Source organism: Listeria rocourtiae FSL F6-920 (genome assembly GCF_000525975.1).
GTDB classification, from domain to species: Bacteria; Bacillota; Bacilli; order Lactobacillales; family Listeriaceae; genus Listeria_A; species Listeria_A rocourtiae.
This window is the reverse complement of the sequence record NZ_AODK01000032.1, coordinates 1-57,671: the sequence shown is the minus strand read 5'-3', so window position 1 is coordinate 57,671 and position 57,671 is coordinate 1. Positions and strand designations below refer to the sequence as shown.

The following is a 57,671-nucleotide window of genomic DNA, read 5'->3' as shown; positions in this document are numbered from 1 at the left end:
CAACATCGTTCCGCTCCGAAGCACGTCGCAATCTCGGGCGACCAAATTCTAAATAACGCTCTAAGACTGTTGTTGCCGTTTTACCGAGTGGGATAATGCGTTCCTTATCACCTTTTCCGATAGTCTGAATAAAACCCATTTCCAAATGCAAATCATCTAATTGTAACCGTACTAATTCTGTCACCCGAAGCCCTGTCGCATACAAAACCTCAAGCATCGCCCGATCTCGCATTCCAAGTGGATTAGATGCGTTTGGTGCCTCCAGCAATTTTTCAACATCATCCAAATTCAAAATTTTTGGCAATACCTGCGCCTGCTTCGGCGTCTCAATTTGAATCATAGGATCCCGATTCGCTATCTTTTCATGCAACAAAAAATGAAAAAAAGAACGCAATGAAGCAATGTAGCGCGCAATCGTTCTCGGTGATTTCCCCTCTAATTTAGCATAGGCCATAAAACTCACTATATGTATACGCTCTACATCGCGAATATTCATCGCTCCCTGCTCTTCCTCCAAATAATGCACAAAATAGCGCAAATCTCGTTCGTAAGCAACCAATGTGTTCGTCGATAAACCTTTCTCAACCTGCAAAAAATGCAAAAAATCGAGTATTAAATCATCCATAAGAAATCTCCTCAATAAGCGTTTTCCCGACTATCGAACTCACATGCACTTTATTGATAGCTTCTAAAAAGCTACCAATAAAGTTCAAAAGCAATCCCACCACACCAGTATATCAAAAAGCCTAACATTGCGGAAGTGAAAAAGAAATATAAAAAGAAAGTAACAAGAAGCACTAGGCAAAAGTTTCATAAAAGACTTTTGCCTTACTTTGCCCCGCTTTCTATTAAGACTCTCACTCACCTTCGAAAGCAACTTTTAACAATAGTCGACCTAGTTAAACGATTTATTCCGCTTTTTTCATGCTTGTTTTACACACCGTACAGATACCCTGAAATGTAAGACGATGATCTTTTACAAGAAAATCCCATTTCTGCTCAACAATTTTTTTCAACATCATCAAGTAAATCTTCTTGAATCTCCTCCACAGAGCCGCATTCCAGACATACTAAGTGATGGTGGAAATGCTTTGCACCTTCCTTTCGTAAGTCGTAACGAGCCACGCCATCCCCAAAATTAATTTTATCCACAACACGTAATTCTGTTAAAAGTTCCAGTGTACGGTAAACCGTTGCTAATCCAATATCTGGTGAAATATCTTTAACACGTAGGTACACATCTTCCGCACTTAAATGATCTTTTTCATTTTCCAATAAAATTCGAACTGTTGCTTCACGTTGTGGCGTTAGTTTATAACTTGCTTCATGCAATTGTGATTTAATACGTTGAATACGACCTTCCATTTTATGCCTCCCTCAGGAACAAACAATCATTCTCAATTAGTAGTTTATAATAATTCTAAATAAAAATCAAGCCTATTTAATCTTCTACTAAGATAGCAAAACAATTGGAATAAGTGGTTTTTATATCTATTTAAAAATAGCATAAAAGATTACAAAAGTCTATTCAGATTATCAATTACATGAAAAGATTATAGCCTATTTATAATTATTATCATTTAATTTTAGCAAGTAAGTACAAGAAATATGGTGCGCCAATGACCGCTACAACAATGCCTGCAAAAATTTCTGAAGGTTGTAATATCATTCGACCAACCGTATCCGCGACAAGGAGCAATAGTGCACCTATGAGCGCTGAAATCGGCAATACCCATTTGTGCCCACTACCAACTAGTCGTCTTGCGATATGTGGCCCGATTAAACCGATAAAAGCAATACCTCCACTGACTGAGACACAAGCAGCAGCTAGTGCTACAGCAACGATGAGCAGGATGGCCTTCTCTTTTTCCGTTCTAATGCCTAGTCCAGTTGCTACTTGATCTCCAAAACCAAGGATATCTAACGTTTTGATTTTAAATATGGCCACCGTTACTAAAACAAGGAGCCATGGAAGTAGCGCAAAAACATATTGCCAATTACTAGCCCAAATGTTCCCTGCAAGCCATTCCGCGACGATTTGATAGTTTTCAGGATCAAGGCGAATCGTTAGTAGCGTCATTAAGGCTGCAACTGCAGCCGATACCGCAACTCCTGTTAAAACGAGACGATTTGGTAATAGTCCTTCTTGCTTACTATAAGAAAGGCCATATACAACAAATGCCGTGAGAATAGCACCTACGAAGCCCACTAAAGGCATAAACATGACAGGAACATCAAGGGTAGATGGAAAATATGAAATGTAGAGCATAACCGCCAGCCCAGCACCATTATTAATCCCAAGTATGCCAGGATCGGCCAAACTATTTTGCGAAACAGCCTGTAATAGCGCACCTGAAACAGCAAGTCCCGCACCTACTAAAACCGCTACAACAATACGTGGCAGACGAAACTGCGAAATAATCAATGTATCTTGTGGTGAACCTTGCCCAACTAGCGTTTTGACAACATCTGCGAATGGGATTTTCGAAAAACCAGCATTGACGCTGTATACGAACGTACCTACAAGTAATATAATGAGCGAAATCAAAATCAACCAACGTTTTCGTGTAACTTTTTGTTCCATTGCTGTTCTCATCATCACAGACTCCTCCTTTCCTTACGAGCCACATAAAGGAAGAAAGGAACACCAATAAGAGCAAAAATAACACTGATTGGCGTTTCGTATGGCGGATTAACCATTCGTGCTCCGATATCTGCATAAAGCGTTAAAAGTGCACCAATAACCGCCGAACACGGGATAATCCAGCGATAGTCCACGCCCACCATATAACGAACAAGATGTGGTACAATTAATCCAATGAACCCAACAGGTCCAACGACTGAGACTGCCAATCCCGCCAAAATCAGCACGATTAACATCGAAAGTAATTTAGTTCTTGTTGTGTTTTGTCCTAAGCCAATCGCGATATCATCACCAAGACTTAAAATTGTAACAGATTTGCTCAATAATATCGCCGCCATTAAAGCACCCAGGAGCCACGGCCATACCACGACAATTTGCGACCACTTCACACCTGCTACTCCACCTGCAAACCAAAAAGCTAAATCTTGGCTCAACTTGAAATAAATCGCAATCCCCTCACTTAGCGCTGTTAATAAAGATGCCACGGCTGCTCCAGCTAAAACGAGCCGCGTCGGTGATAAGCCTCCTTTTACAAGTGCACTCACACCAAAAACAAGGATACAGCCTATCGCTGCGCCTAGGAATGAAAAGAAAATCAGGTAATTGTAGCTGAGCCCCGGCAAGAAAGCAAAACATACAGCAATCATAAAAGCTGATCCTGCATTGAGACCCAGTAAACCACTATCCGCGAGTGGATTTCTCGTCATTCCTTGCATCACAGCCCCTGCAACTGCGAAGGCAGCGCCGACCATCATATCTGCCAAAACGCGCGGAATACGCAATTCCCAAATAATTTGATGTGTCGTTAAAGCTTTGTTGTAATGAAATAATGCATCCCAAACGGTAGCTAAATCAATGTCCGCCGCACCAACAGCAATGCCGATAAAAATAGAGATGACAAGAACTGCGACACCCACCGTCAAAATCACGGTAGCCATTAATGGGCGTGTTTTTAATTGGGAAAGTTCCTTCGTTTTCATCGTACCCAGATCCCCTCACTATGTATCGAATTTGCGCTAGAAACTCAATAGTTCCAGCGCAAATCCCCATTTCTTATTTGCTATCTAAAATCTTATTTACAATTAAATCCATCTGTCCTTCTACCGCAATCGGATCATAGTTATACATCTCATCGAAATCCATCGTGAAAATATGATTTGCCCTATAGGCTGGTAAGTCTCTCCAAATGCTCGAAGCTTCTATACCGTCAAGCGCACCGTTCCTAGTATCCCCGTGCTTAAAACGCGTCACAAACATATAGTCCGCAGCAAAATCAGGCAACACTTCTAGCGAAATCTGCTTGTAACCATCTCCATCAATAACTTCATCTTGAATTTTCTTAGGCGCCTTTAATTGTAATGCGTTATAAAGGACTTGTCCACCCCGACCCCAATTATCCCCAAAAACATAGAAATTTTTATCATCACCTTCATACAATCCAACTGTTGCATTTGGAGCAATAACACCTTTGATTTTCTCTCTTGCTTGTGCCGCTTTTTTATCAAAATTCGCTAGCCATAACTTCGCTTCATCCGGTTTGCCAACGATTTCTGCAATAGCGGTTAGTTCATCTTGCACACTCTTGTATGTATTGTAAGGTATTAAAATAGTTGGCGCAATTTTCTTCATTTGGTTGTACTGATCCTCACCAGACACAATGATTAAATCTGGTTGCATTTCAGCTACTTTTTCGACCGAGGCCGGATCACCAATATCTTCTACACCTTTTTTATATGCATCCAAATAGGGATTTTCCAAAACAAAAGAGGTCGCACCAACTGGTTTCACGCCGAGAGCTACGAGCGATCCCATATATTCTGTTACAACGATTTTCTTCGGATTATTTGGTATCTTTACTGTTTTACCATTCGGCATTTTATATGCATGCGTCTCTGATTTCCCCTCCGCTGATTGATCACTCCCACATGCCACTAAAATAACCGCTATAACAGCAGTCAGCGCTAAAAATAATATTTTTTTCAAAACTTATTCCTCCTTTTTAATTGATAATGATTATCAATATCACTCGAAATTATAGCAACTTCCTTTTTAAAAAGCAAGAGGCACACAGTCTATGCTACGAAAAATAAGAATAATAAGTGGTTAGCTATTGCAACTTTCGTCAAAAAATTCTATACTAGTCTATGAGAATGATTATCAATCGCGAAAATTAAGGAGCGATGTATAGATGAATAATTTAAAAACAGAAGGCTTACAAATTTCGTACGACAAGCGTGTCATCGTGGACGCTTTAAATATTGAAATACCAACAGGCAAAATTACAGCACTAGTTGGCGCCAATGGTTCAGGTAAATCGACTATTTTAAAAACAATGTCCCGCCTGATGAAGCCATCTAAAGGTAACGTTTTTTTAGATGGAAAAGCAATTCATCGTCAATCCACAAAAGAAATTGCCAAACAACTAGCTATTCTGCCCCAAAACCCAACCGCACCAGATGGCCTTACTGTAACAGAACTTGTTTCCTACGGCCGTTCTCCCCATCAAAGTGGCTTAAAATCAATGTCTGCCAAAGACCACGATATGATTCAATGGGCGATTCGCGTCACTAGCATGACTGATTTTGCAGATCGTTCCATCGATAGTTTATCAGGAGGGCAACGACAACGCGCTTGGATTGCGATGGCCTTGGCACAAGAAACTGGTATTTTATTTTTAGATGAGCCAACAACATTTTTAGACATGACTCATCAGTTAGAAGTCTTAATGCTGCTAAAACAGCTAAACCTACAAGAAAATCGTACAATCGTTATGGTTGTGCACGATTTAAACCACGCCTCTCGTTTTGCTGATCATATGATTGCTATTCGCTCTGGTCAAGTAATCGCAGAAGGTTCACCAGTAAATGTAATGACTGAACAGACATTAGAAGATGTATTTGGCATCAAAGCAGACATTATGCTCGATCCACGTACCGGCGTCCCACTATGCTTACCATACGAAACGTGCCAAGCCTGTGAAATCAGACAAGTCGCAACCAAGTTAGCAGGTGAAGTTGTTGTCAAACTTGTATGATGTAACAATTATCGGAGCTGGACCAGTTGGCCTATTCACTGCCTTTTACAGCGGTCTGCGCTCTTTAAAAACAAAACTAATCGATGCCGAGCCAGCAGTTGGCGGCAAAATCCGACACTTCTATCCCGAAAAGATTATCCGCGACATTGGTGGCATACCTGAAATTGAGGGACAACAACTTGTGAAAAACTTACATGAACAAGCCCAAGCTTTTCACCCTACTATTATATGCGGTGAACAAATTACAAAACTCACAAAACAGGCAGATGGAACCTTCTTAATTAAAGCAGAAAACGGCAATTACCACTATAGTAAAACCGTAATCATCGCAGCTGGAAGTGGCACATATGAAGTCAATCCATTAGAAGTATCTGGTAGCGAAACCTATACAACAAGCCTATTCTATGACATTAAAGACGTCGCAAGTTTTCAAGATAAAACTATCGTGGTTTCGGGTGGTGGTAACGCAGCAATTGACTGGGCACAAGCACTAGAGCCGATTGCAAAAGAAGTCCACCTCGTTTATCGTGGCGAGAATTTCAAAGGCCATGAAGAACGCGTCAAAGAAATGCATGATTCCACCATTCACGTTCATATAAACCACGAAATTACAGCACTACAAGGCAATTCTACAAACTTAAAAAGCTGCATCATTCACTGCAACAGAAATGGAAGCACAACAAAAATCGACACAGATGCTATCGTCGTAAACCACGGTGTGAAAGTCAATCTCGGCTCCATGCTCGATTGGGGCTTTGATACTTCTGAATACGGTATTCTTGTCAATCACGAGATGGAAACTAGTGTACCTGGTATTTATGCATGTGGTGACATCTGCGCTTATCCACGTAAGATGCGTATCATTGCGGCCGGCTTACATGAAGGTCCAATCGCCATCAACAGTGCAAAAAATTTCTTAGATCCTGAAGCTGACGATGTCGCTATGGTCAGCACGCACCATGAAAGTTTTAGTGAAGTATAAAACCATAAAGCCAGCACCTCATATTTACAAGAGTTGCTGGCTTTATTATATCTATTTTTAAGAAATTTCCTATTTCTTTTCTTGACAAGCTGACTTGAAGTTTTTCCAACTACCGAAATAATAACGTACCAATCGATAATCCTCAAACTCGCTCATTGTAGGAAACCTCCGCATAATCCGTTCCATTTCCAAAATATCAAGAATTAGTCGCTCCTTTATTTCTTTGCCTTCCTCTTCACCTGCGAACTTTGTTAAGCCTGCCTGTTCAAGAAAAGTCTCCCAAGAATCATAGTGCTCCATAACAGACATATAGAGTGGAAATTCATGAGGCCCACTAATCGGTGGACGCCCCAACTGCTCCGAGATTCGCTTCACCTCTGCAATCAAATAATCTTCCTTATAAAAGCGTTTCTGCTCATTTTCCAAACCTGCTGCCCTCAGTGCGTCTGGCCATGAACCAAACAATTGTCGTGCCTTTTCAAAATGATTGTACATGCTACGTCTTGGCACACGTCCCTGTTCCTGCGCCAATTGTTGCAATTCTGCAATAATCTGTTCTTTCGTCACAACAGCTCTATCGTCCATCATCTTTCCCCTTCTCCTGTGTAATAACTAAATTTTGCATTATAATTATGTTGTATCACAAAAAAGAAATTGAAACAACTGAAAAATTTGCCAATTAACAAAAAAAACAAACCTATTTCATAAAATTTAGGTTTGTTTTCCCATAATTCATGTTTCTCGCATCATTCCATACTCTACAACCGCCACCATATTCATAAACTTATTTACTAAAGGTTGCATTTCATCCATTGTTGCTTCTGGGTTATCTCTAATAAAATCCGTTGCCATCATAATTGTGTAATCAAACAAGGCACGAACTACATCATGCGCATCCTCATATGCTACACCTTCTCGTAGCTGCACTTTCTCCAAGACCTGATTAACATACGTTTCTTGCACTTGGAGCATTTCAGTATAATACGCATGTAACCGTTTCGCGAGTGATGCCGGAGGATTTGCATAAGACTGCATAATCAACTTGAAAACAGCAGGATATTTTCTGCTAAAATTCAATTTCTGTTTCGTTGACCAAATCGCACCTTGAATAAAATCCTCCGTTGGCATTTCTGCTACCGGCACTTCCTGCATTGCTAAATCCACCGAATACTCTACTGCTGTTGTATATAATTTTTCCTTCGAGCCAAAGTAGTGAAAAATAAGCCCTTTCGAAACACCAGCAACTTCAGAAATTCGGTTTGTACTGGCTGCCTTATACCCATGATCTGCAAATTCACCGATCGCCACTTTTAGAATTTTATTCTTTTTATCTCCCATCAAACCCTCAAATCCTTTTTCCGGTAAAGTACAAAGGTCAGTATAACTAATACTATCATCGAAATAACAGTAATCCAAACATTGACGCCCTCCATTGAAGCTTTAATCATATCGGATGGAATAGCAAAGTTGATTGGAGAAAAATATTTAAAGAAATCCACGTTATCATTTATACCAGCAAGAATTCCTAGAATATACGTTAAAAAAACCAATCCCAACGCTACAGGAGTCGCCTGCTTGGACGAATGTACAATCGCTGAAAAACAAAAACCAGCACTCATAAATAGCAAAGCCACCAGTAACTCATTTGAGAATACCCGGACAAGTGACTGTACTAAATCACTCACATTCGCCCCATCTTGTTTCAAGAAAACAACTAAGACAGTTGAAACAGTGAATGTAATCGCCCAAAACGCAATAAATGAAATCGCATTACCAACCATTTTCCATGCCACTAGCTCCGAACGTGTAATCGGCTGCGCATACAAGAACTCAATTGTCCCATCCGTCTCCTCTTTAACCAATGCCTGAGCCCCAATCATTGCTGCATACACACATGCTGCAATAAAAATATACTGAAACACATACGCAAAATAAGCATCAATCTCCGTCAAATCCGCCATCGAACTGATGTGCAAAACGTTCATCATTTCTTTCGGTAAAGCGTTCATCTTCGTATTCACTAAATCTTGCATCCCACTCGATTGCATACTAGGAAAAAACGCCATGAACATTCCAAGAACTAATGCCACAACACCCGACCAAACGAGTAAACTTTTAAAATGTGTTTTCCATTCAATCTTTAAAATGTTCATTTTGTCTTCCTCCTTCATAAAGCGTCATGAATTTATCTTCCAATTCTTGATTCGTAATTGACAAATCTTTAATCCCCTCTGCCGCAAGAATTGGCAACACAGACTGCACATTTCCATCGAAAGTCAATCTAGCGCTCTTTTCTGTTGTCTCAATAACTTTGGCACCTGCATTAACAAGCTCCGTTACTGGCAACATATCACCTTTTAGCACAATCACTTTTCCAGACATTTCTTGATTTGCAATATTTTCAAGCGCTACAATCTCGCCCTCACGTATAAAAGCCGCTCGTGTGCTATATTCCTGAATTTCGCGCAAATTATGACTGGATAAAAAGATTGTCATCCCATCTTCCTGATTTTGATGCGTCATTTCTTTGAACAAATGATGCTGCATCAAAGGATCCAAACCACTTGTTGGTTCATCTAAAATAAGCAACTTCGGTTTCGTAATAAGCCCTGCCACTATTGCAACCTTTTTCTTATTACCAAGTGACATATCACCAAATCGCTTATGAGGATCAATATCAAACATTTCGTAATAACGCTTCATTTGAATCTGAGCCTGTTCAACATGATGGAATTTCGCAGCAAAACCAATAATATCGTTCGCCGTCATTTGTGGATAATAACGCACTTCACTCGGTACGTAACCAACCATACGCTTAATCTCAGCCGAACTTTTCACAATATCCTTACCAAAGATTGTTGCCTGCCCCTTGGAAGCATAAATAAAATTCAGTAACAGTTTGATGGTCGTCGATTTACCAGCTCCATTTGGTCCAATAAACCCAAATAATTCCCCCTCTTCCACTGACAAATTCACACTCTCAATCGCTCTTTTTTTATGATAGAATTTCGTCAAACCATTCGTCTCTATCGCTTTCATTTTCTATCCCTCCAATCCACAACTGACCATCTAGTCAACGTCATTGTACACCTACTTGACCACCTAGTCAACAAAAAACAATGCAACATAAAAAAGCAAGATATCACAAATCCTCTTTTTCTAGTAGGACATGAATCTTGCTTGATACAACTCGAGCGAAGGCATTTGTATTCAGATGATTCCCTAGCTAAAAAATGCCTACTCGAGATGTTTATAGGCACATTGGGGCTGTAATCCCCCCAACAATGCGAGCCCTTGAGAGCCGATTTATTTGGGTTTATAATTTAAACTCCTGATTACTTCATAATTTCTCCAAAAGTTCACAATAGCCATCTAATCCTTCTTATTTCATTGCTTCAAGTAATTGCCAATACTGCACAGCATAAACCGTTTTTGCATCACAAATAACTTGTTCTTCTATTAATTGTAAAGCTTCTTCTAGGCTTACCTCAATAATGTTTACAAATTCATCTTCATCTGCCTGCAGTGGGTTAACTTGTTTCTCTAAATCACCTGCAAGATAAATATGTAGCAATTCATCCGCAAAACCCGGTGATGTATAAAAAGATACAAGGTGTTTCAAACCATTTGTTTTGTAACCTGTTTCCTCCTCCAATTCACGTCCAGCCGTCCATTCTGGCGCCTCGCCTAGTTCAATTTTCCCAGCCGGAATTTCCACAATCGCTTTTTCTAACGGCTTACGATACTGCTCCACCATCACCATTTTATTTGCCGGTGTAATCGCAACTACCGCAACGGCACCCGGGTGTTTTACAATTTCGCGTTTACTCGTTGCCCCATTTGGCAAAATAACATCATCCACCACTACTTTAATAATTTTCCCATCAAAAATCATCTCACTTTTTAACGTTTTTTCCTCTAACGAATCCATTGTGAACACTCCGTTTCTAAGACTTTTCTATCATTATACCATAATCAAGTCTGAGTGGAATTTACATCGCACGACTGATAACATCTTTTCTGCCAATATGGTATGATATACTCAAATCAGTTAGCTTTTTCAAATGATTTTCTAACAACCAATACTTAAAAAATAAGGAAGCCTAAGGAGAAGATAGATATGGTAGTTTTTAAAAAATTTATGGCCTTTACCGGCTCAATCGTACTAACCCTCATTTTGTTCGGCATTCTGGCGAACATCTTTGTCAACAACTGGTTACTTATTAGTACAGTGACACTTGTCGTTGCAGCCTTCTTGTTCTTCTTTTCTTCAAAAGCAGGAGACAAGACACATGCGATACAAACTGGACTGACAAAAAAAGAATACAAATACATCCGTGCAAACTTAGAAGAATCCCGGGCTAAAATACTACGCCTTCAAAAAATCACAGCTGCCCATCGTACATTATTTACATTCCAAGAACGCGACAAAACACTCCTACTTACAAAACGTATCTATGGTATCGTGAAAGAAGAACCGAAACGATTTTATGACGCTGAGGATTTCTTCTTCTCACACTTGGATTCTTTAGTAGAGCTCACAGAAAAATACGCTTTCCTAAACAGCCAGCCTGTCAAAGATAAAAAGATTTATCAAACGCTTTCTGATACACGTGCGCTTTTGAACGACTTAGGTCGCGTTATCGAGAAGGATCTCTTTGCACTGCTTAATAAGGATGTATCAAGCCTTGATTTCGAGCTAGAAGTAGCAAAAAATTCAATCTCCAAACAGGAAAAGAAATTTGAAAGGAGAACACCCAAATGACCGAGAACCAAAAGCCAAACGAGCCTGAATTAGAAGCAAAAGAAACACCAACATATGAACAACCAAAAGCTGAGGTTATCGATGCCAATTTCAACAAAACATTAGATGACTTACTCTCTGATCCATTCGGCACAAACGGTACACAAACAGTGCAAGAAATCGTTAACAACGAATCTGACAAGGCACCACGGTTAGTGGATATACTGCCAGAGTCGAATCGTCGTCAAGCTATGGAACTTGCGAAACAAATCGAGCCAGGAAATCAAGCTGCAATCCTCGGATACGGTGCGCCAGCCCAAGCAAAGCTACATGATTTCTCTCATTCGATGCTCAATCAAGTTCAAAAACAAGATGTTGGGCCAATTGGTGAAATTATTAGTGACTTGATGTTCCGCCTGCAAGAAGCAGATCCAGATGAGCTCGCAGCTCGCAACAAGAACGTTTTCACAAAAATGTTCTCACGTGTGAAACAATCTATCAACGAAATCACATCAAAATATCAAAAAATGGGCACACAAATTGATCGAATCGCCCTGAAATTAGAACATGCAAAAAAAAAACGTTTAATGGAAGATAACTCTTTCTTAGAGCAACTTTATGACAAGAATAAAGACTATTTCCAAGCACTAAACATCTATATCGCAGCTGGTGAACTAAAACAAGAAGAAATAAACACGAAATTACTTCCAGAGTTGCGTAAAAAAGCAGAACAATCTGGTGACCAAATGGATTTCCAAGACGTAAACGATCTAACTCAATTTGCAGATCGTCTTGAAAAACGTGTCCATGATCTTAAACTTAGCCGTCAAATTACCATTCAGCAAGCACCTCAAATTCGTCTTATCCAAAATACGAACCAAGTACTCGCTGAAAAGATTCAGTCATCCATCATGACTGCTATCCCATTATGGAAAAACCAAGTGGCTATTGCACTTACCTTGCTACGTCAGCAACAAGCAGCAGAAGCGCAGCGACAAGTTTCTGAAACAACAAACGAACTTTTAAAACGGAACGCTGATATGCTAAAAACCAACGCCATCGAAACAGCTCGCGAAAACGAAAGAGGCATTGTCGATATCGAAACGCTGAAAGAAACACAATCAAGCCTCATCGAAACATTACAAGAAACATTAAAAATTCAACAAGAAGGGCGTGCTAAACGCGCTGTAGCAGAGAAAGAGCTTGTATCCATGGAACAAGAATTAAAAGATCGCCTGCTAGAAATGAAATAAATTTACTAAAAAAATGCGATATCTACTGATTACATCAGCCGGATATCGCACTTAGCGTGTCGACAAATGCTCATTTTCGTTGTTAAAAGCTCCGTTCCAGTGCTCACGTACCCGAGTACGCTCCGCGCTGGTACTCGCTTTTGCCTAGAAACTAAGCATTTGTCGACACGCTGAGGTTTGGTGGGAAATCATGTAAAGCAGTTTTTCTACAGTCTGAGTGCGATATCTACTGATTACATCAGTCGGATATCGCACTTTTTTATACCTATTTTCCCACACAAATTTCTTTAAACTCGGTTGCCAGCATACTAAAAACAACTAAATCATGATAAACATCATGGAACAATTCATGTTCTCGTAACACACCATCTCTATGAAAACCTAATGAATCCATCATGTTTAGTGACCTCTGATTAAACGCATAGACTTCGCAATAAACTTTATGTAAGTGCAACTCATTAAATGCTACGCCTAGTAACTCTATAATTGCCTCTTTCCCGTAGCCCTTTCCCCAACTGGATTGCTCACCAATGACAATCCCAAATGCCGCATTTCCATTTTCTCGGTCGATTAAACCTAGCTCTGCTCGACCAATGACACGCTCATCTAAAATAATACTGTATAGTAGCAATGATTGGTTCACTTTCAAAAAATATTTCTCATACATCGTTTGAAAGACTTCCAGAGACCGTGGTTTCGTAATACCGCTGGCCATAGCAATATCTTCATCAAGCTCCCACACATGCATTCCTTGCACATCCGCACGTCTAATTGGTCTAATTCTCCTTAACTCCCTGTTCATCAACTGACAACTCCCAATAATTAGTATCGAGACAAGTATAACAGTGATACAGCACACTAAACAAGTGAATTCCCTAAAATCCCTCTAACTTCAAATTTTCAAAGTGCAACGGCTTTAGATTCGTTACGGTCAGACCAACCAATCGAACGCTTTCTTCTCCATTATACACATCGCGCAATAAACTAACACCTGCATCATAAATAACATGTGCATCCCGTGTATATTCCATTAATGATATTCTTCTTGTGACGGTACTAAAATCACTATATCGCAACTTCAATACTACTGTTTTACCATGTTTGCCAATCCGTTCGAGGGAACTTTCTATCTTTTGTGAAAAAAGAAGCAACATATCTTGCATCTCTCGCTCATCGAAAATATTGTTTGCAAATGTTGTTTCTTTACTAACAGACTTGCGCTCGCGATGGGGATTCACTCTAGAGTCTGACAAGCCTCTCACCGCGCGGTACAAACGATATCCTTGCTTGTTCAGCTCTCGAATGAGATCCCATTCATTCCATGCTTTCAAATCTGCACCTGAATGAATACCTAATCTGTGTAGCTTCTCTGCAGTCACCTTGCCTACACCATGAAATTTCGTAACCGGCAGCCCTTCTAAGAAAACTTCTGCATCTTCTGGTAGCACAACAGTCATGCCAGCGGGCTTTTTAAAATCAGAAGCTATTTTAGCGATAAATTTATTGTAAGAAACTCCAGCAGAAGCAGTCAAACCTAATTCATGATAAATCGCATGCTGAATTTCTAAGGCTATCTTCATTGCAGATTTGATACCTTTCTTATTCTCCGTCACGTCTAAATAAGCCTCATCCAAGGACATTGGCTCTACTAAATCTGTATAGCGATAAAATATTTCACGAATTTGACTTGATACTTCTCGGTAATGCTCCATGTTCCCGTGTATGAAAATACCATGTGGACAGAGCTTATACGCTTGTTTTGTAGGCATTGCTGAATGCACGCCAAATTTTCTTGCTTCGTATGAGCACGTAGAGACAACCCCTCGTTTGTTCGGATCCCCACCAATAATAAGCGCCTTGCCACGATATTCTGGATGATCTCGCTCCTCAACCGAAGCATAAAACGCATCCATGTCAATATGAATAATTTTACGAGTCTTATCCACTGTATTCATCGCCTTTCAATATAAAAAAACGAACATTTGTTCTTTTTTTGATTATATATGCTTATTCGTCACATTGCAAGCTAAATACATAAAAAAAAGAGCCACTGCATAAGTAACTACATTGCTTCTTTTATTTCTTCTCAAATGCACCTTTTCCGAAAAATTCAATGACACGCGGCATAACTTGATACATCCGCGAAATAATGTTCATCAAGAAGGGGAGATTTATTTCACGCTTTGGCTTGCCCATAATTCCCACGATTTTCGCTGCTACTTTTTCAGGCTTCAAAACGAGAAAACCGACATTATTAAGATAATCCCCAGATTTATCCGCAATGTCAAAAAAGCTGGTTGCAATAGGACCAGGATTGACTGTAGTCACATGAATGCCCACTGGACTCACTTCCATTCGCAAAGCATTAGAATATCCTAGAACCGCAAATTTAGTCGCTGCATACGCGGATGATTTTGGTGTTGCAATTTTTCCAGCTTGGGAAGCAATATTGATAATATGACCAGATTTACGTGCTAGCATGCTTGGTAAAACCAGTTGTGTCAAGCGCATTAAACCGAGCACATTTGTGTCAAACATCCGCTCTACTGTAACAAAATCCGTTGTTACAGCTTCTTCAAAAATCCCAAAACCAGCACAGTTTACTAAAACATCAATTTTCGTATCACCAATTCTTTGAACCACTTCCTCAACCTCTACAAAATTAGTCATATCCATCTTATAGTAAGCGCTAATAACCCCATAATCGGCTTGAATTTGTGTTGATAACTCCGCTAGTTTTTCTGTACGACGCGCTGTTAAAATTGTATGCGCTCCTTGTGTAGCAACTTGGCGTGCCATCTCTGCACCAAGACCATTCGATGCCCCAGTAATCATCACCGTTTTTCCTTTTAAAAAGTCATTCATCCTTTTTCAAACCCCTTTATAGTTCAAATATGGCAAAATCCGTTGCTATTTCTGTATTAGGAAAAATTTCACGGCATTCTGATACGAGTTCGCTGTTATCCTCGCGACTATATCGCGAACTAATATGCGTAATAATCAACCGTTTTGCTTCTGCTTTTTTAGCCAAATTTGCTGCTTCCACTGTTGTGGAATGCATATACTCACCTGCCATGTCGCCCATTTCCAAACCAAAGGTCGCTTCATGAACGATGACATCCGCTTGATTTGCAATTACTAGCTCACTCTCCGTCGCCCTTGTATCACCAAAAATAGAAATAATCCGTCCTTTTTTTGCCGGCCCGATAAACTGACTACCATCCACAACAATACCATTCTCCAACGTTATCGTCTTGCCTTCCTTCAACTCTTTAAAAATCGGCCCAGGTTTCACACCTAGCGCAGAAAGTCCAGCAGCATCGAGCGCCCCCGGTTTGTCTGCCTCCTCAATTCGATAGCCATAACTTAAAATACCATGATCGAGCTCTCGACAAATAACCTTAAAATCTGCATCTTCAAACACGACCTCACCATCAATTTCCACGATTTCAAGCGGATATTTCAAATGTGTACCGCTCACAACTAAGCTCGTCCGAATATAATTCGCAATCCCCATAGGTCCATAAACCGTAAGCGCTGTATCCCCACCTTGAAAAGAACGGCTACTAAGAAGTCCCGGCAAACCAAAAATGTGATCCCCATGTAAATGTGTAATAAATATTTTTTCTAATTTACTCAGTCTAATCGAACTTCGTAAAATTTGATGTTGTGTTGCTTCCCCACAATCAAACAGCCAAATACTATTTCGTTCATTTAGCATTGTGAGCGCAATTGCCGTCACATTACGGCCTTTGGAAGGTACACCTGCTCCTGTTCCAAGAAAAATCAGTTCCATTTTGACCCACAATCCTTTCACTTATTCGTTACTAATCATACCATATTTATCTCTTTCATTGCACGCCTACCCCAAATCTTTTTCTGAATTTTTCGGTTCAATCAGTTGCACATTAGAAATCAAACCGCTAAAATGGTAAAGAATAATGAGGGCAACTATGATTATATCTTAATTGTCTCATTCCAGAACAAGCTTTGAAACATCCTGCCCTTTTTACTTGGTTAGGATGTCATCTGGCTTTACTAAAATCAAGCGAAGGCGAAAGCTTTCCACCGATTTATCTGGGTATGCTCCACACAATAATGAAAGAGGGTAAGTACGTATGACAGAAGTGAAAGAACAAGTAGCTTTAATTACTATTTTTGGCGGTACGGGAGATTTGGCAAATCGCAAACTTTACCCTTCGCTATATCATCTCTTCACGAAAGGCTTTTTAAAAGAGAATTTCGCAGTGATTGGTACAGCTCGTCGTCCATGGACCAATGATTTCTTTCGAGAAAAAGTGGTTGAATCGCTGAAAGGCATCGAAAAAGAAGGCTTCGAACCAGAAGAATTTGCATCACATTTCTATTATCAATCGCATGATGTAACTAATCGTGAATCATACGTTGAGCTTAAAAATTTGTCTGACGAACTCGATAAAAAATATGAACTGCAAGGAAATCGTCTATTCTACCTTGCGATGGCACCTAATTTCTTTGGAACAATCGCAAGTCGCTTAAAGTCAGAAGGTTTTGTCGATAATGCTGGATTCAGTCGCTTAATTATCGAAAAACCATTTGGCCGTGATTTGGCAAGTGCAGAAGAACTAAATGAGTCGCTTCGTCAAGCATTTGACGAGAGTGAGATTTATCGCATCGACCATTATTTGGGCAAAGAAATGATTCAAAATATTTCTGTGATTCGTTTTGCGAACTCTATTATTGAATCGCTGTGGAATAATCGCTACATCGATAATGTCCAGGTAACATTGAGTGAAACGCTTGGTGTAGAGGATCGTGGTCGCTACTATGAGGAAAGTGGCGCACTTCGTGACATGGTTCAAAATCATATTCTGCAAATCGTATCCTTGCTAGCGATGGAACCACCAATTAAATTAACAACACAAGAAATTCGCCATGAAAAAGTACGCGCACTCCGTTCATTGCGTGTCATTGAAGGCGATGATGTGTATAAATATTTCGTACGTGGACAATATGGCCCTGGAACAGTGGATGGCAAAGAGCTGCTCGGTTACCGTCAAGCTGATAACGTTAATCCTGATTCTAATACCGAAACCTTTGTTGCGGCCAAGCTCATGATTGATAATTTCCGCTGGAGCGGCGTTCCGTTTTACATTAGAACTGGTAAGCGCCTCGCGAAGAAAGCCACGCAAATCGCGATTCAGTTCAAAAACGTACCAATGAATCTATTTGGGTCAAATCATTCGCTCGGCGGAAACGTACTGGTGATACACATCCAACCAGACGAGGGAATCACGCTGCACATGAATGTTAAAAAACCAGGTCAAGGAATGTTGACAATGCCAGTTAATCTCAACTACGCTCACTCCTCACCGGATGGTATGAACACACCTGAGGCCTATGAAAAACTGATTCAAGACTGCCTAAATGGCGATGCAACTTACTTTTCACATTGGGATGAAGTTTCCTTATCGTGGAATTTCATTGACAAAGTAGCAACAGCTTGGTCGAATACAAAAGAACATTTCCCGAACTACACATCCGGCACAATGGGGCCAAAAGAAGCGGATGAATTAGTGTCACAGGATGGATTTAAGTGGTTTGATTGACGAGATGCCCAAAAAGGTCAAAAAAGACTGTTTAGGCGCAGGCAGATAAAATGTTTGCAGGATTAGAAGCTTAACCGTTTCTACCTAACAAAGAACCTATCTTTACTTACTTCGCATGTTACAGAAGTAAGTAAGATAGGTTTTTTTTGCAATCCAGCGCCCTCTACTGCTGTTCCCTTTTTCACAATTCCATGTTACAATTAAGGGGAATACGCAGTAAAAGGAGAATCAATATGCCAGAAAGCATTGACGATTATATCGATCGTGGTATCCATGGCGCAAAAGAAATTAATCCAGCCGAACGAAAAAAATACCTCGGTACTTTTCGAGAGCGAATCGAAATTCAAATGAGTAAACAAGAAGTTTTTCAGAAGTTTTGCACGAAAGAATTAGAACAAGAAATGAAAGATCACCCAAAGGCAAAACTCCTTCTAAACGGTTCTATCTCGTATGAAATATTACGCGCTTATATTATGTTAGCAGAAAAACATCGAATTCCTTTTTCAATTGTGGCACGTGAAGATGATGATACGCCTATTGGTCTTGTTCTGACAGAAGATCATGAGATAAATCGTGAAGACACGCACCTCCATGAAATGCCCATTATCACAGAAGGCACAACAGGAAAAGTCTCATTACTCGATAAAATCAAAGCTATTTTTCAAGATTAAAGGAAGTGACATAAATGCTCCATACGATTGTATTGGCACTAGCGATTCTTGTCTTATTACAAACAGTCTATTTTTTCATACGCAAAAATACCGATATGGGTGTTATGTTCTTGCTTATCGGTATCGCTTTGCTTATTATTTCTACTATCGGTTAGAGAAGATCGCGAAACAGGGGTCGTCTAGTTTTACATGTTAGCCTAGAGGTTCGCCGGTGTCTATTGCCGTGCGCAACCTCTTTTGCATCTCCCCGATTCCTCTTGTGCCATGGAGTGGAAATATAAATTGGTTTCTTCTATCCGACACATCCTCAAGTAGTGGTCGAAATTTTGTTCCACCTAGCATCACAATCGGTTCCTGCTTAATGTTTAGCGCCTGCCACTGCTCTGTTAACTCTTCTATTGAAACCGTGTTTGCTGTTACACCACGTGCTGTAAACCTCACATCATAAGTTCCTGGCACAATCGAATCAGGGGCTAAAAAACCGTACTTAGGCGACAAAATCAAATATTCTCCGTCAAATTTTTCCGCATATACTCTGCATAACCGATGGAAGGTTCCAGTATAAGCCTCTTTTGCGGGAACTGGTCCTATCCCCTGATGCCGATCCCAAATTTTTGGCTTCCCTGATGGTATAATGATCATGACTTCCCCCTATTTATTGGATATTCCCATAAAACAATCTTGCCACGGCTCTCTATTTTATCCTGATCAGGTTGATAAATAAAACCTGATTTACGCAACGCTTGAATCGAATAGGGATTATTCTCAAAGCTCCGCGCAAATATCCGCTTAATCTCAGGTTGCGCTTTTAGCCACATTATCAGTTCTGCTAGCGCTTCCGTTATATAGCCATTATTTTGATAAGCTGGCACGATACTGTATCCTAGCTCAATTTCCCCTGTTTCTTCTGGCTTGCCTTGTCCGCCTATTTCTCCAATGACCTTGTTCTCCTCTTTCAACACAATTAAATGCGTCCACTTTGTCATTTCTGGCTCTTTTTTCACATTCTCTAATATATACGGTAGGTAAAAAAAGAAATCGATTCCAGGCCATTCTCTGGACACAGCATAGCCCGATACCCGCTCCAGCTCATCTATGCCTGCAATCGTTGCTTTAATCCAGTCTAAATTGTATTCTAATAACAACAATCGTTTCGTTTCTATTTTTCCCATGTCAATACCTGACTTTCCGTTTCGATATATCTTCCTTCTAAAATTATCAAATTCCCCCTCATTACGCAAATTTTTTGCAACATACCACCTGTTATTATCACCATGTACTAATTTTTTGAAAACTTTTTTCATTTTAATTGTATGCGCTTACACCTTTACATATCAATCTATTTGCCATTGTATTTCCCTTTTTCAATGAAATCCAAAAGCAACAAATTTTCAAATAACAGTTGACATTTCCTTATCAAAAGCTATAATTAATAATAATATTACATTGATTGATACTTACTTGGATTCAAAAGGCTACATACGAATTTGTAAAAGTATCTCATGATGATAAATTTGATTTTAGAGGAGTTAATGACTTATGCAAACACTAAACCGAAATTACGTCATTACAATTTTATTACTCTAGCAAGGGTCTGGAACACTGTTTAAAACAAGCAGTCGTTTAGATCCTGTTTATCATTAAATGGGATACTTATCTAGGCATCCCATTTTTTAACTCAAAAATGGGATGCTTTTTTGTTGCCAATTTACCTTATCAATGTCATTTTTCATTTCAAAAGGTCATGCTAATTGATATATTCTAAAAATTCAGCTTCGACCAACAATTATAATAAAGAAACGGGGAATATGCTCATGCGTAGTGATAAAATAAAAAAAGGTGTTGAACAAGCTCCAGCTAGGAGCCTTCTACACGCAACCGGTCAAATCAAAAGTCCAGGTGATATGGATAAGCCATTTATAGCCATTTGTAATTCTTATATCGATATCGTTCCAGGTCATGTGCATTTGCGTGAGCTTGCGGATATTGCAAAAGAAGCCATTCGTGAAGCTGGCGGTATCCCCTTTGAATTTAATACGATTGGTGTAGATGATGGCATTGCAATGGGCCATATCGGGATGCGTTATTCGCTTCCAAGTCGTGAAGTTATTGCAGATGCTGCGGAAACCGTAATAAACGCCCACTGGTTTGATGGTGTTATGTACATTCCAAACTGTGACAAAATTACGCCCGGCATGTTACTTGCCTCTGTACGTACAAACGTGCCGGCTATCTTCTGCTCCGGTGGCCCAATGAAGGCTGGTCTTTCTGCTACTGGAAAAGCTCTAACCCTTTCTTCGGTTTTCGAAGCTGTCGGCGCTTTTAAAGAAGGTAGCATGAGCCAAGAAGAATTTTTAGATATGGAAGCTAATGCTTGTCCAACGTGTGGCTCATGTGCTGGTATGTTTACAGCAAACTCGATGAATTGTTTGATGGAAGTACTCGGTATGGCGGTTCCGTTTAACGGGACAACGCTTGCTGTATCGGACGCTCGCCGCGAATTGATTCGTGAATCAGCGTTCCACTTAATGGATCTTGTTAAAAAAGATATCCGTCCACGCGATATTATTACGCGTGATGCGATTGATGATGCTTTTGCGCTAGATATGGCGATGGGGGGTTCGACAAATACCGTACTTCATGTGCTAGCTTTAGCAAATGAAGCAGAGATTGATTATGATTTGGAGCGCATTAATGAAATCGCTAGTCGTGTTCCTTACCTTTCCAAAATTGCACCATCTTCCGCTTATTCCATGCACGATGTCCACGAAGCCGGTGGTGTACCTGCAATTATGAAAGAGCTTGTAGATTTGGAAAACGCAATTCATCCCGATCGGATTACCGTGACTGGTAAAACGATTCGTGAAAATGTAGAAAATGCCAAAATTAACAATACTGACGTGATTCATCCTAAGGAAGACCCATATACGAAAACGGGCGGCCTCTCTATCCTCTTCGGAAATATTGCGCCAAAAGGCTCTGCAATCAAGGTTGGCGGCGTAGATCCATCAGTATCTGTATTTACCGGCAAAGCGATTTGTTTTGATTCACATGATGCTGCTGTAGAGGCGATTGACAATCATACAGTTCGCGAGGGTCATGTAGTCGTGATTCGTTATGAAGGACCTCGTGGTGGCCCAGGAATGCCGGAAATGCTTGCCCCAACTTCTTCCATTGTTGGACGCGGGCTTGGAAAAGATGTCGCACTCATCACAGACGGGCGCTTCTCTGGTGCGACTCGTGGGATTGCAATTGGCCATATTTCTCCGGAAGCAGCTTCTGGTGGACCCATTGCACTCATTGAAGATGGTGATACGATTGTAATTGATTTGCCAAATCGGACGTTGAATGTTGATGTTTCGCCAGAAGTTTTAGAGAAACGACGCGCTGGTATTCCTAAGTTTGTCCCTAAAATTAAAAAAGGCTATCTGGCTCGTTATGCTGCACTCGTGACTTCTGCTCACACTGGTGGCGTACTACAACTTCCAGATGATTTCTTAGAGTGATAAGGAGAGGTGATAAAAATGATCAAAGTAGAGAAAGAGACGACAACAAAAAGTGGTGCCGAGCTTTTAATTGATGCTTTGAATGAACAGGATGTCGAGATAATTTTTGGCTATCCTGGTGGTGCTGTTTTGCCGCTTTATGATGCATTTTATGACTGCAATATTCCTCATATTTTAACGCGTCATGAACAAGGTGCTGTACATGCTGCAGAAGGTTATGCACGCGTGACTGGTAAAGCTGGCGTGGTCGTTGTAACAAGTGGACCTGGTGCAACAAATGCTTTAACGGGAATTGCGGATGCGATGAGCGATTCGATTCCAATGGTTGTTTTTACTGGTCAAGTTGCTACGCCCGGTATTGGAAAAGATGCATTTCAAGAGGCAGATATGATTGGCTTAACAATCCCGATTACGAAATATAATTATCAAGTGCGTGATGTTAAGGATATTCCGAAAATCATTAAAGAAGCTTTCCATATTGCCACAACAGGCCGTCAAGGACCCGTCGTGATTGATTTGCCAAAAGATATGTCGATTGCGACAACAGATAAGGTCAATGATGATAAAATCCATTTACCTGGATATCAGCCAACTGTAAAGCCGAATGGGATGCAACTGGAAAAATTGATGCAAGCTTTGGCCATATCTAGCAAACCAGTCATTTTAGCTGGTGCTGGTGTGAATCATTCACGTGCAACAGCTGAACTCCTCGATTTTGCAGAGCGTTACCAAATCCCTGTTGTAAATACGTTGCTCGGACTTGGTAGTTTCCCACAAGATCATCCCCTGTTTCTTGGAATGGGCGGGATGCATGGTTCTTACGCAGCCAATATGGCGCTAACAGATCCTGATTTACTTATTAATTTTGGATCACGTTTTGATGATCGGATGGTTGGATCTCCAAAAGAATTCGCAAAGCACGCTGTCATTGCGCACATCGATATCGATCCAGCTGAAATTGGAAAAGTTTTAACAACAAAAATTCCGATTGTTGCCGATATTAAGGAGACGCTAACACAATTGCTCGAGATGAACATAACTGAAGAAGCTGACAAAACGCATTGGTATAAGCTGAATATGACACGCAAAGAACGTCACCCTTTCACATATAACCGAGATTCAAAAGCGGAAATCAAGCCACAAAAAGTCATCGAGATTATCGGTGAGATTACGGAAGGGAAAGCACTTGTTTCGACAGATGTTGGGCAACACCAAATGTGGGTCGCGCAATTTTATCCATTCAGCCATGATCACCAAATTATAACTAGTGGTGGACTTGGCACGATGGGCTTTGGTTTTCCAGCAGCAATTGGCGCACAACTCGCCTACCCTGAACAAACAGTTGTTGCTTTTGTTGGTGACGGTGGTTTCCAAATGACGAATCAGGAGCTTGCTATTTTGAATGATTACCATATTAATTTGAAAACGGTTATTCTCAATAACGGGTCGCTCGGAATGGTTCGGCAGTGGCAAGAGAAATTTCATAATGAACGATTTTCCCACTCAATTTTCCAAAGTCAGCCTGATTTCGTAAAGCTTTCGGAAGCTTATGGAGTGAAAGCTGTTCGTTTGGAAGATCCGTTAACGTTGGCTGAGGATTTAAAAGCAGCATTTGCCCATCCTGGACCAATTGTTATTGAATGTGTCGTGTCGCCAAATGAGTTAGTATTACCAATGATCCCACCAGGCAAAGCGAATCATCAAATGGAAGGAGTGGAATAAATGCGACGTATCATTACAGCGACTGTTAATAACTCAAGCGGTGTGCTCAATCGAATTACAGGTGTTATTTCTCGCCGTCAGTACAACATTGATAGTATCTCTGTTGGTTGGACGGAAACACCTAATATTTCCCGCATTACTATCGTCGTTCATGTTGATTCACTCTATGAAATTGAACAAGTGACGAAGCAGTTAAACAAACAAATCGATGTGTTAAAAGTGAGTGATATCACCGACGATCCTCATATGGAGCGTGAGCTAGCTTTAATTAAAGTCAACGCCCCCGCTACGACTCGTGCTGAGATTAATTCAATAATTGAGCCATTTCGTGCAACGATTATCGACGTGGGTAAAACGAGTCTTGTTGTGCAGGTCGCAGGAACGAGTGAAAAAGTTGGCGCCTTTGTTGACAGTATTCGTCCATATGGCATTCAGCAAATGGCTCGAACCGGCGTTACTGGCTTCACTCGTAGCGCTAAATAATCATTTTGAATCCCAGAAAACCTTTTTCTGAGAAATATATAAAGATAATTTATGGAGGTTAGGAAAATGACAAAAGTTTATTATGAAGATGCAGTACAAGAAAGCGCGTTACAAGGTAAGAAAGTTGCAGTAATTGGCTATGGTTCTCAAGGCCATGCCCACTCGCAAAACTTACGTGATAACGGGAACAATGTCATTATTGGGATTCGTGAAGGCAAGTCAGCGGAAGCCGCTCGCAATGACGGATTTGAAGTTTTATCAGTAGCTGATGCAACAAAAGCAGCTGATGTAGTGATGATTCTTTTACCAGATGAAACGCAAGGAGATACTTATGAAGCTGAAATCAAGCCAAATTTAGAAGCTGGTAATGCCTTAGCTTTTGCGCATGGTTTTAACATTCATTTTGACGTAATTAAACCACCTGCTGACGTGGACGTGTTCTTAGTAGCACCAAAAGGTCCAGGACATTTAGTTCGTCGTACATTCGTGGAAGGTGGCGCGGTTCCAGGATTATTCGCGGTTTATCAAGATGCTACTGGAAAAGCAACAGATGTCGCTTTATCTTATGCAAAAGGAATTGGCGCGACTCGTGCCGGTGTCATCGAAACAACATTTAAAGAAGAAACAGAAACAGATTTATTCGGTGAGCAAGCAGTTCTATGTGGTGGTACAACACATTTAGTACAGGCTGGTTTCGAGACTTTAGTCGAAGCTGGATACCAACCAGAACTTGCTTATTTCGAAGTCTTACATGAGTTGAAACTGATTGTTGACTTGATGTACGAAGGTGGCATGGAGAAAATGCGTGATTCCATCTCAAATACAGCCGAATATGGCGACTATGTTTCAGGCCCACGCGTTGTAACGAGCGACACGAAAAAAGCAATGAAGGAAGTCTTGACGGACATTCAAAATGGTAACTTTGCCAAGGCATTTATTGATGATAATAAAAATGGTTTCAAGGAGTTCCATCGTTTACGTGCAGAGCAAAAAGGACACCAAATCGAAAAAGTTGGTGCGAGCTTGCGCGAAATGATGCCTTTCGTCAAACCACAAAAATAATTAGGAAGAGAATTGGGTGATTAGGAAATTTGCAGCGTTTCGACAAATGCTTAGATTCTAGCAAAGTCGAGCACTAGAGCGGAATGTACGATTTGTACATAAGCACCAGCGCGCAGACTTTAACGACGAAAATGAGTGTTTGTCGATACGCTGCCCCCTTTTCTTATGAGGTGAAAATATGGCTTATATTCAATTTTTTGATACTACGCTACGTGACGGCGAACAAACGCCGGGCGTCAATTTTAATCAGCAAGAGAAAATTCAGATTGCGCGCCAGCTTGAGACTTATGGAATTGATGTAATTGAAGCTGGATTTCCAATTGCATCTGATGGTGATTTTCATTCCGTAAAAGAAATTGCAAGCGTGATTAAAACAGCTACTGTCTGCGGTTTGGCACGCTCTGTAGAACGTGATATCGACCGTGCGTACGAAGCGCTACGCAATGCAGCAAATGCTCAAGTTCACGTTTTTCTTGCTACAAGTGATGTACATATGAAGCATAAATTAAACATGAGCAGATCTGAAGTTTTGGCATCAATTAAACACCATGTTGCACATGCTCGCAAACTTTTTCCAATCGTGCAGTTCTCTCCTGAGGATGCAACACGAACAGATCCAGCTTTTCTGGTTGAGGCTGTTCAAACCGCCATTGATGCTGGGGCTACGGTGATTAATATTCCCGATACAGTGGGCTTTACAAACCCGACAGAATTTGGAGCTCTCTTTCACTACTTGCGTGAAAATATTCCCCGTTTTGATGAGGTGATTTTTTCTACACACTGTCATGATGATCTTGGAATGTCTGTTGCGAACGCGCTTGCTGCGATTGAGAACGGTGCGCGACGGGTCGAAGGAACAATAAATGGGATTGGCGAACGTGCTGGTAATACGGCGCTTGAGGAAGTTGCTGTGGCACTGCATATTCGCAATGATTACTACAAATCGGAATCCGGGATTATTTTAAATCAAACGAAAAAAACGAGTGATCTAATCAGTCGCCTTTCTGGTATGCCTGTTCCGCGTAATAAAGCTATTATCGGTGGTAATGCTTACGCGCATGAATCTGGTATTCACCAAGATGGCGTTTTGAAAGAACCAACAACATATGAGATTATCACGCCTGCCTTGGTTGGAGTTGAAAAAAATTCGCTACCACTCGGCAAACTATCTGGTCGCCATGCTTTTGTAACGCGTATGGAAGAGCTTGGCTATACGATGACCGATGAAGAGAAGAACGATGCTTTCAAACGGTTCAAACACTTAGCGGACGTGAAAAAAGATGTAACGGAAGACGATTTGCATGCATTGATTCTTGGCCAAGCATCCGAAAAAGCCGATGATTATGAATTAAATCATTTACAAGTGCAGTATGTGACGGGTGGCGTGCAGGGCGCAATTGTCCGAATCCATGCAGAAGATGGCTCTGTTTTGGAAGATGCCGCAACTGGCGCAGGTAGTATTGAAGCAATTTATAATACAATCAACCGTTTGATGGAGCAAAATGTCGAGCTCACAGATTATCGTATCCAAGCAATTACTGCGGGACACGATGCGCAAGCTGAGGTTCACGTTATTGTCAAGGATAAGGATGGCACAACGTATCACGGGATTGGCATTGACAACGATGTTCTCACCGCCTCTGCCAAATCTTACCTTCATGCCAGCGCCAAAGCAGCCGAAGCAAAACAACAAACAAATGAGGAGGTTCCAGTCAAGTGACCTATTCTATTACGGCTCTTCCTGGCGACGGGATTGGACCAGAAATCATGGCGAGCGGTTTAGAGATTCTAGCAACGCTCGCCGAAAAATTCCAACTAGACTTTAACGTTGAAACACATCCGTTTGGTGGTGCTGGTATTGATGCTGTATCCGAACCACTTCCGGACGCTACACTCGTTGCCTGTCAAAGGGCAGATGCTATTTTGCTCGGCGCGATTGGTGGACCTAGATGGGATAACGCGCCAAAGCGTCCGGAGCAAGGTTTGCTAGCACTGCGTAAAGCGCTTGGGTTGTTCGCCAATATTCGTCCGATTCAAGTTCCAAACACGATTGCACACCTCTCCCCTTTAAAAAAGGAAATAGTAGAAGGGACAGACTTTGTCGTGGTGCGCGAACTGACTGGTGGCATCTATTTCGGTGAACCAAAACACTGGGATGAAAAAAGTGCAGTAGACACGCTAACCTATACCGCACTAGAAATAGAACGTATCGTAGTACAAGCTTTTGAGCTCGCAAAAACACGCCACAACAAAGTCACATCCGTAGACAAAGCTAATGTTCTAGCATCGAGTAAGCTATGGCGCCAAGTCGTAGAACGTGTAGCAACACGCTATCCAGAAGTTACATTAGAACATCTATATGTAGATGCAGCAGCTATGATTCTCATCCAACGTCCTACCACTTTTGATGTTATCGTAACAGAAAATATGTTTGGTGATATTTTGAGTGACGAAGCATCTGTTATTACAGGTTCACTTGGCATGCTTCCATCCGCAAGCCACCCAGAGACAGGTCCATCACTATATGAACCGATTCATGGCTCCGCACCAGACATTGCAGGTCAAAATATCGCAAATCCAATGTCAATGATTTCATCTATATCCATGATGCTACGCCATTCTTTCCAGCTTTTCGAAGCCGCAGATTATTTAGACAAAGCCGCAGCAAAAACTATGGAAGCGGGTTTCTTAACGAGGGACCTTGGCGGGAGTACATCAACTACTGCATTCACAAATGAAGTAAAAAAACGAGTTAAAGGAGGAGAATAACAATGGCTAAAACAATGTTCGATAAGTTGTGGGATCGTCACGTCATATTTGGAAAAGAAGGTGAACCACAACTATTATACATCGATTTGCATTTGGTGCATGAAGTTACCTCTCCTCAAGCTTTTGAAGGATTGCGAATGGAAGGAAGACCGGTTCGCCGCACAGATCGCACGTTCGCTACGATGGATCATAATGTCCCAACCGAAGATATTTTCAATATCCACGACGTCGTTGCAAAAAAACAAATTGATGCACTTCGCAAAAACTGTGAAGAGTTTGGCGTCACACTTGCCGATGTCGGCAGTGAACGTCAAGGAATCGTGCACATGGTGGGCCCTGAGACTGGGCTAACACAACCGGGTAAAACAATCGTATGTGGTGATTCGCATACCGCAACACATGGCGCTTTCGGAGCGATGGCTTTTGGTATCGGCTCAAGTGAAGTGGAACATGTCCTTGCTACGCAGTCTATCTGGCAACAAAAACCAAAATCAATGGGAGTTAAAATCAATGGTACCCTTCCAAAAGGCGTGTATGCAAAAGATGTTATTCTTCACCTAATTGCAACATACGGCGTTGCGTTTGGCAGTGGGTATGCTGTTGAATATTACGGAGAAGCTGTTCGGAACATGACAATGGAAGAACGCATGACAATTTGCAACATGTCGATTGAAGGCGGTGCAAAAATGGGCATGATGGCTCCCGATGAAACCACATTCGCCTATATTAAGGGACGTGAATACGCACCAACAAATTGGGAAGAAGCAATTGCAGATTGGGCAACATTACCGAGTGATCCCGATGCAACCTATGACTGCGACATTGAAATCGATGTAACTGATCTTGCGCCATACGTCACATGGGGTACAAATCCCGGTATGGGTGTTCCAATTACCCAAGCATTCCCAGCTACCCAAAACACCGATGATGAGCGCGCTTATCAATACATGGGACTCAAACCAGGTCAAACAGCCTCAGAAATCGACCTTGGCTACGTTTTCATTGGCTCTTGTACCAACGCACGACTTTCCGATCTTGAAGAAGCTGCCCAAATCGTTAAAGGGCAACAAGTCGCACCTGGAATTCGAGCAATGGTCGTTCCCGGTTCTCGCCAAGTTCGCCTTGCTGCTGAGCGTATTGGTCTTGATCAAATTTTTATCGACGCAGGTTTTGAATGGCGTGAACCCGGTTGTTCCATGTGCCTTGGCATGAATCCTGACCAAGTACCCGAAGGTATTCACTGCGCATCGACATCTAATCGTAATTTTGAAGGTCGTCAAGGAAAAGGGGCAAGAACCCACTTGGTAAGCCCAGCAATGGCAGCAGCAGCAGCGATTAATGGTCGCTTTATCGATATTCGCAAAGGAGTGTGGCAAAATGGAAGCAATGGTGTTGCATAAAGGAAAAACCGTAGCCCTGATGAACGATAACATTGATACCGATCAAATTATCCCAAAACAATTTCTAAAACGCATCGAACGAACTGGTTTCGGTGAGTTTCTTTTTGATGAATGGCGCTATCTTCCCGATCGTTCCTTGAATCCTGAGTTCCCTCTAAATGATTCTGATCGCCAAGAAGCAACCATCCTTGTAACGGGGGAAAATTTTGGCTGTGGCTCTAGCCGTGAACACGCTCCTTGGGCCCTACTCGACTATCGCTTCCGTGTCATTATTGCTGGCGGATATAGCGATATTTTCTACATGAACTGCACGAAAAACGGTATTTTACCAATTAGTTTGCCAAAAGAAGCACGCGCAAAACTCGCAACAATTCCCGCAGACGAAAAAAATTACAATCGATTTACCGAAGCAACAAGTAATCAGCTCAACTGGAACGTACGACTTTGAAATCGACGCTACATGGAAAGAAAAATTCATCAAAGGACTCGATGATATTGCCCAAACGATGGAACATGAATCTCTAATTACTGAATATGAAAACAAAGTACGCGCCTACTAAAAATGAGGATGTGAAGATGTTATGGAAATGGTTGATGTCGATGCTTTAGTTAGTAAACAAGATGTGCTTGATGCATACGATACGTTAAAATCTATCGTTAAACACACACCACTCGAAAAAGACTATTACTTATCGCAAAAATATGACTGCAACGTCTACTTAAAACGGGAAGATTTACAATGGGTTCGTTCTTTCAAATTACGTGGTGCTTATTACGCCATCGCCCAGCTAACCGATGAACAATTAAAAAAATGGCGTCACATGCGCCAGTGCTGGAAATCACGCTCAAGGTGTTGCCTTCACCTGTCAGAAACTTGGTGTGCCGGCAACAATCTTCATGCCAACGACAACGCCCCAACAAAAAGTATCACAAGTTCGTTTTTTCGGTGGTGATTTTGTCGAAGTTCGATTGACTGGTGATACGTTTGACGCTTCTGCCTACTCTGCTAAGAAATTTAGCGCTGAGCATAACAAGGCTTTTATTGCACCATTTGATGACGCTGATATTATTGCTGGCCAAGGGACAGTTGCAGTTGAGATGCTAGACGATTTAGGTTCAGAGAATTGTGATTTTGTGTTTGCAGCGATTGGAGGCGGTGGCTTAGTTTCAGGCGTAGCATCTTACGTAAAAGCAGTCCGTCCCGACACAACAATCATTGGAGTAGAACCAAGCGGTGCTCCATCAATGGCTAAAGCGTTATTAGCCGGAAAAGTAGTCAATCTGCCAAAAATCGATAAGTTTGTAGATGGTGCGGCAGTAAAACAAGTAGGCGAGCTTACGTATAAACATTGCGAGAAATTAGTCGATGAAGTCACAGAAGTCGATGAAGGAGAAGTTTGCTCAACGATTCTTGATATGTATACAAAACAAGCTATCGTTGCAGAGCCTGCTGGTGCCCTTTCTGTTGCAGCACTCAACCATTTCCGGCCACAAATCAAAGGCAAAAATGTTGTCTGCATCGTGAGCGGTGGAAATAATGATATTAATCGAATGCAAGAAATTGAAGAGCGTTCACTTGTTTTCGAAGGGCTAAAACACTACTTCATCGTCAATTTTCCACAACGACCTGGTGCCCTGCGCGAATTTGTAAATGATGTCCTTGGTCCTTATGATGACATTACTAAATTTGAATATACAAAAAAAGTGAACCGTAATCAAGGACCGGTCATCATTGGGGTCCTTTTGCAAAATCCAAATGATTATGAAAAATTATTAGAGCGCATTGCCATTTTTGATCCAAGTTTCATGCCGATTAATGATAATCAAATGCTCTATACATTACTCGTTTAATTAAAAAGTACAGTATATAGATCCCTCCATTTTCGCATGGGACTTACATACTGTACTTTTTTGAAATAAAAAAGATTGAGCAACAGCTTCATTACGGGCCATTACTCAATCTCTATTCACGTTCTCGCGCTAGAATTAAAGTTTTGTTACTTTATCAGCTTGAGGTCCGCGTTGTCCTTCTACGATTTCAAATTCTACTTTTTGACCTTCGTCAAGCGTTTTTAAAACCGTCTCCTTCGATTGCGCTGAAATGTACGAATACATCGTCGCCACCTTCAACTTCGATAAATCCAAAACCTTTTTCGCCATTGAACCATTTTACTGTACCTTCTTGCATGTGTCAAAAACCTCCAAAAAATTTTTCTTAATATGTTCCTTTTACAAATAAAAAACTTACTGGGAAACTGCTAAGCAACAAGCTCACCTTGGTTTTCATATAAAAATTCACATATTATAAAAGATACTCATGTATAAGGATCAGTATCCTTTATAACACGTGAATAATCTCTTGCCAAGCTCCTACAGCATCCCAACAATCCTTTTGTAAGGAGACATTATTATCATCGATACAAATATTGTAACGCTTCCATTCTAAAAATGCAAGGAATATTTACCTAGTGCGCCATTATTTCGACAATTCAATGAAAAGTAGTATTCTATCGGGAATAAATCCTCAGTATAGCTTTTTGGGGATTGCTTCTCATAAATGATTGCAATCCCCCAAAAAGCGTACGGTTAATCTTTACTTAATGACACTACGATCTTTGATACGCCATTTCACAAGCAAGTTGTGTAATGGCTCGCGCACTAAGAAGTATACGCCTAGCGAAATGAAGATAGAGGCAATTCCGAATAAAAAACCAGCCAGTACATCAGTTGGATAGTGAACACCCAAATAGACGCGTGAACACATAATGAAAATAATCCAGCTCAGTCCAGCGACACCGATAACAATTTTAACCCACATTTGTTTTACGGTGAAGATTAAAAACATCGCTGCTAAACCATAAAAAATCGTGGAGCCAGTCGCATGTCCACTTGGAAAACTGTAGCCAGTTTCTGCAATTAGGCGGTTGAAGTTTGGGCGTGGACGTTGGAAAATATCTTTTAAAATAGTGTTTAGTAAAACAGCACATACGAGCACGGTTCCACCAAACCATAGCCCCACGACAAACTTACGTAGGATAAATAGAACAATAACAATAATTACTGTCAACACAATGGCTGTTTCTGCGCTTCCAATCATCGTTAATGTCTCGATTAAGCTTGTTTTAGAGGCTGAGATGTTTGTTTGAATACGACTAATCCAGCTTAAATCAAATTTGGCAACCCACCTCGGTTCAGAATTCACTGCCAATGCTACGATAACGAATAGTATTAAGGCAAAGCCGCCGATAGTGAATAACGGGATTGCTTTCTTTTTGTTTGTATTCATTGTTTTACTCCTAACTTCACTTGTTTTTTTGTAGGAAGGCTTGCACTTCTTCCACCATGGCTTGATAATTCGCTTGTTCATTGGTATCTCTTTTTTTGATTAAATTGATTGCTGTATCTGTTACAGCTAGCACTCCGTCATATACGAATGTAGCATTACCAATCAGTTGCAAATGTAACCCGCCTGCTTGATCTTTACTTGCTGTGACTTTGACACGCCCTCCGTTATTATACACGTGGACAGGTGTTTCCAGCTTATCATTGTGAAGTAGCTTCTTCATCAGGCTAGAGGCTGACATCGCCGTCCCACAGGCATTCGTAAAACCAACGCCACGCTCAAAAGTTCGAACATAAATCGTATCTTCTGCCAACTCTTTCACAAAGCTTACATTGACGCCATCTGTGAAGTAAGGATTTTCGCCATTTAGATAGGTCGCGAGCTTGACTTGTTTATCTGAATCAAGCACCTTCTGATTAACAAAAGTTATCAAATGCGGATTAGGCACAGCGACTGCTGAAAAATGCAAATCAGCATCAAAATCCGGTACTACTTCATCCACCATCTGCGCCGCATCCCAATTTAACGGTAGCGTTTCTGGCGCGAATAAAACGGGGGATATTTCGACTTGATATGTTGGAATACCAACGCCAATTTCCTCCGCTTTAGAGACTTGAAGCACGGCTTTCATCGTTTCAATCGTTGCTTCTTGTAAATCATACTCTTCTAAGAGGTAACGCGCCACTGTACGCAGACCATTCCCACACATCGACGCTTCGGAGCCATCTGCATTAAAAACGCGCATACGACCAATAGAGGCGCTATTTGAGCTTGGAGAAACGAATAAGATACCATCTGCACCTCCCAGCGCTTCTTCCCGATTGCAAATTCGACGAGCGAGTTTGGCACGAGCCGTATCTTGCCAGTCAGTTAAGTTGTTTTTAGCTTCGTCGATTAGAAAAAAATCATTTTGTGAGCCGTGTACTTTGATGAAGTTAATATGTGCCATCCAAGTTCCTCCTCTTCTATTAGCTTGAGGTCCTTCGTAAGCCATCTTAGCTTTTCAAAGGACCTCAAAAATTATTTAATAATTTGCCACCACAATATCAGCACATCGCTTACACAATGTTTCATGGTTATGATCTGCGCCCACATCTTTTTTCACAACACGGCAACGTTCACAAGTCTCACCTTCAGCTACAGTAATAGCTACTGCCACATGTTGGTCTTTAACCGCATTAGAAGGCACACCACTAAGCCCTTCTATCAATTCAAAATCAGACACGATGAGTAATTGTGCAAAATCACCTTCTAAAGAATCGAATAGTTGTTTCGCTTCATCATCAACAAACAATGTCACTTTTGCCAACATGGATTTACCGATAATTTTCTCATTACGCGCTTCTTCCAATGCTTTTTGGACAACATCACGAATTTGCATGAAACGATCCCATTTATCCATAATTGCCTCAGATGCAGAATATGCCTTCACTTCTGGCATCTCTGTCAAGTGAATGCTTAATTCTTCTTGATCTGTTAAGTGCGACCAAACCTCGTCCGTTGTATGTGGCAAGATTGGCGCCAATAATTTCGTCAAAACGACAACTGTTTCGTAAAATACTGTTTGCATCGCGCGACGATCTTTACTATCTGCGGCTTCGATATATACGACATCCTTCGCAAAATCCATATAAAATTGGCTAAGTTCTACTGTACAGAAATTATTGATTTGGTGATAAATCGTTGAGAACTCATATTTATCATAACTCGCGCGAACATTCTTAACAAGCTCATCTAATTTAATGAGTAGATATTGATCAACCTCACGTAAATCTTCATATGCAATGGCATCTGTTGCTGCTGTGAAATCAGAAATATTTCCAAGTAAGAAACGCATCGTGTTACGAATTTTGCGATAAACTTCGGAAACTTGTTTTAGAATATTATCACTGATACGCACATCGGCTTGGTAATCGACAGATGCAACCCATAGGCGCACGATATCCGCACCAAGTTGATTGATAACTTTTCCTGGAAGCATCGTGTTTCCAAGCGATTTACTCATTTTACGACCATCACCATCTAAAGCAAAACCGTGACTTAAAACATTGCGATATGGTGCCTCACCGCTAATAGCAACACTAGTCGTCAGTGAAGAATTGAACCAACCACGATATTGGTCAGATCCTTCCATATAAAGATCTGCTGGACGATTCAAATAAGGACGCGCTTCAAGGACTGCTTGGTGACTTGATCCTGAATCGAACCATACATCCATAATATCATTTTCTTTCGTAAATTCGCCGTTTGGACTACCTTCATGCGTAAATCCAGTTGGTAATAAATCTTTTGCTTCGCGCTCAAACCAGATATCTGATCCATGTTCGCGGAACAATTCCGAGATATGGTTAATTGTCTCATCGGTAATGATTGACTCCCCATTCTCTGCATAGAAAATCGGTAGTGGTACACCCCAAACACGTTGGCGAGAAATGACCCAATCTCCGCGATCACGAACCATGTTAAATAAACGTGTTTCACCCCACGAGGGCGTCCAAGTAACACCTTGCACAGCATCTAACAATTCTTGACGAAACTTGTTAATTGATGCAAACCATTGCGGTGTTGCACGGAAAATAACTGGTTTCTTTGTACGCCAATCATGCGGGTACGAGTGCGTAATAAATTCCATTTTTAGCAACGCGCCGACTTCTTCTAGCTTCTCCGTCACCATTTTATTCGCTGTATCATAAAATACACCTTCAAAGCCAGGCGCTTCATCTGTAAACACACCACGATCATCAAGTGGTGCCAATGTCTCTAATTCATATTTTTGACCAATGATAAAATCATCTTCCCCGTGCCCAGGCGCCGTATGAACCGCACCGGTACCAGCTTCTGCCGTCGCATGTGCACCGTTCATCACAAGCGAATCACGATTGTAGAATGGATGTTGCGTAATAACACGATCTAATTCAGAACCACGCACTGTTTTTACAATTTCTGCGTTTTCCCAACCTAATGTTTCGCGAAGACTTGAAAAAAGCGCTTCTGCAACAACATATTTTTCACCATTAACAGTTGCTACAACGTATCCCAAATCTGGATTCACGGTAATTCCCATATTTGCAGGAATAGTCCACGGTGTGGTTGTCCAAATAACAATATTCGTACCAACATCCAATACGCCTTTACCGTCTGTCACTTTGAACGCCACAAAAATAGAGGCGGACTTCTTATCTTGATATTCAATTTCAGCTTCAGCTAAGGCCGATTCACTAGACGGGGACCAATACACTGGCTTCTTTCCTTTATAGATATAACCTTTTTTCGCCATTTCGCCAAAAAACTTTTTACTTGTTCCGCCTCATATTCCGGTTGCAACGTGATGTAAGGGTTAGCCCACTCGCCAGTCACGCCAAGGCGCTTAAAACCAGCTCGTTGAATATCCACTTGTTTATACGCATATTCGGCGCATAGCTTACGAAATTCAGCAACAGTCATCTCCTTACGCTTCACACCTTTATTCGCCAATGCTTGCTCGATTGGCAAGCCGTGTGTGTCCCAGCCAGGAACGTATGGTGAACGAAAGCCGCTCATCGATTTTTGACGAACAATCATGTCCTTAATAACTTTATTCATCGCGTGTCCCATGTGTAACTCGCCATTCGCGTATGGCGGTCCATCATGCAAAATAAACGTTGGCTTATCCGCATTTTTTCGTTGAATTTCGTCGTATAAATCCATCTCTTCCCATTTTGCTTGCCATTCCGGCTCTTTATTCGGCAAATTGCCTCGCATTGGGAATTCTGTTTTCGGCATTAATAACGTATCTTTGTATTCCATCAGTTATTCTCCTTTATATAAAATTATTTCTCCGCCTTACTTCCAGTGCATTCAAATCTAGATAAAATGCAAAATAGACCCTCCCCTAAAAAGGGACGAGTCTAATAGTCGCGGTACCACCCTTGTTGACATCGACCTTCCATCTTTGCCCACTTCGTTCCATCGTTAACGCCGACATACGCTTTTTCCTAATCAGCACATAGCCTTTCAAAATCAGAGCTCCTGAGTGATTTCCACTTTCTGTCCTAATTACTGGTCTCTCACCATCACCAGCTCGCTTTAAAATAGAATCTATTTCGAAGAGTGTACTTGTCTCAATTATAGCTTTTCTGCTTCATTTTCTTCCACGAATTCCTCTGGTTCAGCTGATTTCAATTCTGTTGCATCCACTTCATATTCCATCAGTTGCTTCCAATCATCACTCTTAATCAAATCCATTTGTGTCTCTACAAGTAAGCGCAGACGTTCACGGAAGACTTTAGACTGACGCTTTAAATCCTCGATTTCAATCGCAATTTTACGAGCTTTTGATAGTGAGTCACTCAAAATACGATCTGCATCTTTCTCCGCTTCACGCACAATTAACTTCGCTTCTTTATCCGCGTTATCAATCACTTGGTTCGCAGCTTCTTGTGCCACAATTAAGGACTTGTTCAGCGTCTCTTCGATATTCGTGAAATGTCCGAGGCGATCATCTCTTGAAGATAGTGTCTCTTCTAAGCGTTTCTTTTCTTTAATCAGTTGTTCATAATCTTTAATAATTTGGTCGAGGAATTCGTTCACCTCATCCTCTTCATAACCTCTAAAACCACGGCTAAACTCTTTATTATGTATATCCAGCGGTGATAATGGCATGCTCAACACCTCCATATGGTCAAAACCTAACAAATTCTAGGCTAGCCCTTCTATTATACCATAAAACTGCATTCCTTATATACCTGTTCTTACTATAATAAAATTATAACATTCTCGCAAGTATTATCATCTCAAAAAGCCAAAATTTTAACGTAAATAACCAATTTCTATCCGCATCTTATCTTTCTTCGTGTGACCATTTATTTCACCCAGTTTCACACGACCGTAACCACGTGCTGAAATAATATCTAACTCTTCACACTCAAAATCTGGATTCTCTACAGTTTTCCAATTTACTTTCACTAATTTCCCTTGAACTAATTGCTTCGCTTTTTGGCGCGAAATATTGTGCGCGGTTGCCACAACCAAATCCAGGCGTAAACTTGTAATCGTCGTCCCAATGTAATCCCAATCAAGGCGCACTGGCAAAGCTTGGTCAAGATTCAGCTCCTCCAACATGATGTTGACTTTCCCTATTTTATCAAGTTGCAAACCAATATAATCCTTCATCTCGCTCATCACAAAAAACTGCCACAGCTCATTTTCTGTTAAGATATCACCAAAAATATCACGTTTCATACCAAGTGACATGACTGTTCCAAGAATTTTCTGATGCGTTAATTCCGTAAACTTAACTGGGTACCTAATATCGTACAGCGTAATCTGAAAATCAGCCTCTGTTGGCTCATAATAATCCGGATAAATAAGTGCACGGCGACGTTCTGCATGTGCAACCCCACCCCAGAATTTCACCTTCACATGTTCGTAGCCACCAACAACCGACTCTAAAATAAGACGTTGACGCGGATCAAGAAAATCTGTTAATCGCGGTGTATATTGATCTTCAACCTGCACAATCCATTCTAATGCCAGATCAATAAAACTGTGTTCTTCTGCTCTAAAATGTTGATAAATCCCTTCCATACTCCCCTTACTCCCCTTGGTGGCAAAATGCTTATTCGAAAAGCATCTCGCGATTTAGTCGTGCTCTGATAGTTCCCATTATAGCACGCTTCTATGCTTTTAATAGCAAAAAATTCCAAAAAATACCGAATAGAGTGCTCCTGATTCTCAGTCAGCTTCCATTTCGGTATCATTATTTAGATAAATAGTGGCAAGATATAATTATATACTAAGTATTGTAAACCATACGTTGCCATTCTTATCGCAAAGAAAGCAATGATTGGTGACAAGTCAAGCACCCCACCAATTGGCGGAATGATTTTCCGGAAAGGTGCCAAAACAGGTTCACAAATTTTCGCTAAAAAGCGACCAAATGTTGTTTCATAGGCTCCTGGGAACCAAGACATTAAAATATAAACAAACAGTACGTAAGGGAAATAATCCAGTACTAAAAAAAACATAATGTGCGATCTGATATGCTAAAATATGTTACACCTCATTTACATAAAATCTTGTTCTTCTAACATCTCAGAAATAGCGCCATCTACCTCGACGTTTTCTGGTGTGCAGAGGAAAATATTGTTGCCAATACGTTGAATATCTCCACCTAAAGCATACACAGTTCCACTTAAAAAGTCCACAATTCGAATTGCTTGGTCATGGCTAATACGCTGTAAGTTCACGACCACTGTTTTGTATTCCTTCAAGTAATCCGATAACTCTTGTGCTTCTGCGTAAACTCGTGGCTCAACAAGTACCATCTGGCTTGAAAATTGCGCTCCATTCATACTTACAACCTTATGATCATCGGCCGATGCTGCTTCATTTTGATTCGTAAAATAGTTCTTTCCAGTTGTTTTTTTCATTTTTTTCTCAGTTGGAACCTCGCGAAGTGGCTGCGGTTTTGCCGCAACTGGCTGCTCTTCATAGTACTCTTCGCCCTCTTCCTCATCTAAGAAAAAATATGATTTAAATTTATTCTTTAATCCCATCTGATTTACACCTCCACATTTAGTTTTCCTCTACTAAAGCCCTTCCTACTCTGATAAACGTTGCGCCTTCCTCGATTGCAATCTCAAAATCATTTGTCATTCCCATCGATAACTCGTGACATGGAACATTTGGGATTTTAAGTTTCTCTATCTCTAGTTGCACTGCTTTTAATCCTTGAAAAACGTGATGTAAAGTATGCTCATCATCGGTGTTTGGAGCCATAGTCATCAATCCAACAATTTCAATATGCTGATAGTCTTGCTCTTTCACAAATGCAACTGCTTCATCGGCATTAAAACCATGTTTGCTGTCTTCCTCAGAAATATTGACTTGTAGAAAACAAGCAACCTTCTGTGTCGCACGTTTTTCAATTTCATCAGCCAATGACTTGCGGTCTAATGAATGTAAAAAATGCGTATATGGTAGGATGGCCCTTACTTTTCGTGTCTGTAAAGATCCGATAAAATGCCAAACGATGTCAGATTTATCCGCAAACGCTTCTACTTTTTCTGTAAAAACATCCGCTCTATTTTCGCCAAAATGACGAATGCCCAAATCGTATAGCTTCTCCATTGCAGCAACATCCACGGTCTTCGTTACAGCAACCAAGTGTATATCTGCTGCATCACGACCTTTTTTTTGCGCCACTTTAGAAATTCTATCTTCTATTGTTTGTAAGTTATTATTATAGCTCATCACATATCACCTGTTTTTCCTACTTTATTGATTTCGACGGTTTCTATTGCGAATAAATGCTGGCACTTCTACATCAAGATTTTGGCGTTGTTCTTCTACTTGAGGTTGCACTTGTTGCTCTTCTGGCTTTTGCTGTTGCGGAGCATTTGTATCTTCTTTTACCGCGTATCCTGGGCGGTTGACTTGAATCGCTGCGTTTGGACGATTTTGTGTTTGGGCTTGTTGTTTCGCTTGCGCCGCTTCGTCAAAGCCAGTTGCGATGACTGTTACAATAAGCTCTTCTTGCAAATCATCATTGATAACTGAACCAAAAATCATATTTACATCCTCATCAGATGCTGAGGATACTATCTCGGCTGCCTCTTGTACTTCATATAAGCTCAAGTTTGAGCCACCAGTGATATTCATTAGTACACCTTTCGCCCCATCAATAGATGTTTCCAGCAAAGGAGATGAGATTGCTTTCTTGGCAGCATCGGCAGCGCGGTTTTCACCGGTTCCAATACCGATTCCCATTAATGCCGAACCACGATTTGTCATAATTGTTTTTACATCAGCAAAATCCAAGTTAATTAATCCTGGAACAGCAATTAAGTCAGATATACCCTGAACACCTTGACGCAAAACATTATCAGCTTCACGGAATGCTTCTAACATCGGTGTATTTTTATCAACAATTTGCAATAAACGATCATTTGGAATAACGATAAGCGTGTCTACTGCTTCTTTCATTGCTTCGGTTCCAAGCGCTGCTTGCTTCGTACGTTTTGGACCCTCAAAGCCAAATGGCCGTGTAACAACACCTACTGTTAGAGCTCCCATTTCTTTGGCAATCGTTGCAATAACTGGTGCTGCACCAGTTCCAGTTCCACCACCCATACCTGCTGTCACGAAAACCATATCCGCACCTTTTAGCGCTTCTTCAATCATTTCGCGACTCTCTTCCGCAGCTTTCTTACCAATTTCAGGAACAGCTCCTGCTCCTAATCCGCGTGTTAATTTCGTACCAATTTGTAAGTGAACCTCTGCTTTGGAAAGATTCAAAGCTTGTGCATCGGTATTTGCTGCGACAAAATCGACACCTTGGACACCATGTTCAATCATTCGGTTGACAGCATTGTTTCCGCCACCACCGATTCCGATTACTTTAATTGTTGCTAAGCTTTCTGCACTCGTGTCAAAATCTAACATACTATTTGCCTCCTAATTTTACCTTTTTAACGAAAACACTCGCTTCTAATCGAAAAATGCACCGAAGAAATTCTTCATCTTGGTAGAAACTTTCTCTTCTTCTGTTTTCTTTGGCTTTTGTTTTGGTTGGGAATATTGTTCTTCATTACCCTCTATCACTTCAAGCGGCTCCGCATTTAGGCTCCGCCCCTCTTTTTCAGCCATTTGATAGGCATATTTTATCAATCCAACTGCAGTGGTAAAACTTGGCTCACGGACACCAATATAATCTGGAATAGCTAATCTCACATGCGCCTGAAATACCTTTCCAGCAAGGTCGATTGCGCCCGGAATAGCCATCGTGCCACCAGTTAATACATAACCGCCTGGCAAATGAGCTTTACCAACACGCGCGAGCTCTTCCAACGCCAATGTGTAAATTTCTTCCATGCGCGCTTCAATAATATCTGCCACTTCTAATTGTGTGAAATGTTGTTGCTGATCACTACCGATAACATCAATGCCAAATGCAATATCAGCAGAAGCATCATCGTAAAAAGCGTATCCTTGTTCTAACTTCACTTTTTCGGCGTTTGCCGTAGATATATTTAAACCAAGCGATAAATCTTTCGTCACATGATCTCCACCAACTGGTAAAACGGTCGTATACGTTAATTTGCCATGTTCAAAAACGCTAATCGTCGTTGTACCAGCACCAATATTAATAAGTGCCGTACCAAATTCTTTATCATCATCTGTTAAAGAAACCGAACCTTCTGCAAGCGGTTGAAGCACAATATCTGTAATGTCTAAACCTGCACGTTCTACGCAACGTAGCGTATTATGTAGAATCGCTTTTGAGCCTGTAACCAAAGTTCCTTCCATTTCCAAACGAACGCCAATCATTCCTCTTGGATTAACTCCTTCAAAACCATCGACCACATATTGATTTGGAATCACATTAATAATTTCTCTATCTGGCGCCACGGAAACAACTTGCGCTGAATCAATAACATTCCATACATCATCATCCGTAATCTCGCGATTTTCACCGTTAATAGCAACAACACCGCGACATGGTTCTAATCTCACTTGGTTAGAAACAATACCAACAATAACTTGCGAAATATGCACACCTACCATACGTTCTGCCTGTTCAATTGCTTTTTTTATAGATTCGACGGTTTTATCAATATCAACAATAACGCCTTTTTTTACACCTTGCGACGCGACATTACCCACACCGATAATATTGAGTCTGTCATTGGCCATTTCCGCAATAATAACTTTTATAGCTGACGTTCCAATGTCCAAGCTTACGTAAATTTCGTTTTCTCCCACTTATCGGCACCTCCTTCAGTTCATAATCTGTCTTCCTTCTATTTGTCTACTTGCAAAATTCAGTAGTAAGTTTTATTTAGATAATCATTTTTAATGGTCGGTGTTTGCCTTTTAAGATTCCCCTTTTTGACAAACATTATAGTATTGACACAAGATACACTATTCATACAATACATATCTACAGTCTACACCAAGAAGCATAGTAATAAAAGCACAAAGAATATTTTTCAACAATTTTTTAGCTTTTTTTTTCAATTCGTTGCTGAAAGCGGAACGTGCATTCTCATGGCATACCTAATTTGTGTAGTAAATCATACGCTTTTTGTAGCTACACAATCAATTTTTCTTTTGTGATGCAGCATTTTCTTCTTTGTCTTTTAAGTACGTTCGAAAATAAGAACCTATTTCTAAATCAATGATTCCCTTTTGATCATCTTTTAGCTGGGCAACGATAGATGGATAGTGGACCATTTTTTCGGCAAAAGTTGAAATGGTGGCAGAGACTTCATTACCATCGTTCATATATAGCCTAATATGCTCATCATCGCTTTTTGTTGGTGCAGAATGAATCTCTGAGATGGATAATAGGACGCCTTCTGGAAGTTGATTTAACTGTGCCACCATATCTTTTAAAACTTGCCCATTTTTGAACCCGCTAAAAATAGGGTTATTACCAATTGGAAACTGCTTCGGTTGTGTCGTCAGTAGTTTACCGGTTTCTAGAATATCAAAGTACTGACCGTTCTTCTCTTGATATCCAATTGTTTTATTTTCTGTGATACGGACGCGCAATGAGTTGAGACCTTGTAGCTCAATCGTTGCTTTTTTAATTAGCGGATTTTTTTTCTAGTAACTTACTGTTTTTTGACTTATTAATACCAAAAACAAAATCACCTAGATGTAAATTCCCCTCGGTCAAAATCGTTTGTTCATCTACTTGATGGTTACCATCGACGTAAATACGCTGGACTTTACTAAGTGGTGACAGAAAGTAGAGCGTAATTAAAATAAGAAGAAGGAAGATACTAATCAGGATTGACATATGGCGAATTAGTTTCTTTTTACGGTATTTTTTTAGCTCTGGAATTCTGCTTTCGATAGAAACAATTTTTCTATTATTCGCCATGAGCTCGTCCTCCTCGTCTGTTTTTAGTTCTGAATAACGTCATAAATAGCATCCACAAGCTTATCTGCTGCATCAGGGACACCGAGTTGCTTGGCCTCGTATTGCATTTTTGCCAGTTTTTCAGGACTTTCCATGATGTTATCGATTTCATCAAGCAAACGTCCTGGTGTTAAATCAGCCTCTGCGATAACAGATGCCGCCGCTTTATTCGCTAATGATTCAGCATTTTTAGCTTGGTGGTTTGCCGTAACATATGGACTTGGAATTAAGATACTAGGCACGCCGAGCGCTGTCAATTCTGCCAGTGATGTCGCACCGGCCCTTGATACGACTAAGGTACTAGCGTTAAGTACTTTTGGCATGTCGTATATAAATGGTTGAACGCTAATATTTTTATTTAGTTCCATATTTGTTAGCTTGGTTTTAATTTTTTCAAAATGGGCATCACCTGTGACGTACAGCAATTGATAACTCCGCTTACCAATTTTGGCTAGACTCGCTTCAACAGCTTCATTGATGCCTCTTGCGCCACGGCTTCCACCGAAAACAAGAACAGTTGGTTGATTTTCTTCTAAGCCGTACTCATTCAAAACAGCTCCCGAATCGATTCCCACTACTTCTGATGCTCGCGGATTTCCTGTAAAGACTACTTTTTCAGCGGCAAAGGAGTCACTTACTTCTTCAAAGCAAATCGCTACACGATCAGCATAACGGCTTAGAAATTTGTTCGTTAAACCGGCTACACTGTTTTGTTCATGGATAAGCGTCGGGATTTTAAGTTTCGCTGCTGCATAGACAACAGGACCGCAAACATACCCGCCTGTTCCGATGACCGCATCTGGTTTGAAATCACGAATTAAAGCCTTGCTCCGTGTCACTCCTTTGAAGAAACGCGTGACAGTCTTGACATTTTCAAAAGAGAGCGCACGTTTAAAGCCGGTGATTTCAATAGCTTCAAACGCAATCCCTTCACGCCTTACAATAGTTGATTCTAAGCCCTTTTCCGTTCCAATGTAGAGGAATTCTGCTTTTGGATTTCGCTTTTTTTATTGCTCGGATTAGCGCGAGTGCTGGATAAATATGGCCGCCTGTTCCGCCACCACTTATAACAAATTTCATTTTTCCACCTCATCTGGTAATTCTTCGATTGCATCCATAAAGGCACGCCCACGAACTTCAAACGTCCGATATTGATCCCAGCTCGCACATGCTGGTGATAGTAAAATGATATCGTCAGGACTGGATAATTCGTAAGCAAGCGGTACGGCAGCGGTGACATCATGGACCTGATGTACATCAACACCAGCTTCTTTACCGACACGTCCAACTTTTTCAGCGGTTTCACCAAATACAATTAATGTCTTTACGTTTTTAAAAAACGGCTTTAATTCATCAAATTCAATACCACGATCCAGACCGCCTGCTAGAAGCACAACTGGTTGATTAAAACCGCTCAGTGCGCTTTGTGTAGCCAAGATATTCGTTGCTTTCGAATCATTGTAGAATTTGCGGCCATTTAACTCCTTAACAAATTGTGTCCGATGCTCTACACCCTTGAACGTTTCTAGAACATGCATAATTTGCTCATTGCTAACATCACAGATTTTTGCAACAGCAATGGAAGCTAGAATATTTTCTAGATTATGCTCGCCTGGAAGCAGGATGTCATCGCGCTTACCAATTAGTTCGTCATAAAACATGATATTGCCATCCTTGATATATGCACCTTCACCTAATTTTTGTGTTGGTGAGAATGGAATGACTTTCGCTTTCGTACGCTTCGTCATGTTGCGTAATTCATCTTGATCCCAGTTGATTACTAAGAATTCGTTTTTCGTTTGATTTTCTTGAATACGCCACTTAGCTTTTACGTATTCTTCACGAGTTTTGTGGTAATCAATGTGTGCCTCATAAATGTTCGTAATCACTGCAATCTTAGGACAGAAAGTGCGAATTCCCATCAGTTGGAATGAAGAAAGCTCCATTGCAATATATTGATCTGCTGTCGCTTTTTCAGCAACCTCTGAACCTGGGAAACCGATATTTCCTGCTAATAATGACTGATTCGGTGTCATTTCATTTAGCATATGATGTACAATAGTTGTCGTTGTTGTTTTTCCGTTTGTTCCTGTAATACCAATGATTGGTGCGTCTGATATTTGATACGCCAACTCGACCTCTGTAATAATCGGAATCATTAAATCCTGCGCTTTTTTTTATCATCGGATTATCATATGGAATTCCTGGATTTTTGACAACTAGTTCGAATCCTTCATCCAAAAGTTCCACAGGATGCGAACCACAAATAACTTTAATACCTTGTTCGAGCAAACCTTGCGCTTCTGGATTTTCACTAAACGGTTTTTGATCATTCACCGTGACAAAGGCGCCAAGTTTATGAAGAAGAGATGCCGCACTGACACCACTTCTTGCTAATCCCAATACAAGTACTTTGCGATGCTTATATTGAATAATGTTTTTCATAATTTACTCCCCCATTTTCAGCTCTTTCCCATTTTTAAAGGGCGATGAACAGTGCAATAATTGCACTAATAAGCCCCGCACCCCAGAAAGTGAGAACGATACGCCATTCTGACCAGCCAATATCGACATGTTCAAAGTGATGGTGAATCGGACTCATTTTGAATAATCGTTTTCCGTTTGTTACTTTAAAATAGAAAACCTGGATAATTACAGATGACGTTTCAATAACGAAAACTAATCCGATTAAAAGCAACATCCACTCTTGCTTTAACAAAATCGAAATCGCGGCAATCGCACCACCGAGTGCTAATGACCCCGTATCCCCCATAAAAATTTTTGCGGGATTTTTGTTGAAAAGCAGGAATCCTAACATCGCTCCAACAATTGCAAAACAAAACATCGCGATAATACTCTCGTTTTGGAAAATCGCAATAATCCCGAACGCTCCGAATGCAATAACAGAAAGTCCAGAAACCAAGCCATCTAAGCCATCCGTTAAATTCACCGCATTGGAAAAGCCGACAAGCCAGAAAATAATAAAAATCAGGAAAAACCAGCCTAAGTTAATCTCCATTGATGTGAAAGGAATTGTTAGTGTATCAGGATAGCCGTTCCAATGATAGACGCAGTAAAACAAGATAGAAATAGCAACTTGTCCTAAAAACTTTTGCTTCGAGCGCAATCCTAAGTTCTGTTTTTTAACTACTTTTATGTAGTCATCCAAAAATCCTAAGGCACCGAATAGCACAAGTGGGATAAGTAACAGCAAAGTTTCTACTCCAAACCAACCACCTATCAGCGTCATAATGACAAAGCTGATAATCATCGCAAGTAGAAATACAAGACCTCCCATTGTCGGTGTTCCTGATTTCTTTAGATGGCTTTGCGGACCTTCCTCACGAATACTTTGACCAAATTTTAACTTTTGTAGAAACGGGATAAATAATGGTACCCCGATGACGGTAATAATGAAAGCCATCGCAAATGTTGTAACAATCCAGTATAATGACACGCTTTTTCGCTCCAATCTATTTTGTATCTTTCGCTATCGTAAATTCTATAATATTTTTGCTAAAATGGCTTCGCGCGCTTCTTTGCGATCATCAAAATCATGCACTACATCACCAATAATTTGGTAAGTTTCATGCCCTTTTCCAGCAATTAAAATAACATCTTCTGGGTTCGCCTGTTGTACTGCAAACCGAATTGCATCATGTCGCTGTTCTTTCACCGTGTATGTTGCATTTGGCACGCCAGCTAGCATATCTTTAATAATCTGCATCGGCACTTCCGTTCGTGGATTATCTGATGTGAAAATTGGATCAGTCGCGTACTTCACAGCAATCTGCGCCATTTGCGGACGTTTACCTTTATCCCGATCCCCACCACAGCCAACGACAACAAAAATGCGCCCTGTAGCAAACTCAGTCACCGTTTTCAATACATTTTCTAATCCGTCCGGTGTATGCGCGTAATCGACAATGACGGGAAATTGTTGCCCCGCGTCTACCAGTTCAAAGCGTCCCGCTACACCTTCGACTTTTTCTAGGGAAGAAATAATTTCGGAAATCATGGCTGGTGCTTCATTCGTTGCATATACTGTGGCAATTGCAGCCAGCGCATTGTATACATTAAATTTCCCAATCAATTTCAACTGAATATCAAAAACCTCATCTTGAAAATGCAGTTCAAATCTTGTCCCTTTGCTGCTGATCCGAATATCACTTGCTCGAAAAGTCGCAACTTCGTCAATACCATAGGTCAACAAGCTTGCACCTGTTGCCTCGGTCATCATTTTTGCATGTGGGTCATCTCCATTGATAACAGCCGTTTTCGCCGTCTCACCATAACCATTGCCAAGTTGAGCAAACAACAAACTTTTCGCATGCGCATATTCTGCCATCGTCTTATGATAATCCAAATGGTCTTGCGATAAATTGGTAAATACCGCCACATTATACTCTGAGCCATAGGCCCGACCTTGCACAAGCGCATGTGAGGATACTTCCATAATTGCTGTTGTCACTTTCTTATCACGCATTTGTCGAAATGTCTTTTGCAGGGTTAAACTGTCCGGTGTCGTATTCTTCGTTTCCAAAATTTCCGTACCAATTTTTCGATACATTGTACCAATCAAGCCCGTCGTTACCGCGTGATCTGCCAATATGAATTCTACTAAATGACTCACTGTTGTTTTTCCATTTGTTCCTGTTATTCCAATTAAATTCATTTCTGCAGTGGGATATCCGTAAAAAGCCGCAGCAAGCATTGCCATCGCCCGTTTTCCGTCCTGCACCAAAATGATTGGAATCGTAACATCCTCTAGCATGCGCTCTGCTACAATCACAACCGCGCCAAGCTCTTGTGCCTTTTTTGCATACATATGCCCGTCTACAACTTCCCCGTCGATACAAACAAACAATGTCCCCACCGTCACCTGCCTGCTATCCTGCTCGATGCTTTTCACTTCTATATGTAGCGTATCTTCCTTGCTCTGTACCAACCTGCTATAAGGAATTGCCTGTATCAACTTCTCTAATTCCATTTTGAACTTCCCTTCCATCTCACCATTTCCAAAACCAACGCAAAAAATGATATCGCGACCTCTATAAAAAACGAGTGCATATCAGCGCGCATAACGATGACAAATCTTCTACTCTATATTAGCAAAAACGGCGGTGAAATACTAGTCTTTTAAAAATGTTCCCCTTGCTATCAAAAGGCAGGCACACGACGTTTACCGTTAACAAACAAGTGTGCCCCTACCTTATCTTTACTAATTTAATAAAGCATTTAATCCGGCCGCTTCTTGCACTGTTGTATCCGCCGAGTCTTCTTTATCATTTTCCACTTTCGGTGCCTTATTGAAATTCGGGATTTTATCAGGCGTTGTGAGGTTAATTGTCACTTTCGACTTATCATTAATGACCGAACCGGCAGAAAGACCCTGCTTCAACACATAACCATTACCCGTTATCGTGAAAGGAATGCCTGTAATTTCCGAAACTTTGAGCACATCATTCTTTGCCCAATCTCTCATATCCGGAATCGTCATATCGCCTTCTGTCATCAAAATAACACGTTGTCCTTCTAAAATTTTCTCCCCAGTTTGTGGCAACTGTTGTACAATTTTCTTACCGTTCCCAATCACAACTGGAATCAATTTCTGCGCTTCCAACTCTTTTTTCGCAACATCTGGTGTTTTACCGGCCATAGAAGGCATCGAAATAGCTTTTAATTCCGATGTATCTGCCGACTTAATGTTCAAATACTGCAAGCTATTTTTCATTACTGGATTAAAAATTTCTGATACCGCTTTGCCACCCGTCTCTGTGCCAGTTAGTTGTGGCTGCTGCATCGTCACGTACATCACAAGCTCTGGATCTTTCGCCGGCGCCATACCCATGAAAGAGAAAATATAATTATCATTCCCTGTCATATAACCACCGCCATTCGGGTTTGGAATTTGCGATGTTCCTGTTTTCCCAGCAATATCATACCCATCAATCGCATACAGTTTCCCAGTACCAACTTTACCAGTAATAACATTCCGTAGTTCTTCGCGCGTTCGTTTCGCCGTCTCTGCACTAATTGGTTTTCCAGTCGTTACTGTCTTTGTTTCCGTTACTTTCCCAGTGTTCGGATCTACAATTTTTGACACAACATATGGTTGCTTCATCGTACCATCGCTCGCAATAGCGGTTGCTCCTTGAAGCATTTGCATCATGGTCACTGTAGTCCCTTGGCCAAAAACGGTCGTCACCTGCTCGATTCTCCGATCAAACAAAATTTTCCCAGTTGCTTCATTCGGAAGATCGATTCCAGTCTTTGCGCCAAAGCCAAAGTTTTGCAAGTATGTTTTAAATTTATCCGGCCCCATACCAGCAAGTAGCTTTGCAAATGCAACGTTACTCGATCGCTCCACACCTTCACGATACGTAATAGAACCCCAACCAGCACCACCATTATGATCGTGAATCGGGATACTACCAACGTTATATGTCCCCGATTGGTAGTACGCATTTGGATGATACACGCCCATATCAATTGCCGAGGCAAGCGAGAATACCTTCATAACCGAACCCGGCTCATACGTAATCTCTACCGGCAAATTGGCCCATTGATTTGTTAGGCCCTCCTTAGTCGTCGGATTAAACGTATCTCGCTGGCTCATCGCCAAAATCTCACCTGTTTTAGGATTCATTACAACCGCCATCATATTTTTCGGATTATATTTTGCATCCACCGTATTTAACGTATCCTCTAAAAACGTCTGAATTTTCTTATCCAGCGTCAAATAAATATCTTTCCCATCTTGTGCTTCTTTTACCGTACTTTTCGCATTTGGCAAAATGTAACCATACTTATCTGTATCATAGTTAATCGAGCCGTTTTTTCCGGTCAACATATCATTATACGCCTTCTCAATTCCCATCTTACCAATTAATTTAGAAATGCCATCTTTCCCAGTTTCCTGTTGCGCATAGCCGATTAAATGAGACGCAAAGACACCATTTGGATAAAACCGTTCCGCTTGCTTCGTAAATACCAAACCAGGTAATTTTGAAGCTTCAATCTTGTCCTTTACTTCCGCCGACAAATTTTTACCGGCTTTTCCAAACTCGACTTGGAAGACATCTTTCTTTTTCAATTTTTTCAAAATATCGGCCTCTTTTAATGGCAAATACTTCGCCAAGAGTTTAGCCGTCTCTTCTTTTTCAACCACGTGATGCGGATTTTTCGGATCTACCGTTTGCTTCGGGTCAAGCACTGCCGCCAATGTATAAGAAGCAGTGTCCTTCGCAATCACTTCGCCCTTTTGATCTAAAATAGAGCCGCGATTTGCTTCAATGACACTGCTTCGTAAATGTTGTTTAGCCGCTTTGGCCGCAAGTGGAACTCCGTTAACTTCGCCAACGACTTGCATGTAGAAGAAGCGTCCGATAACCGACATAAAAATAAGTCCAAAGATGATAAAAAGAACCAGAGCACCTCTTCGCATGTTTCCTACTCGTTTTTTCATTTACCTTCCACTACTTTCACATTATCTGGATCTAGTTTCAATCCCAATTCTTTCGCTTTTTGCCATACGCGTTCATAACGACTAAGGTCCGCTACTTCTGCCGACAAATCTTCATTCGCCTTCACTTGCTTGTCCACTTCTGCCTGTTTTTCTTGAATACCTTGGTTTAGACTATAGACTTGCGCTTGTACGTGAATAATCTTAAACGCAAATACTGCAATAACGATAATAAAAACAGACGCAATCAACTTTTCGCCCAATGTTATTTTTCCACGCTTTAAAATTTGTTTTTTAGGCTGTGGTTGCGGTGTCTCTCTATGTACACGTTTCGGTTCCACATTCGTTTTGTAGGCTACATTATTACTCAATCTACTTCAACTCCTACTTCCTAATTATTCCGCTCTACCACTCTCAGTTTTGCTGATCGTGCACGATTATTTTCTGCTAGCTCTTCCTCAGATGGGAGAATCGGTTTTTTTGTTACTAATTTCATTTTCGGCTTATACTCATCTGGAATAATCGGTAACCCTGGCGGTAGCTCTGGACCTCTTGCTTCCTCTGCAAAAATTTGTTTTGTAATTCTGTCTTCTAATGAATGGAATGTAATGACACTGATTCGTCCACCAGGTTTTAGCAAGTCCATTGCTTCTTTCAGGGAGTCCTCAACTGCGCCTAACTCATCATTCACCGCAATGCGAATCGCTTGGAAAATCCGCTTTGCCGGATGTCCACCTTTTCGTCTAGCAGGCGCTGGAATCGCTACTTTAATCACATCCACTAGCTCCCCTGTCGTCTCAATTGGTGCTATTTCACGCCTACGCTCAATCTCACGCGCCACTTGCTTCGAAAATTTTTCCTCGCCGTAACGGAAAAAAATACGCACAAGATCTTCGTAGCGCCATTCATTTACAACATCGCGTGCCGTAAGTTCTGCCTCCTGATCCATTCGCATATCTAGTGGTGCATCTTGATGATAACTAAATCCACGTTCTCGTTCATCTAGTTGCGGTGACGAAACACCTAAATCGTACAAAATCCCATCCACTTCTGTAATTCCCACTTCTAGCAATGCTTCCTTAATATATCTAAAGTTGCTTTTAATAAACGTTACTCGTCCTGCGTAATCCTGCAACCGCTCTTTAGCGTGAGCAAGCGCTTTGTTATCTTGATCAAATGCGAATAAATGCCCTTCTTCTGAGATTTGACTCAACAAATATTCACTGTGCCCTGCACCGCCAAGTGTACAATCTACATACACTCCATCCGGCTTTATATTCAAGCTATCAACTGTTTCCTTCAATAATACCGTCTCATGTTGGAACATCCTTATGCCCCTCCTCTTTTTAAATATCAAAGCCAATCATATTTTCGGCAATATCTTCAAAGGATTCTTGCGCCTCATCAAAGAAGTTATCCCATTCCGATTTGCTCCAAATTTCAATACGACTTGCGACCCCAACAATCACCGTCTCCTTCTCAAGTTCAGCGTAACTCGTCAAGTTGGCTGGAATATTAATCCGCCCCTGCTTATCAAGTTCACATTCTGAAGCCCCAGAAAAGAAAAAACGGGTAAAAGAACGAGCATCTTTTTTAGTCAGTGGGAGTGCTTGAATCTTCTCTTCTACTTTCGTCCACTCGTCAATCGAATACACAAAAAGGCATTTATCAAGCCCTCGAGTAATGACAAAATGATCCCCTAATTGTTCACGGAATTTAGATGGCACGATTAAGCGGCCCTTTATATCAATGTTATGTTGATATTCACCCATGAACATAGTCCATCCCCACTTTCTTATACACAACTTTACCACAACTCCCCACTTCGTACCACCAAAAACTTAAAAAAAAGCAAAAAAAAAGAAGCCAGTAATAAAACCCAGCTCCTCTCAGCGCTTTTATAGAGCCAATTCCCTAATATAAAAATTTGTGGGGCTTAGTGGAGAGCATAGGTAAGAAATGCTACAATTGAAAATAAGCCTTTTTTAAGCTCTAGTTAATATTAAGTTTATGTTTATCTGGTATTATAAGTAAGAAGGAGGTTTTCTGATGACTAAGTTACTTATTATCTTACTCACATCCCTGCTCACTGCCTGTTCGAATACAAGTGAAAACATGACAAATCATTCAGAAATAACAGCAAAAAAAGAAAAGGAGGAGAAAAATGTGACACAGTTAAACCAATCCTTACTCCAAGCTATCGATTCCAATAACTTGCAACAAATCGAATCACTTCTACGACAAGGCGCACAAGTAGATACAGTGAACACGCTTGGTGAAAGCGGACTCCTCGTGGCCACACACCAAAACAATATTCCAATGGCTAAACTATTCCTCAAGTATAACGCCAATGTTAATTTACAGGATAAAATTGAAGACAGCCCCTTTCTATACGCTGGCGCAGAAGGCCGAACCGAGATTTTAAAAGCAATGATTTCGCATCATCCAGACTACAAACTAACCAATCGCTTTGGCGGAACAGCCTTGATTCCTGCAGCCGAAAAAGGGCATTTAACAAATGTTCAACTTCTTTTAGCCGAAACAAATATCGATGTAAATCATATAAATAACCCCGGTTGGACAGCACTTTTAGAAGCAATCGTTCTCTCCACTGGTAACAAGACACAACAACAAATCGTTCTAGCACTACTTGAAAATGGCGCTGATCCAAACATTGCAGATTCAAACGGCGTTACCCCTCTAACACACGCAAAGCAAAAAGGATATGACGCAATCGCGAATTTACTTATAGCTCATGGTGCAAAATAATAAAAAAAGAAGAGACGTAACTGAGAGCATTTACTCGGTTACCTCTCTTCTTTGCTATTCTATTTTGACTAAAACACTAGCAATAAACTCTTCACAATGCCAACTACGAACAAAAGCAAGTAAAGAATCGCAAACGCAAAGAAACAAATCCGCCAGTAACCACGAATCACTTTTCGAAAGTTGATATCACCCTGTAATTTGGCATATAGCGCCACAAACAAAATACCAATTAAGAATAAAAATAGCAAAATATATAATAGAAAAGATTGATCAAATAATACAATCATAAAGAAATGAACCGCTAAGATTAGAAAAAAAGTCGTCACATCAGCGCCTCTCTTCACTGCTTTTGGTGTTCTTTTTGTCATGTATTGCGTCACCATGAATGTGACTGTAAAAATAAGTACCGGAGACACAATCACAAGCGCCGTTATATTCGTTAACCAGTTCACTGTAAATACTCTCCCTCCAGCCCTTTTATTAAGCCGTATAATGTTTCTGAAATCGGCACCACTTTTCCTTGTGCCTTGGCAAGCGTCACAATAGCCCCAGAAATACTCTCAATCTCCGTTTGTCGCTTTTCTCGCACATCCATCGCCATTGAAGAAAAATTAGCTGATGTTGCTTCACATATTGCGGTTACTTTTCCAAGTGCGTCCTTTCGCTCAAGGACATCTGCCACTTCATATGTTAAATCTACCAACAGCGTATGCAGATATTCATTACGTAACAATGTCCCATTCGACACGCCTAGAACAGCCGTTAATGGGTTAATTACCGCATTAGCTAATAATTTATTATAGACCATTTCTTCACAATCGGCTTGCTCTAAAAATGGAAAATCAGGATTAGCCATTAGCGCGTTTTGTAGCGACTCATTTAATTTACCGCGATAGAGCGCCCAATTTGTTTGACCTGCACCGCGCCATGCAACAGTAGTAGCATCTATTTTACTTGCACCATGTTCGCAAGTTCCCAATAAAATCGTTTTTTGTAGTAGGTTTGTTAGCAACTCTAGGTGTCCTATACCATTTTGTAGAAACAAGATTGGCGTGTTTTCAGGGATTTTCAAAAGTATGTCTATTATGCTGTCTAGTTGGTATGATTTCACGGTAACGATAACAATATCAAACCTTGTAAAATCGGCATAGGTCGAAGGAATAGCTTGTACATTATAATACTCCTTCGCACCTTGATTGACAACGGTTATGCCGCATTTTTCGAGGACTCTAGCTTGTTCTTTCGTTCGCGTAAAAAGTGTAACATTGGGCTGTAGCAACCCTGCATATAAAAGCCCCAAGGCGCCTGCCCCAATAATACCTACCTGATAAGCCATGCTAACCTCTCCTTCATTTCATCCTGATTCTATTTTAGCAAAAGTTGTGTTGTTTTGCATTTTTGAGAGAAGGGGGCTTAATCACGGTTGCTTTGTTATGTTTATTGTGAAATCGGTTGAACAGTTTTATGTATGAGATTCTTTATTGGTTTAGTCATTATCCTAGCCCAGTTCCAAGGCTCACTGGCAAATGAAGGTTCTCAATCATCAAAGGACCCTTCATAAAAGCCAAAACAGGCAAAAAACCCAGAAGATCCATGGCGTCTTCTGGGTTTTTTATTTGACAAGCGTACGTATCGCTTGCTTTGCTCACGCAAATTAGTTGCTTTCTACTACTTCTTTGCCATTGTATTGACCACACTCAGGACAAATACGGTGAGAAAGTTTGTACTCGCCACAATTAGGGCACTCAACCATACCAGGCACTTGTAATTTGAAGTGCGTACGACGCTTGCGTTTTTTTTGTTTTAGATGTTCTTCTAAAAGGTACTGCCATTTCCATACACCTCCTTCGCGATTTCCGGATATCTCCTTCGTCGCAATCCATCTAAGAAAAATTTCTTTCTCTTAAAATATATTCCAGCTCTTAGAATTAGTTTTCTTTCTTATCAAAGAAATCGGCTAATCCTGCAAGACGAGGATCCACTTTTGTTTCTGCTTGCTTTGCTTGTTGCTCCAGCTCTTCTTCCGTTATAACATTCCAATCGTTTCCTTCTGATAACGCATTGTCTACATTATCACTATAAACTTGCATCGGAATCTCAAGCAAAAGTAATTCTTCAATTACCGGTAATGCATCAATTTTGTCGCCATCCATCAAATGATGTGTTTCGTCTAGCACCTTCTCCTCTTTATCTACATAAGTTTCAATAGATTCAATGTGGTACGGATAAATAACATCTTCAAAGGTTCTGGCACATGGTAATACAAATGTTCCCTCTAAAACAAGGCTGATTGAAACCGAATCTTGACGTACAGTCATGCTTCCAGAAACATTCACCAGACTCGCTGAACGAACGTCGTGATTATGTTCTTTCAAATATTCCGTTACGTCAATTTCCTGTTCAATCGACACTTTCTTACCACGGTATTTCTGTAGTTGAATTAATGACCATTTCATCGTTTATCACTCCAAGCGCAACAAAAAAATATTATAGACTTTTCTAAGCCTTTTGTCAATCCCTATTTCCTAACCGAACCATGTTCCTCAGCCCTTTTTTGTGGTAATCTAGAAGTAATCAAAAAGCGAAACTATAAAGAGCTCTTTTCAAGCCTAACACAATCGAAGCACCAAATCCAAGTAGATTGATTTACGATTACTTGGCACTTTCAAAACATGGAGTTGATAAAATGAAGGCAACTGGCATTATCGTAGAGTATAATCCTTTTCATAACGGGCATTTATTGCATTTACAGGAAGCACGAAAGCGGACAAAGGCGGACGTTATTATTGCTGTCATGAGTGGCTCTTTTCTACAGCGCGGCGAACCAGCGCTTCTACCAAAATGGGAGCGAGCGCAGATGGCAATTGATGCTGGTGTTGATCTCATTGTAGAACTTCCTTTTTCATTTGCCACACAACAAGCCGCTATTTTTGCCAATGGAGCAGTCGAAATATTAGATGCACTAGGTGTTCAATCCCTCTTTTTTGGTAGCGAGAACGGTGATGCACAAACCTTTAGTAAAGTCGCAAAGCTAATAACGGAACAGAGCGCCCAATTTAAAGCGATCATACGGCGTTTTTTTAGACAATAAGACGAATAGCTACGCATCAGCCTGGCATGCCGCTATAAACGAACTAGCGCCGGATTTGACGCTTGATTTAGCACAACCAAATAATATTTTAGGGTTTCATTACACATTAGCTGTTATCGAACAAAAAAAACGAATAGAAATTGCTACAATGCCTCGTCAAAGTGCAGCCTATCATGAGCAGAAACCGACGCATCAATCGATTGCAAGCGCGACCTCCATTCGATCAATGTTACTGG

50 protein-coding genes, 9 pseudogenes and 1 other annotated feature (1 of these 60 running past the window's edge) are annotated in these 57,671 nt (G+C 40.8%); of the genes and pseudogenes, 19 read left to right on the top strand and 40 right to left on the bottom strand.

Annotated features, from left to right (window positions below; all coding sequences use genetic code 11):
* The 5 genes and pseudogenes from xerD to PROCOU_RS10940 all read right to left on the bottom strand — a co-directional run.
* Nucleotides 1-625: the 5' portion of a site-specific tyrosine recombinase XerD gene (gene xerD / locus PROCOU_RS10960; RefSeq protein ID WP_036072375.1), read on the bottom strand. 269 nt of this gene lie to the left of the window's left edge; only the first 625 of its 894 coding nucleotides appear in the window; it begins with the start codon at nucleotides 623-625; the stop codon falls past the left edge of the window.
* Between the two features lie 283 nt (nucleotides 626-908).
* A pseudogene (gene fur, locus PROCOU_RS10955) lies at nucleotides 909-1,365 on the bottom strand (ferric iron uptake transcriptional regulator).
* 211 nt (nucleotides 1,366-1,576) lie between these two features.
* Nucleotides 1,577-2,602, bottom strand: coding sequence for a FecCD family ABC transporter permease (locus tag PROCOU_RS10950; RefSeq protein ID WP_036072373.1), 1,026 nt, complete (start codon nucleotides 2,600-2,602; stop codon nucleotides 1,577-1,579).
* On the bottom strand, nucleotides 2,599-3,624 hold the full coding sequence (locus tag PROCOU_RS10945; RefSeq protein ID WP_036072371.1) for a FecCD family ABC transporter permease: 1,026 nt from the start codon (nucleotides 3,622-3,624) through the stop codon (nucleotides 2,599-2,601). Before PROCOU_RS10945 ends, PROCOU_RS10950 begins: the two co-directional genes overlap by 4 nt.
* A 73-nt stretch (nucleotides 3,625-3,697) precedes the next feature.
* Nucleotides 3,698-4,627: an iron-hydroxamate ABC transporter substrate-binding protein gene (locus PROCOU_RS10940; protein WP_051994355.1), complete on the bottom strand. Its 930-nt coding sequence runs from the start codon at nucleotides 4,625-4,627 to the stop codon at nucleotides 3,698-3,700.
* Between the two features lie 205 nt (nucleotides 4,628-4,832).
* On the opposite strand from PROCOU_RS10940, the gene PROCOU_RS10935 reads away from it, so the two are divergent.
* Together PROCOU_RS10935 and PROCOU_RS10930 are read left to right on the top strand one after the other, a co-directional pair.
* The gene (locus PROCOU_RS10935) at nucleotides 4,833-5,678 is read left to right on the top strand and encodes an ABC transporter ATP-binding protein (protein ID WP_036072369.1); all 846 of its coding nucleotides are present in this window, start codon (nucleotides 4,833-4,835) and stop codon (nucleotides 5,676-5,678) included.
* Nucleotides 5,659-6,660, top strand: coding sequence for an NAD(P)/FAD-dependent oxidoreductase (locus PROCOU_RS10930; protein ID WP_036072367.1), 1,002 nt, complete (start codon nucleotides 5,659-5,661; stop codon nucleotides 6,658-6,660). Before PROCOU_RS10935 ends, PROCOU_RS10930 begins: the two co-directional genes overlap by 20 nt.
* A 69-nt stretch (nucleotides 6,661-6,729) precedes the next feature.
* On the opposite strand, the gene PROCOU_RS10925 is transcribed toward PROCOU_RS10930, so the two are convergent.
* From PROCOU_RS10925 to PROCOU_RS10905, 5 genes are all read right to left on the bottom strand, one after another.
* A complete protein-coding gene (locus PROCOU_RS10925; protein WP_036072365.1) occupies nucleotides 6,730-7,248 on the bottom strand; it encodes a homing endonuclease associated repeat-containing protein in 519 nt (172 codons plus the stop codon).
* Between the two features lie 144 nt (nucleotides 7,249-7,392).
* Nucleotides 7,393-7,998 carry a TetR/AcrR family transcriptional regulator gene (locus PROCOU_RS10920; protein ID WP_036072363.1) on the bottom strand — a complete coding sequence of 202 codons (606 nt, stop codon included), beginning with the start codon at nucleotides 7,996-7,998 and terminating at the stop codon, nucleotides 7,393-7,395.
* Nucleotides 7,998-8,813, bottom strand: a complete 816-nt coding sequence (locus tag PROCOU_RS10915) for an ABC transporter permease (RefSeq protein WP_036072362.1) — start codon at nucleotides 8,811-8,813, stop codon at nucleotides 7,998-8,000. Before PROCOU_RS10915 ends, PROCOU_RS10920 begins: the two co-directional genes overlap by 1 nt.
* Nucleotides 8,794-9,699 carry an ABC transporter ATP-binding protein gene (locus PROCOU_RS10910; protein ID WP_036072359.1) on the bottom strand — a complete coding sequence of 302 codons (906 nt, stop codon included), beginning with the start codon at nucleotides 9,697-9,699 and terminating at the stop codon, nucleotides 8,794-8,796. Before PROCOU_RS10910 ends, PROCOU_RS10915 begins: the two co-directional genes overlap by 20 nt.
* A 343-nt stretch (nucleotides 9,700-10,042) precedes the next feature.
* A complete protein-coding gene (locus PROCOU_RS10905; protein ID WP_036072357.1) occupies nucleotides 10,043-10,591 on the bottom strand; it encodes an NUDIX domain-containing protein in 549 nt (182 codons plus the stop codon).
* A gap of 189 nt (nucleotides 10,592-10,780) precedes the next feature.
* Here PROCOU_RS10905 and PROCOU_RS10900 point away from each other — a divergent pair, with 189 nt between their 5' ends.
* Together PROCOU_RS10900 and PROCOU_RS10895 are read left to right on the top strand one after the other, a co-directional pair.
* Nucleotides 10,781-11,425, top strand: coding sequence for a 5-bromo-4-chloroindolyl phosphate hydrolysis family protein (locus PROCOU_RS10900; RefSeq protein WP_036072355.1), 645 nt, complete (start codon nucleotides 10,781-10,783; stop codon nucleotides 11,423-11,425).
* The gene (locus PROCOU_RS10895) at nucleotides 11,422-12,657 is read left to right on the top strand and encodes a toxic anion resistance protein (RefSeq protein WP_036072353.1); all 1,236 of its coding nucleotides are present in this window, start codon (nucleotides 11,422-11,424) and stop codon (nucleotides 12,655-12,657) included. Before PROCOU_RS10900 ends, PROCOU_RS10895 begins: the two co-directional genes overlap by 4 nt.
* Before the next feature lie 265 nt (nucleotides 12,658-12,922).
* Here the strand turns inward: PROCOU_RS10895 and PROCOU_RS10890 are convergent, their stop codons facing one another.
* The 4 genes from PROCOU_RS10890 to rnz all read right to left on the bottom strand — a co-directional run bounded on the left by PROCOU_RS10890 (nucleotide 12,923) and on the right by rnz (nucleotide 16,453).
* The gene (locus tag PROCOU_RS10890) at nucleotides 12,923-13,459 is read right to left on the bottom strand and encodes a GNAT family N-acetyltransferase (protein ID WP_077913421.1); all 537 of its coding nucleotides are present in this window, start codon (nucleotides 13,457-13,459) and stop codon (nucleotides 12,923-12,925) included.
* A gap of 73 nt (nucleotides 13,460-13,532) precedes the next feature.
* Complete coding sequence (gene dinB, locus PROCOU_RS10885; protein WP_036072352.1) at nucleotides 13,533-14,603, bottom strand: DNA polymerase IV; 1,071 nt, start codon at nucleotides 14,601-14,603, stop codon at nucleotides 13,533-13,535.
* Nucleotides 14,604-14,733: 130 nt separating this feature from the next.
* Complete coding sequence (locus tag PROCOU_RS10880; RefSeq protein ID WP_036072351.1) at nucleotides 14,734-15,522, bottom strand: SDR family NAD(P)-dependent oxidoreductase; 789 nt, start codon at nucleotides 15,520-15,522, stop codon at nucleotides 14,734-14,736.
* A 16-nt stretch (nucleotides 15,523-15,538) separates the two neighbouring features.
* Nucleotides 15,539-16,453: a ribonuclease Z gene (rnz, locus tag PROCOU_RS10875; protein ID WP_036072350.1), complete on the bottom strand. Its 915-nt coding sequence runs from the start codon at nucleotides 16,451-16,453 to the stop codon at nucleotides 15,539-15,541.
* Nucleotides 16,454-16,775: 322 nt separating this feature from the next.
* On the opposite strand from rnz, the gene zwf reads away from it, so the two are divergent.
* From zwf to PROCOU_RS18000, 3 genes are all read left to right on the top strand, one after another.
* Nucleotides 16,776-18,245, top strand: coding sequence for a glucose-6-phosphate dehydrogenase (zwf, locus tag PROCOU_RS10870; protein ID WP_036072349.1), 1,470 nt, complete (start codon nucleotides 16,776-16,778; stop codon nucleotides 18,243-18,245).
* A 233-nt stretch (nucleotides 18,246-18,478) separates the two neighbouring features.
* The gene (locus tag PROCOU_RS10865) at nucleotides 18,479-18,916 is read left to right on the top strand and encodes a YueI family protein (protein ID WP_036072348.1); all 438 of its coding nucleotides are present in this window, start codon (nucleotides 18,479-18,481) and stop codon (nucleotides 18,914-18,916) included.
* Between the two features lie 14 nt (nucleotides 18,917-18,930).
* On the top strand, nucleotides 18,931-19,071 hold the full coding sequence (locus PROCOU_RS18000; RefSeq protein WP_166666074.1) for a hypothetical protein: 141 nt from the start codon (nucleotides 18,931-18,933) through the stop codon (nucleotides 19,069-19,071).
* A 37-nt stretch (nucleotides 19,072-19,108) separates the two neighbouring features.
* Here the strand turns inward: PROCOU_RS18000 and PROCOU_RS10860 are convergent, their stop codons facing one another.
* A complete protein-coding gene (locus PROCOU_RS10860; protein ID WP_036072346.1) occupies nucleotides 19,109-19,558 on the bottom strand; it encodes a DUF6884 domain-containing protein in 450 nt (149 codons plus the stop codon).
* Nucleotides 19,555-20,088: a GNAT family N-acetyltransferase gene (locus PROCOU_RS10855; RefSeq protein WP_036072393.1), complete on the bottom strand. Its 534-nt coding sequence runs from the start codon at nucleotides 20,086-20,088 to the stop codon at nucleotides 19,555-19,557. The genes PROCOU_RS10860 and PROCOU_RS10855 overlap by 4 nt, the downstream gene beginning before the upstream one ends.
* A gap of 642 nt (nucleotides 20,089-20,730) precedes the next feature.
* Here PROCOU_RS10855 and ilvD point away from each other — a divergent pair.
* From ilvD to ilvA, 9 genes and pseudogenes are all read left to right on the top strand, one after another.
* Nucleotides 20,731-22,422 (top strand): dihydroxy-acid dehydratase, encoded by a 1,692-nt coding sequence (gene ilvD, locus PROCOU_RS10850; protein WP_036072391.1) that lies wholly within the window; start codon nucleotides 20,731-20,733, stop codon nucleotides 22,420-22,422.
* 18 nt (nucleotides 22,423-22,440) lie between these two features.
* Nucleotides 22,441-24,144, top strand: coding sequence for a biosynthetic-type acetolactate synthase large subunit (ilvB, locus tag PROCOU_RS10845; protein WP_036072345.1), 1,704 nt, complete (start codon nucleotides 22,441-22,443; stop codon nucleotides 24,142-24,144).
* On the top strand, nucleotides 24,145-24,627 hold the full coding sequence (ilvN, locus tag PROCOU_RS10840; protein ID WP_036072343.1) for an acetolactate synthase small subunit: 483 nt from the start codon (nucleotides 24,145-24,147) through the stop codon (nucleotides 24,625-24,627).
* 66 nt (nucleotides 24,628-24,693) lie between these two features.
* Nucleotides 24,694-25,689, top strand: coding sequence for a ketol-acid reductoisomerase (gene ilvC, locus PROCOU_RS10835; protein WP_036072341.1), 996 nt, complete (start codon nucleotides 24,694-24,696; stop codon nucleotides 25,687-25,689).
* A 178-nt stretch (nucleotides 25,690-25,867) separates the two neighbouring features.
* Complete coding sequence (locus PROCOU_RS10830) at nucleotides 25,868-27,409, top strand: 2-isopropylmalate synthase (protein WP_036072339.1); 1,542 nt, start codon at nucleotides 25,868-25,870, stop codon at nucleotides 27,407-27,409.
* Entirely contained in the window at nucleotides 27,406-28,458 is a 1,053-nt protein-coding gene (gene leuB, locus PROCOU_RS10825) for a 3-isopropylmalate dehydrogenase (RefSeq protein ID WP_036072338.1), read from the top strand. The genes PROCOU_RS10830 and leuB overlap by 4 nt, the downstream gene beginning before the upstream one ends.
* Nucleotides 28,459-28,460: 2 nt before the next feature.
* Nucleotides 28,461-29,858 (top strand): 3-isopropylmalate dehydratase large subunit, encoded by a 1,398-nt coding sequence (leuC, locus tag PROCOU_RS10820; RefSeq protein WP_036072336.1) that lies wholly within the window; start codon nucleotides 28,461-28,463, stop codon nucleotides 29,856-29,858.
* Nucleotides 29,836-30,418: pseudogene (leuD, locus tag PROCOU_RS10815) on the top strand (3-isopropylmalate dehydratase small subunit). The gene leuC and the pseudogene leuD overlap by 23 nt, the downstream one beginning before the upstream one ends.
* 21 nt (nucleotides 30,419-30,439) lie before the next feature.
* Nucleotides 30,440-31,709, top strand: a pseudogene (gene ilvA, locus PROCOU_RS10810) (threonine ammonia-lyase IlvA).
* A 135-nt stretch (nucleotides 31,710-31,844) separates the two neighbouring features.
* Here ilvA and cspD read toward each other — a convergent pair.
* The 20 genes and pseudogenes from cspD to mraZ form a co-directional block, all read right to left on the bottom strand.
* Nucleotides 31,845-32,046: pseudogene (cspD, locus tag PROCOU_RS10805) on the bottom strand (cold-shock protein CspD).
* 405 nt (nucleotides 32,047-32,451) lie between these two features.
* On the bottom strand, nucleotides 32,452-33,144 hold the full coding sequence (locus PROCOU_RS10800; protein WP_036072334.1) for a phosphatase PAP2 family protein: 693 nt from the start codon (nucleotides 33,142-33,144) through the stop codon (nucleotides 32,452-32,454).
* A 16-nt stretch (nucleotides 33,145-33,160) separates the two neighbouring features.
* Nucleotides 33,161-34,150: a diaminopimelate epimerase gene (gene dapF, locus PROCOU_RS10795; RefSeq protein ID WP_036072331.1), complete on the bottom strand. Its 990-nt coding sequence runs from the start codon at nucleotides 34,148-34,150 to the stop codon at nucleotides 33,161-33,163.
* Between the two features lie 75 nt (nucleotides 34,151-34,225).
* Nucleotides 34,226-36,987 (bottom strand): annotated as a pseudogene (gene ileS, locus PROCOU_RS10790) (isoleucine--tRNA ligase).
* Between the two features lie 88 nt (nucleotides 36,988-37,075).
* Nucleotides 37,076-37,318, bottom strand: a binding site (T-box leader).
* A complete protein-coding gene (locus PROCOU_RS10785) occupies nucleotides 37,306-37,842 on the bottom strand; it encodes a DivIVA domain-containing protein (RefSeq protein ID WP_036072329.1) in 537 nt (178 codons plus the stop codon). Its footprint overlaps the feature before it by 13 nt.
* A 147-nt stretch (nucleotides 37,843-37,989) precedes the next feature.
* Nucleotides 37,990-38,766, bottom strand: a complete 777-nt coding sequence (locus PROCOU_RS10780; RefSeq protein ID WP_036072327.1) for a YlmH family RNA-binding protein — start codon at nucleotides 38,764-38,766, stop codon at nucleotides 37,990-37,992.
* A gap of 176 nt (nucleotides 38,767-38,942) precedes the next feature.
* On the bottom strand, nucleotides 38,943-39,206 hold the full coding sequence (locus PROCOU_RS10775) for a YggT family protein (protein ID WP_036072325.1): 264 nt from the start codon (nucleotides 39,204-39,206) through the stop codon (nucleotides 38,943-38,945).
* 39 nt (nucleotides 39,207-39,245) lie between these two features.
* Nucleotides 39,246-39,737 carry a cell division protein SepF gene (locus PROCOU_RS10770; protein WP_036072323.1) on the bottom strand — a complete coding sequence of 164 codons (492 nt, stop codon included), beginning with the start codon at nucleotides 39,735-39,737 and terminating at the stop codon, nucleotides 39,246-39,248.
* 19 nt (nucleotides 39,738-39,756) lie between these two features.
* Nucleotides 39,757-40,434, bottom strand: coding sequence for a YggS family pyridoxal phosphate-dependent enzyme (locus tag PROCOU_RS10765; protein ID WP_036072321.1), 678 nt, complete (start codon nucleotides 40,432-40,434; stop codon nucleotides 39,757-39,759).
* A 24-nt stretch (nucleotides 40,435-40,458) separates the two neighbouring features.
* The gene (gene ftsZ / locus PROCOU_RS10760; RefSeq protein WP_036072320.1) at nucleotides 40,459-41,625 is read right to left on the bottom strand and encodes a cell division protein FtsZ; all 1,167 of its coding nucleotides are present in this window, start codon (nucleotides 41,623-41,625) and stop codon (nucleotides 40,459-40,461) included.
* Nucleotides 41,626-41,670: 45 nt separating this feature from the next.
* Complete coding sequence (gene ftsA, locus PROCOU_RS10755) at nucleotides 41,671-42,945, bottom strand: cell division protein FtsA (RefSeq protein WP_036072318.1); 1,275 nt, start codon at nucleotides 42,943-42,945, stop codon at nucleotides 41,671-41,673.
* Between the two features lie 336 nt (nucleotides 42,946-43,281).
* A pseudogene (locus PROCOU_RS19090) lies at nucleotides 43,282-44,071 on the bottom strand (cell division protein FtsQ/DivIB).
* Between the two features lie 23 nt (nucleotides 44,072-44,094).
* A pseudogene (gene murG, locus PROCOU_RS10745) lies at nucleotides 44,095-45,190 on the bottom strand (undecaprenyldiphospho-muramoylpentapeptide beta-N-acetylglucosaminyltransferase).
* A pseudogene (gene murD / locus PROCOU_RS10740) lies at nucleotides 45,187-46,555 on the bottom strand (UDP-N-acetylmuramoyl-L-alanine--D-glutamate ligase). Before murD ends, murG begins: the two co-directional pseudogenes overlap by 4 nt.
* 34 nt (nucleotides 46,556-46,589) lie before the next feature.
* Entirely contained in the window at nucleotides 46,590-47,567 is a 978-nt protein-coding gene (gene mraY / locus PROCOU_RS10735) for a phospho-N-acetylmuramoyl-pentapeptide-transferase (RefSeq protein ID WP_036072316.1), read from the bottom strand.
* Nucleotides 47,568-47,612: 45 nt separating this feature from the next.
* The gene (locus tag PROCOU_RS10730) at nucleotides 47,613-49,100 is read right to left on the bottom strand and encodes a UDP-N-acetylmuramoyl-L-alanyl-D-glutamate--2,6-diaminopimelate ligase (RefSeq protein ID WP_036072389.1); all 1,488 of its coding nucleotides are present in this window, start codon (nucleotides 49,098-49,100) and stop codon (nucleotides 47,613-47,615) included.
* Nucleotides 49,101-49,331: 231 nt separating this feature from the next.
* Nucleotides 49,332-51,578: a penicillin-binding protein gene (locus PROCOU_RS10725; protein WP_036072314.1), complete on the bottom strand. Its 2,247-nt coding sequence runs from the start codon at nucleotides 51,576-51,578 to the stop codon at nucleotides 49,332-49,334.
* On the bottom strand, nucleotides 51,575-51,946 hold the full coding sequence (gene ftsL / locus PROCOU_RS10720) for a cell division protein FtsL (protein WP_036072312.1): 372 nt from the start codon (nucleotides 51,944-51,946) through the stop codon (nucleotides 51,575-51,577). The genes PROCOU_RS10725 and ftsL overlap by 4 nt, the downstream gene beginning before the upstream one ends.
* Nucleotides 51,947-51,966: 20 nt before the next feature.
* On the bottom strand, nucleotides 51,967-52,902 hold the full coding sequence (gene rsmH / locus PROCOU_RS10715) for a 16S rRNA (cytosine(1402)-N(4))-methyltransferase RsmH (RefSeq protein ID WP_036072310.1): 936 nt from the start codon (nucleotides 52,900-52,902) through the stop codon (nucleotides 51,967-51,969).
* Nucleotides 52,903-52,921: 19 nt separating this feature from the next.
* Nucleotides 52,922-53,353, bottom strand: coding sequence for a division/cell wall cluster transcriptional repressor MraZ (gene mraZ, locus PROCOU_RS10710; RefSeq protein WP_036072308.1), 432 nt, complete (start codon nucleotides 53,351-53,353; stop codon nucleotides 52,922-52,924).
* Between the two features lie 271 nt (nucleotides 53,354-53,624).
* Here mraZ and PROCOU_RS10705 point away from each other — a divergent pair, with 271 nt between their 5' ends.
* On the top strand, nucleotides 53,625-54,344 hold the full coding sequence (locus PROCOU_RS10705) for an ankyrin repeat domain-containing protein (RefSeq protein ID WP_077913420.1): 720 nt from the start codon (nucleotides 53,625-53,627) through the stop codon (nucleotides 54,342-54,344).
* Between the two features lie 68 nt (nucleotides 54,345-54,412).
* Here the strand turns inward: PROCOU_RS10705 and PROCOU_RS10700 are convergent, their stop codons facing one another.
* The 4 genes and pseudogenes from PROCOU_RS10700 to PROCOU_RS10690 form a co-directional block, all read right to left on the bottom strand.
* Nucleotides 54,413-54,796 carry a DUF3397 domain-containing protein gene (locus PROCOU_RS10700; RefSeq protein ID WP_036072306.1) on the bottom strand — a complete coding sequence of 128 codons (384 nt, stop codon included), beginning with the start codon at nucleotides 54,794-54,796 and terminating at the stop codon, nucleotides 54,413-54,415.
* Nucleotides 54,793-55,680 (bottom strand): 2-dehydropantoate 2-reductase, encoded by an 888-nt coding sequence (locus tag PROCOU_RS10695; RefSeq protein ID WP_036072304.1) that lies wholly within the window; start codon nucleotides 55,678-55,680, stop codon nucleotides 54,793-54,795. The genes PROCOU_RS10700 and PROCOU_RS10695 overlap by 4 nt, the downstream gene beginning before the upstream one ends.
* A gap of 318 nt (nucleotides 55,681-55,998) precedes the next feature.
* A pseudogene (gene rpmF / locus PROCOU_RS17220) lies at nucleotides 55,999-56,176 on the bottom strand (50S ribosomal protein L32).
* Between the two features lie 96 nt (nucleotides 56,177-56,272).
* Nucleotides 56,273-56,800 carry a YceD family protein gene (locus tag PROCOU_RS10690; RefSeq protein ID WP_036072302.1) on the bottom strand — a complete coding sequence of 176 codons (528 nt, stop codon included), beginning with the start codon at nucleotides 56,798-56,800 and terminating at the stop codon, nucleotides 56,273-56,275.
* A gap of 230 nt (nucleotides 56,801-57,030) precedes the next feature.
* Between PROCOU_RS10690 and PROCOU_RS18915 the strand changes: the two genes are divergently transcribed.
* Complete coding sequence (locus PROCOU_RS18915) at nucleotides 57,031-57,435, top strand: nucleotidyltransferase family protein (protein ID WP_051994353.1); 405 nt, start codon at nucleotides 57,031-57,033, stop codon at nucleotides 57,433-57,435.
* A 55-nt stretch (nucleotides 57,436-57,490) separates the two neighbouring features.
* Nucleotides 57,491-57,671, top strand: a 181-nt coding sequence (locus PROCOU_RS18910) for a nucleotidyltransferase family protein (protein ID WP_279625188.1), incomplete at its 3' end; no start/stop codon positions are given.

Excerpts from the sequence above, each read along its gene's own strand:
- PROCOU_RS10945 (WP_036072371.1), bottom strand. The coding sequence starts at position 3,624 with ATGAAAACGAAGGAACTTTCCCAATTAAAAACACGCCCATTAATGGCT.
- PROCOU_RS10935 (WP_036072369.1), top strand. The coding sequence starts at position 4,833 with ATGAATAATTTAAAAACAGAAGGCTTACAAATTTCGTACGACAAGCGT.
- PROCOU_RS10925 (WP_036072365.1), bottom strand. The coding sequence starts at position 7,248 with ATGATGGACGATAGAGCTGTTGTGACGAAAGAACAGATTATTGCAGAA.
- PROCOU_RS10920 (WP_036072363.1), bottom strand. The coding sequence starts at position 7,998 with ATGGGAGATAAAAAGAATAAAATTCTAAAAGTGGCGATCGGTGAATTT.
- PROCOU_RS10915 (WP_036072362.1), bottom strand. The coding sequence starts at position 8,813 with ATGAACATTTTAAAGATTGAATGGAAAACACATTTTAAAAGTTTACTC.
- PROCOU_RS10910 (WP_036072359.1), bottom strand. The coding sequence starts at position 9,699 with ATGAAAGCGATAGAGACGAATGGTTTGACGAAATTCTATCATAAAAAA.
- PROCOU_RS10905 (WP_036072357.1), bottom strand. The coding sequence starts at position 10,591 with ATGGATTCGTTAGAGGAAAAAACGTTAAAAAGTGAGATGATTTTTGAT.
- PROCOU_RS10900 (WP_036072355.1), top strand. The coding sequence starts at position 10,781 with ATGGTAGTTTTTAAAAAATTTATGGCCTTTACCGGCTCAATCGTACTA.
- PROCOU_RS10895 (WP_036072353.1), top strand. The coding sequence starts at position 11,422 with ATGACCGAGAACCAAAAGCCAAACGAGCCTGAATTAGAAGCAAAAGAA.
- PROCOU_RS10890 (WP_077913421.1), bottom strand. The coding sequence starts at position 13,459 with ATGAACAGGGAGTTAAGGAGAATTAGACCAATTAGACGTGCGGATGTG.
- PROCOU_RS10880 (WP_036072351.1), bottom strand. The coding sequence starts at position 15,522 with ATGAATGACTTTTTAAAAGGAAAAACGGTGATGATTACTGGGGCATCG.
- rnz (WP_036072350.1), bottom strand. The coding sequence starts at position 16,453 with ATGGAACTGATTTTTCTTGGAACAGGAGCAGGTGTACCTTCCAAAGGC.
- zwf (WP_036072349.1), top strand. The coding sequence starts at position 16,776 with ATGACAGAAGTGAAAGAACAAGTAGCTTTAATTACTATTTTTGGCGGT.
- PROCOU_RS10865 (WP_036072348.1), top strand. The coding sequence starts at position 18,479 with ATGCCAGAAAGCATTGACGATTATATCGATCGTGGTATCCATGGCGCA.
- PROCOU_RS18000 (WP_166666074.1), top strand. The coding sequence starts at position 18,931 with ATGCTCCATACGATTGTATTGGCACTAGCGATTCTTGTCTTATTACAA.
- PROCOU_RS10860 (WP_036072346.1), bottom strand. The coding sequence starts at position 19,558 with ATGATCATTATACCATCAGGGAAGCCAAAAATTTGGGATCGGCATCAG.
- PROCOU_RS10855 (WP_036072393.1), bottom strand. The coding sequence starts at position 20,088 with ATGGGAAAAATAGAAACGAAACGATTGTTGTTATTAGAATACAATTTA.
- ilvD (WP_036072391.1), top strand. The coding sequence starts at position 20,731 with ATGCGTAGTGATAAAATAAAAAAAGGTGTTGAACAAGCTCCAGCTAGG.
- ilvB (WP_036072345.1), top strand. The coding sequence starts at position 22,441 with ATGATCAAAGTAGAGAAAGAGACGACAACAAAAAGTGGTGCCGAGCTT.
- ilvN (WP_036072343.1), top strand. The coding sequence starts at position 24,145 with ATGCGACGTATCATTACAGCGACTGTTAATAACTCAAGCGGTGTGCTC.
- ilvC (WP_036072341.1), top strand. The coding sequence starts at position 24,694 with ATGACAAAAGTTTATTATGAAGATGCAGTACAAGAAAGCGCGTTACAA.
- PROCOU_RS10830 (WP_036072339.1), top strand. The coding sequence starts at position 25,868 with ATGGCTTATATTCAATTTTTTGATACTACGCTACGTGACGGCGAACAA.
- leuC (WP_036072336.1), top strand. The coding sequence starts at position 28,461 with ATGGCTAAAACAATGTTCGATAAGTTGTGGGATCGTCACGTCATATTT.
- PROCOU_RS10800 (WP_036072334.1), bottom strand. The coding sequence starts at position 33,144 with ATGAATACAAACAAAAAGAAAGCAATCCCGTTATTCACTATCGGCGGC.
- dapF (WP_036072331.1), bottom strand. The coding sequence starts at position 34,150 with ATGGCACATATTAACTTCATCAAAGTACACGGCTCACAAAATGATTTT.
- PROCOU_RS10785 (WP_036072329.1), bottom strand. The coding sequence starts at position 37,842 with ATGCCATTATCACCGCTGGATATACATAATAAAGAGTTTAGCCGTGGT.
- PROCOU_RS10780 (WP_036072327.1), bottom strand. The coding sequence starts at position 38,766 with ATGGAAGGGATTTATCAACATTTTAGAGCAGAAGAACACAGTTTTATT.
- PROCOU_RS10775 (WP_036072325.1), bottom strand. The coding sequence starts at position 39,206 with ATGTTTTTTTTAGTACTGGATTATTTCCCTTACGTACTGTTTGTTTAT.
- PROCOU_RS10770 (WP_036072323.1), bottom strand. The coding sequence starts at position 39,737 with ATGGGATTAAAGAATAAATTTAAATCATATTTTTTCTTAGATGAGGAA.
- PROCOU_RS10765 (WP_036072321.1), bottom strand. The coding sequence starts at position 40,434 with ATGAGCTATAATAATAACTTACAAACAATAGAAGATAGAATTTCTAAA.
- ftsZ (WP_036072320.1), bottom strand. The coding sequence starts at position 41,625 with ATGTTAGATTTTGACACGAGTGCAGAAAGCTTAGCAACAATTAAAGTA.
- PROCOU_RS10730 (WP_036072389.1), bottom strand. The coding sequence starts at position 49,100 with ATGGAATTAGAGAAGTTGATACAGGCAATTCCTTATAGCAGGTTGGTA.
- PROCOU_RS10725 (WP_036072314.1), bottom strand. The coding sequence starts at position 51,578 with ATGAAAAAACGAGTAGGAAACATGCGAAGAGGTGCTCTGGTTCTTTTT.
- rsmH (WP_036072310.1), bottom strand. The coding sequence starts at position 52,902 with ATGTTCCAACATGAGACGGTATTATTGAAGGAAACAGTTGATAGCTTG.
- mraZ (WP_036072308.1), bottom strand. The coding sequence starts at position 53,353 with ATGTTCATGGGTGAATATCAACATAACATTGATATAAAGGGCCGCTTA.
- PROCOU_RS10705 (WP_077913420.1), top strand. The coding sequence starts at position 53,625 with ATGACTAAGTTACTTATTATCTTACTCACATCCCTGCTCACTGCCTGT.
- PROCOU_RS10695 (WP_036072304.1), bottom strand. The coding sequence starts at position 55,680 with ATGGCTTATCAGGTAGGTATTATTGGGGCAGGCGCCTTGGGGCTTTTA.
- PROCOU_RS10690 (WP_036072302.1), bottom strand. The coding sequence starts at position 56,800 with ATGAAATGGTCATTAATTCAACTACAGAAATACCGTGGTAAGAAAGTG.
- PROCOU_RS18915 (WP_051994353.1), top strand. The coding sequence starts at position 57,031 with ATGAAGGCAACTGGCATTATCGTAGAGTATAATCCTTTTCATAACGGG.